Here is a 56,574-nt window from a genome sequence, read left to right as displayed (position 1 = left end):
ATGCACCAGTAAATACGGGCATTTGCGCTACAAAACAGGCAGAATTGGCACCGCCGTCAAGCCGATGACGCAAATATCGGTGACAGGGAAATGACAAGGGAATTTAATTTACCGTAACAACGTCATACTGATGGACGCATTTGGATGCAGTCGGCAACAATCACCACGTAAAGGCACACGCCAGCCTCTTGGTAGAGGCATTTCAAGAGGCCATCAAGGAAAAGATTATGTTGATACTCACCCGCAAAGTAGGCGAAAGCATAAACATTGGTGACGAGATCACCGTCACGATTCTTGGCGTTCAAGGTCTTCAGGTACGCCTGGGAATCAATGCCCCGAAAAATGTTTCCGTGCACCGCGAAGAAATCTACAAACGCATCCAGGCGGAACTCGCCCCTCAGCAAGACCCACAATGAATTCATAGCGGCACCCAGCTTATTCGATGCCGACCTGCCACTTGCCCGTGGCGGGTCGCGGCCAGTCGGCATCCAGTGGATGCCGTTTTTTTTCGTCCGCCGACCGGCTTCAGGTCTGTTGCATGTGCTGCATGATGCCGTCCTTGATACGCAGGCGCTTCTCCTTGAGCTTGATCAACTGCTCGTCGCTGACACTGCCTGCCGCTCCAGCCTCGGTGGCGAGGATTTCGGCGTCTATCCCGTTATAGTCAACCAATAGCTGGTTGAGCTTTCTGTCAGTCTTGCTGCGCTGCGCAACCTGCTCCCTGGTAAATCCCAAGTCCTTGAATAAATCGTGCTTGACCGGCATAGCTGGGAACCTCTCATAGGGACGTCGATGACGCTCTAAGCCTAGCAGGTGTAATTGCCGTAAACCCTGCTGGTGATCAATGCCCCTCGCGCAGGCGTCGGGTCTCGTAAGACCTGAGCTGCAGACAGACAAAATCCAGGACGTTCGAGGCAGTAGCAGTCTGGCCCAAGACCGCGCGGCGCTTGATCAGGTCGCCCAGTACATGCTCGACTTCGATCGGCGCACCGCGCTCGATATCGCGCAACATGGACGCGGTCATTTTCGAGCCGGGGGTCGTCAGCATCGTCAGAAAACGCTGGCGCACTTCAGGACGCAGCGCATGACCGGCCGCATCAGCGATCGATGCGCATTCATTGAGCAGACGGATAACCACGGCCTCGCCGCCGGACGCCAGGACATCGCCGATACTGGCGCGCATGGACCCGGTAATACCGGCGCCAGTGGCAATAAAGCACCATTTCTCCCACATTTCCTGAACGATGCGCATGCTCAGGCTGGCATCGAATCCGGCGTCTGCCAGGGCTTCGGCTACTCGCAGGATACGCGGAGTGGTAGCGCCGCTCAGCTCGCCAAATGACAGCTGATTGGTGTCGTTGAGGTGCAGGATCGCTCCAGAAGCATCACGGTCCAGGGAAATCAGGCATTGCCCTCCCAGCACATTGACGCGGTCGAAGCGCTCGCTCAGGCGTTCGATATGGGCCATGCCATTGAGCAGCGGCAGGATCAGGGTCTCGGGACCGACCGCCGCAGCGAACGATTCCATGGCCGCGTCCAGATCGTAGGATTTGCAACTGAGCACAATCAGGTCATAGCCGTCGCCAAGCATTTCAGTCATAACATGCGGCGGCGACGGGTAGAGGATATTGCCCAGAGGGCTGCGCACTACCAGCCCGTCACGGTCGAGTTCCTCGGCACGCCCGGCCCGTACCAGAAAGGTCACATCGCGCCCTGCTTCCAGCAGACGCCCGCCAAAATAGCCTCCAATGGCCCCCGCACCCACGATCAGAATTCGCATTGCCATCCACCTCGAGTCAATCGATAAAGTTGCAGACCAACGCCGAGCATAGTCAATGCCCGGCAAGCCCATAGCATGACAACCATCATTGAAAATAAACCGGGCCCTGTCGAGCGCAAAAAAAATCCCGGAAAGCCAAAGGCTTCCGGGAAAAGGCAATCAAGCCCTGGAGGGGAGTCAGGTCTTGATGCCACTCAAGCCGGGGAACAGGAACGGCAAGCCGCTTTCCAGACGCTCAACCAGATTGGGTACAGCCACATTGATCTCTCTTGATCTCGGGCTCAGGCGCTCCAGCACGGCCTCAATCACTGTGCGGCTGGCGTCGTGATGGAATTGCCAGACCCCATAGATACGTCCCTCGAACGACGCCTCGCTACCCAACAGCGGATCCACTCCCAGGCCTGCGCCCAGGCCGAACAGATGCAGGCCCTGCAGGCGCTGGCCGTATTCGTCAATCGGACAGCCACTGGGATCGGAGTCCAGCCCGCCCTTGGCCCCGCGCAACCTGATCATTGAGCCATCGCGACGCTGCAAGACCGGCAGGCGCGGTTGATAACCGGTGCACTGCACCACCATGCATGACTCGGCCAGGGCTTGTTGCGTCGCTTCCCGGTCTTCACGAGTCGAAAGCAGGCGCACGCTCACCCCGGTATTGCCGACCCGACCTCGATCCATCACTGCCTTGCCCACATCCCGAGCACGATAACGCAGACCACCGGAGCGATTGATGCGCCCCGTTACCGGACAGACATCCTGCTGCGGATTGAACGTATAGCCCACCTGCCGCGCCTCTTCGGCACTTTCATAAAACAGGCGGATGGGCGAGCGATGCACCAGATTGAGGGTCTTCAACCCGGCGAACTCCAGCGCATCGGCAAGGTTTTCCAGCATGGAGAAAGCACTGTGGGAACCTCCGACCAGGGTAATACCCTTGCCACCGGCCAGGGCATCGGCGAATAGCTGGCGCAGTTGTACCGAATTCATCCGCAACAACCGGTCCGCGCCGTGAATGATTGCCGAGGGGGGAACGTACAAACCCTGATCTGCCAGACCGTCGAGCAATTGTTGCGGGTCCTGGCGGCCGCCGAGATTAAGCACCAGCGTACGGCTGCGGATCAGATGGATATGCCCTTCATGCTCAACCCACACTTCATAATCATCGTTGCCAGCCACTACCTGAGTAATGGTGCTGCTGTGCCAAAGCTTGACCCCGTAGTGCCTGACGATATGTTCGAGGAACAGGCTCGAGGCCTCAGTCAGCAATTGGCCGATATCGGGTAGCGGCAGCGCGCTTTGTGCCTGGTAGCGAACGCGCCAGTAGGCGAGCGCGCCCTCCAATGGTTCGAAAATCTCCCGTAATGCCGGATGGCGCAGACAGTCGAGAAAGACGTCACCTACCGAGTTGGCGGTAATCCGGTAATCCCCCAGACAACCCGCGCCGGGCGTCGGACTGCTGTCAACAATGATCAAACCATCGCGCGCCAGCTGCGCCAATGTGCCGCTTTTCAGGGCATTGAACAGCAACCCCATACCCGCCGGCCCTGCGCCGCCAATCACGCAGCCACACTCGATTTCCATGGACTCTGTAAACATGATGAAGCTCCCTGATTTTGGATCGACACACAGAGACCGTCCGACGCCAATCTGGAAAGTCCATCAAGCAGAAGAAGCACACGTGCAATGAAAAGCAGGCAAGACCAGGCCACCGGCAACGCTACCGCCCGGCGTGAACATGGAGTTATAGGGTTAACAAAGAGAGTGGAACGAAGGGGCAAACAAAGAATCGTCAAGCAAAAAACTTAAACTGATAATTTCAAAAAGCTGGAAAAGTGTCAAATTTATGATTTACACCTTAAATCCGACATCATGACTTGTAGGTATATGTTCCAAAAAGAAAATTAATTTTGACGCCAACGGATAAGCAATCGACCTACAAATTATATTTTTTTATATCGAATGTTTTCTCTGAAAACCAACATGCTGTCGCTCGGCGAACACGCACTTGTGGGAGCGTGGCTTGCCCGCGAAGAACGGTGACGCGGTGCACCTGACGCACCGCGTTGCACGTTTCGCGGACAAGCCCGACTCCAACGGATCTGCGTGATCCTGTTGGAGCAAGCGGGCGGTTTACGCCACCAATTGCAACTGGCCTGCTTCAACCAGTGCCCGAGGCGTCTGCTGCTGGATAAAACGCGCGGCCTCAGCCATATCCTGGCCCAACGGGCGATCGTCGGCGTAACGCGCAATCTCCCGGCGCAAGGCGAGGTACAAGGCGGTGGTACGGGGTGCTGCCGGGAGCTCAGAACCCAGAAGGTCGTAACTCTGGCAAGCGGCGAGCAGTTCGATGGCGAGGATCATCTGCAGATTCTCGGCAATCGCCTGAGCCTTGAGTACGGCAGGCGTGGCGTGACACAAAGTATCTTCCTGCAAACCTGAGGTAATGCCCCCGTCGAGGCTGGCGGGCGCCGCCAGACGACGATTCTGCGCCACCAGCGAAACCGCCGTGTACTGCGCGATCATGAACCCCGATTCCACACCACTGGCCCCCGCCAGGAAGGCCGGCAGGTTGTTGACCAGAGGGTTGACCATGCGGTCGAGCCGACGCTCGGAGATCGATGCCAGCTCGGCCAGGGCAATCGCCAGTTGGTCCATCGCCAGCCCCATGGCCGCACCTACCGCGTGAGCCTCGGAGTAAATCTGCGGCTCGTCGGGCGTACCGCAGATCATCGGGTTATCGGTCACGCAAGTCAGCTCGCGCTCCACCACCGCCGACACATCCTCATAGCAGTCACGTACTGCGCCATGGACATGGGGAATGCTGCGCAGGCTCAGGGCATCCTGGGTCTGGCGCCCGCTGGCGGCGGCAAGAATGGCCGAGCCGTCGAGCCATGCGGTCAGGTCGCCGGCAACCTTGAGCAGGCCCCTGGAAGGTCGCAACGCCATGGGTACCGGGTCGAAAGCGCGCAACTGACAGCGTTGGGTTTCGAAGCTCATGGCCGAGACCGCGTCGGCCCAGTCCATCAGCCGCTCGGCCTGATCCAGCAACAGGCAGGCCATGCCGGTGACGCACGGCGTGCCGTTGACCAGGCACAGCCCTTCCTTCGCTTCCAGTACCAGAGGTTCCAGCCCCAGGCGTTGCAGGGCGGCGGCCGCTGGCAGGCGTTCACCGTCGAGCAGGCACTCGCCATGACCGATAAGCGTCAGGCTGATATGGGCCATATGGCTCAGATATCCCACCGACCCCTGCCCCGGCACCACTGGCGTGCAACCGCTGTTGAGCAGCGTGACCAGACGCTCCACCACCACCAGGCGCAGACCGGAATAGCCATGGGCGAAGTTATTGATTGCGGCGGCCATCACCGCCCGGGTCTGCGCCACGCTCAGAGGCTGGCCGACGCCCACCGCATGGCTCATCAGAATGTTATGCGACAAAGCGCTTTGCAGCGCGGGCGGCACCACAGTATTGGCCAGGGCGCCGACACCGGTATTGACGCCATAGGCGCGAATGTTTTTCTGCACCACCGAACGAACAATGGCATGGGCGGCCTCGATGCGCTCCCGGGCCGCCGCAGACAGTTCCAGCACGGCCTGGGCGGTCGCAATACTGACGACCTGTGCCCGCGAAAGCGAGTGTTCGAGGATGACGCGATTCATTACCGGAACTCCTGAGGACGGGGAACGTTGATCCATGCGCTGACGGGCATAGGTCAGTAGAGGTGATTACGGTAAGCTGCCCCGACACTTGCGTAAACGCGGTAATTTCTCATGCGATCAATGATTGAAACGCATACATTGGATAATCCTGATTTCCCCCGTCGCCGCCTGCCCTTGCTGGCCCTGGAAGTGTTCGCCAGCGCCGCCCGCTGCGGCACCTTCAGCCGCGCCGCCAAAGAGCTGTTCGTCACTCAGAGCGCAGTCAGCCGACAGATCCAGCAGCTGGAAGAACACCTGGGGGTCATCCTGTTTATTCGCCACAAGACTGGCCTGCGCCTGACCCCGGAAGCGGAAGCGCTGTTACCGGTGGTTGATGAAGCCTTCGGCCGCGTGGCCCAGGCCTGCAACAGCCTGCGCAGCGCCGGTCAGGTCCTGACCCTGCGCATGCCGCCGACCATCGCCACCCGCTGGTTCCTGCCCCTGCTGCCGGACTGGCGCAGCGTGATGCCGGACGTCGATGTACGGGTGACCACCTACGACTCTTGGGAGCCGCACTTCGAAGACACTGACGTCGATGCCGCCATTATTCAAGGTCGCGGCGACTGGAAAAACCTCGAAGCCATCCCCCTGATGCCCGAGCGCCTGACCCCGGTGTGCTCCCCGGAAATTGCCCGCCGCCTGCATCATCCCGAAGACCTAAGGAGCCTGGCGCTACTGCATTGCATTCCCCTGCATGGCTGGAGCCGCTGGCTGGAAAGCGCAGGGGTCAAAGGTATTGCCGCCCATCGCGGCCAACGCTTCGACACCCTGGAACTGGCCTTGTCCGCGGCTACTCGCGGCCAGGGCGTCGCCCTCGGCGATATCAACCTGATTCGCGAAAGCCTCAATGACGGCGTATTGGTAGCGCCGTTCGATATCGAACTCAGTCAGGGCATGGCCTATTACCTGGTGTACCCGCCGCAACGGGCGCAGCTGCCGAAAATCCGCGCGCTACGCGAATGGCTGAGCGGATCACTGGAACCGACCGTTCGGAGCGAGAGATCGAACTAAAGGAGCCGCCATAGCCTCCATGGTCCGTAACCATTTAAAAAACCGGGAAATGGAAACCGAGGCAATCCAAATGAATGTAGAAAAAGACGCCCGCAGCGGCATTGCCGAAATCGATTATTCGCGTGACACGCTGTTCGGCCCGATCCCCATGCAGGCTACCTGCCGGGTCAGGCTGATCAATGTCGAGCGCGACGGCGAGGAATTACGCGAATTGACCATTCTCGGCGACTTGCCCGATGGCCTGGGCAAGTCCATGGTCATTCGTGTTGCCCTGGAGGGGCGAATCGAAGCAGGTCCGATCGAGCAACAGGATTCGTTGAATGACGCCGAGCATCATGAATTCAAAATCCTGTTCAAAAACGAACGCAAACGCTCAATACATTGAGTTGTTCCGTTAACCTTTTGACACAATTACACAGCGGTACGGGCAATTGGAAAGTTGTCCGATAACTGTTAATTAATCGTTATGTTTAATTAGAACTGGATACGAGCAAAAACGAATAACCACCGTTTCTCTTGTCAACGACTCGAGAAGCGGCGGTCATGCAGGCTGCAAGAGTTCAACGACGTGCGTTGGCCCGCAAGGCAGTGTGTTGGGTATGGGCCAGGTCATAACGCAGCTCGGCTACCAGTTCAGAGATGTCCCGGCTGGTATTGAGCCTGTCCAGGGAAATGCCGGTGACCAGCAATTCGCCCTGATCGCCTTGCGGATCAACGATTTGCACGGTCATTGAGTTGTCTGCAGCAATATTACAAGTACAGCGTAAAGGCAGAAAAGCCTGCTCGATGATACTGCGCAGCTCGAGCGGGGAAAGTCGATAAGCAATCATTGCCATGTTCTCCTGAAATCCTGTAAAGCAGCCATGCACAGCTCGTCAGCCTGTGGCTAAGCCTTTTTATAGCAAAGACGAATGCGCATAAATTATTCGTCAAATAAATACCGCCGAAGAACCGGCTAGTTAACGAACTAATAAAACTTATACCCCAGCCCCTGACAACTCGCAACTTCCGCCCCAAAAAGAATAAGGCTCATAACTAAGAGAACGCTTTGAAAAAAACAGGGCAGAATCGATTCATCGCGCCTTGATCCCGTAATAACAGCGGAATTGCCCGCTGCAGGAGGCGAAAAACAACCAGCCGCGCAGGGCTGCGACCAAGCGTCACACCCCTTTGCGGCGGCCAGCGTACATGCTGATATCCTGACCGAACGATTAGTGTCTAGACGGCTTCCGGGCGCTTGAGGCGCAAGTGAATCAGCGCCACCCGCGCACCACGCTTGTCGCGCTTTTCCTCCACGGAAAACGGCTTGAAGCCCAGGCGCGGATAAAACAGCAGGCCCGGCACATTGTGGTTATAGCAGGACGCGGTCAGCTCCTTGGCTTCATGCTTGTCGAAGGCCAGGTCACTCATGCAGCCGATCAGGTATCCACCAACACCCTTGCCACGGGCCTCGGGGGCAATGATCACGTTGCCCAGGGAGCAGCGGCCGCGGAACTCCGCCCGGGAAAAGTTGGCGTAACCGACCACTTTGTCATTTAGCTCGACCACGATGGAGTCATATCGCTCCTCCAGGGCATCCTTCAATTGCACGGCCGTCAGCGGCCACGTCGCCCGGGGGAACATGTAAAACAGCTCATCGGCGTTCTGCGGCAAGGCACATACAGCGGGGATGTCTTTTTCTTCCAGGGGACGGTGCAGGAACATGGGGCAGGATCCTCGTGAGTAGGCGCCTAGACACTATATGCGAAGCCATGGATCCCGTATTGCCTACTGTCAAAATAATCTCGTCCTGCCCATGACTCCCGGCAAGTCATTGAGTGGACAGGGTCTGCTGCAGATACTCCATCAACTTGCGCGCGGGTTCCGATAACAGGCGGCTGGCCGATATCAGCGCCAGCTCGCTGGGCGGCACCGCTGCAAAACCTTCGTCAGGGCGCAACAGGCGATGGCTCGCCAGCACCGCAGAAGTGGGCAGCAGGGCAATGCCCAGATTGGCAGATACCGCCGCCTGGATGCCGACCAGACTTTGGCTGGCAAACGCCACACGCCAGGTCCGTCCCGCCGCTTCCAGGGCGTGGATGATGCGGTTGCGATAGATACAGCCCTGGGGAAACACCGCCAGTGGCACAGGGTCGGCAATCAGCTGCATATCCGCCCCCGCCACCCAGCTCAGTTGCTCGGGCCAACTGGCCAGGGATGGCGCCTGCCCGGCTTGCGGCCTGACATCGCGCTTGACCAGCGCCAGATCGATATCCCGCGCCTCCAGTTGCGTATGCAGGTCGACACTCAGGCCATTGCGCGTATCCAGGCGGATCTGCGGATACCGCCGGGCGAAGCCAGCGAGCAGGCCCATCAACCGCTGCACGTCGAAGTCCTCGGGCACGCCCAGCTTGACCACGCCACTGGCCTGGCCGCTTTGCATGACGTTATGCGCCTCCATGGCCAGGCCCACCAGGCGTCTTGCATAGCCGATCAGGCGTTCGCCGTCTTCGGTGAGCTGGATGTGCTTGCCGGCGCGCTGACGCAGTAACAGTGGGCGATCGAGCTGTTCTTCGAGTTTGCGGATCTGCTGGCTGACCGTGGACTGGGTGCGGTTGACCCGTTCCCCACCCTTGGTAAAGCCGCCGGCATCAACCACGCTGACAAAGGTCTTCAACAGCTCCAGATCGAACATATACATTCACCAATCGAATTATTTTTCCATAATAATTTAATTTTACGATTAATAACATCCTGCCTAGATTGGTCCTGTACCCATTCACAGGACACTCTCATGACCCCCAACACCCGCCCGCTCTGGCTGACCTTCGACTGCTACGGCACCCTGATCCAGTGGGACGAAGGCCTGCTCGCCCAGGTCCGTACCCTGCTCGCCCGCAAGCAGCGCAGCGAACTCGACCCCGATGCGTTCATCCAGGTCTATGACGAACACGAACATCGCCTTGAGCAGACACCACCGCACCGCTCCTTCGCCGAGATTTCCCGGCTGTCGATGCAACTGACCCTCGAAGGCCTCGACCTGCCCTATGAAACCCGTGACGCCGACGAACTGACCCGGCATATCAGCCAGATGCAACCCTTTCCCGAAGTGGTCGGCACCCTGGCCTGGCTCAAGGCGCAGGGCTTCATGCTGTGCATCGTTTCCAATACTGACGACGCAATCATTGCCGGTAACGTGGCGCAGTTGGGCGGTTATGTAGACCGGGTCATCACTGCACAACAGGCCGGGGCCTACAAGCCCGATCATCGCCTGTTCGAGCACGCCCACCGCGAACTGGGCATCAGCCAGGACCAGGCCGTGCATATATGCGCCAGCCCGCACCTTGACCTGACTGTGGCTCGGGACATGGGCTTTCGTTGCGTCTGGATCGACCGTGGCACCCGGCGCCAGCCGCTGCTCGATTACACCCCGGACGCGGTGCTGAGCGACCTGGGCAAAGTGCCTGACCTGCTGCGCGCCCAAGGCTGGATCGATGAGGAGTATGACCGCCATGGCGCATGATTCCGGACTCCTGCGCAGCACCAGACGTTACTCCGGCGATCTCGATACAGCGGCGATCCAGGCCGCCCGCGTCGACCTGGCCGCCAGCCTGCGCATGGCGGCGCGACTGGGCTTGAGCGAGGGCATCTGCAATCACTTTTCCGCCGTGTTGCCGGGGCATCCCGAGCTGTTTCTGGTCAATCCCTACGGCCTGGCCTTTGAAGAGGTCACCGCCTCCAGCCTGCTGATCTGTGATATCCACGGGCAACTGGTCAGTGGCGACGGCAAGCCCGAAGCCACGGCCTTCTATATCCATGCCCGTCTGCACCGGCACCGCCCTGCGGCAATGGCAGCGTTCCACACCCATATGCCTAACGCCACGGCTTTGGCCATGCTCAGTGGCGAGCCACTGCTATGGGCCGGCCAGACCGCACTGAAGTTTTATGGCCGAATAGCCGTGGACGAACACTTCAATGGCCTGGCCCTGGATGAGTCGGAAGGCGACCGGATAGCCACCGCCATGGGCCAGGCCGATATCCTCTTTCTGAAAAACCATGGGGTGATGGTCACCGCGCCGAGCATCGCCATGGCCTGGGACGACCTGTACTACCTGGAACGCGCCGCCGAGGTTCAGCTCAAGGCCATGAGCAGCGGCAGGCCGCTGAAACCAGTGGAGCCGAAGATCGCCGAACGCACGGCGCGGCAGATGCGCCATGGCGAAGCCGAAAGCGCGCAGATGCATCTGGAGAGTGTGAAGCGGATATTGGCCCGGACCGAACCGGATTTTCGTAGCTGATATTCCGTTGGCGCAGAAATCTCTGGAAGCGGATTGTAGGAGCGAATTCATTCGCGAAGACGGCATTTCAAACAATAGAGATGTGTCGAGTGTACTGACCTCTTCGCGGATGAATCCGCTCCCACAGAGTTTCCTCAAGCTCATTACCCATAAAAAAGGCCCCTGCAGAACTGATCCGCAAGGGCCAAGGGAATCACTGAGCAACTACAACGCTATGGCATCCCCAACCAGTTCGGCAGCGCCAGGGAAATCATCGGCACGTAGGTCACCAGAATCAGGAACGCCAGCAGGATGCACAGCCACGGCATCGCAGCGCGAATGGTCTGGCCCAGGGTCAGCCCTGTCACCGCCGACGTCACGAACAGGTTCAGGCCCACCGGTGGGTGCACCAGGCCGATCTCCATGTTCACCACCATAACGATGCCCAGGTGAATCGGGTCGATCCCCAGCTTCATGGCGATCGGGAAGAAGATCGGCGCCAGGATCAGCACGATGGCCGACGGCTCCATGAAGCTGCCCGCCACCAGCAACACGATGTTGACCATGATCAAAAAGCCGATCGGCGTCAGGCCGCCGCTGATCACCCAACTGGTGATCTGTTGCGGGATCTGTTCGGTAGTCAGTACGTGGGCGAAGAGCATGGCGTTGGCGATGATGAACATCAGCATGATCGACAGGCGCCCGGACTCGAGCAGCACTTTCGGGCAGTCGCTCAGGCGCATGTCCTTGTACACGAACAGCGCGACAAAGGCCGAGTACACCGCCGCCACCGCCGCCGCTTCCGTCGGGGTGAACATGCCACTGTAGATACCGCCGAGGATGATCACCAGCAGCAACAGCCCCCAGAAGGCGCGGCGCGCCGTAACCAGCCACTGACGAAAAGACACCCGTGGCTGGGCCGGCAGTTTCTTGATCCGGGCGACGATGTAAATCACGATCATCAGGATCACGCCGAGCAGAATCCCCGGCACCACACCGGCAATGAACAACTTGCCCACCGAGGTTTCGGTCGCGGCCGAGTACACCACCATCACGATCGACGGCGGAATCAGGATGCCCAGGGTACCGGCGTTACAGATGATGCCGGCGCCGAACTCCTTCGGATAACCGGAACGTACCATGCCCGCCACGGCAATCGAACCCACCGCCGCCACCGTGGCCGGCGAGGAGCCGGACAGCGCCGCGAACAACATGCACGCCAGCACCGCCGCAATCGCCAGGCCGCCACGGATATGGCCGACACAGGCATTGGCAAAATCGATCAGCCGTTGCGCCACTCCGCCCGTGGTCATGAAGGCCCCGGACAGCAGAAAGAACGGAATCGCCAGGAAGGTGTAGCTATCGGAGGTCTCGAACAGCTTGATCGCCAACGAACTCAGGGAGTCCTGGCTGAACAGCAGGATCGATACCGCACCGGACAGGCCCAGGGAGATCGCAATGGGCACGCCCAGGAACATGAAAACGAACAGCAACAGGAACAGACAGATGACCGTCATCAGTGATGCTCCTCACCAGGGTTGGCCAGTTTCGTGGCTTCGGCGGCCTCATCGGCCAGGCCCAGACCGGTCTGCCGGTGGGTCCAGATGCGATAGAGAATTTCCAGGTAACGAATGAACACCAGCGCAAAGCCGATGGGCACGATCACCGTGATATGGGCGATCTGAATACCGAATTTATCCAGGTCCTCGGCACCGATATGGGCGACGAACAGCGCCGAGACCCACTTGTAGCTCGCCATCAGGATCAGCCCGGCATAGGCCATGCAGCACAGGCACGCCAACAGCGCCAGCCAGCGCTGCACCGGCTTGCTGAAGCGCTTGACCAGGGCGTCCACGCCCAGGTGGCCAGCGGTCCGCACGCCGTAGGAAATCCCGAAAAAAATCAGCCAGCCGAAGATAGCCTTGGTCAGCGCCACGCTCCAGGTCATGCCCTGGGCGTAACCCATGGCGTGATCGCCGAGGTAAGCAAAGAAATCGCTGCTGAACGCCCATTTGTCACTCAGGGTGTAGAACAGCGTGTAGATGTTATTGAGCGCCACGTAGACGAATGTCACCAGCGTCATGGCAGCCAGCAGAAAGGCGATAAGACCTTCCTCCAGATGCTCCCAGACCCGCTTCAGCGATTGCATAGAAAGTTCTCCGAACGTAGAGACAGTGGCCACCCGGAACCGGGCGACCACACAGCATCAGGGCCTGCTACAGCGTTATCAGGCGGCTTACTGAGCCTTGTTCGAATCCTGGGCAGCCTTGACCAGGTCAGGCCCGATTTCCGCAGCGAACTGGTCCACGACCGACTTGGTCGCTTCGCGCCACTTGGCCCGTTGCTCAGGCGTGAGGGTCACGACTTCGCTGGTCTTGGAGTCGATGATCTTCTGCTTGGCAGTCTGGTTCAGGGCCTCGGCCTGTTTGTTCACTTCCACCGTGACCTTGTCCATGATCCCCTGCAGCTCGCTGCGCACATCCGCAGGCAGGCCGTTCCAGAACGTGGAGTTGGTGATGACCATGTAGTCGATCAAGCCGTGGTTGGACTCGGTGAAGAACGGCTGCACCTCGTTGACCTTCTGGCTTTCATAGTTCGACCAGGTATTCTCGGTACCGTTGACGGTGCCGGTCTGCAAGCCCTGGTAAACCTCGGCGAAGCTCATCTTGCGCGGGTTGGCGTGCAGGGCCACGAACTGCGCCTCCAGCACACTGGAAGCCTGTACGCGGAACTTCAGGCCACGGGCATCTTTAGGCTCAACCAGCTTTTTGTTGGCCGACAGCTGCTTCAGGCCGTTATGCCAGTAGGCCAGGCCGTGAATACCCTTGTCGTCCATGGAACTGAGCAAGGCTTTACCCTGTGGCCCGTTCTGGAAACGGTCCACCGCTGCCAGATCATCGAACAGGAACGGCAGATCGAAGATCTGGGTTTTCTTGGTGTACTGCTCGAACTTGGCCAGTGACGGCGCCAGCATCTGCACGTTACCGGTCAACAGCGCTTCCATTTCCTTGCCGTCACCGAACAGCGAGGAGTTTGGATAGACCTCGACCTTGACCTTGTCTTTCAGGGCGGGGTCCGCTGCAACCATTTTCTGAAACAGCAGTGCACCCTGGCCTTTCGGGGTGTTTTCGGCGACGACGTGGGCGAACTTGATGACGATCGGGTCGGCATATGCCATCCCGGCGAAGGTTGTGAATGCAGCGGCGCAGAACAGCGCCTTGGTCAGCTTCAACATTGATTTCACCTTGTTATTGTTGTCAGCGATTCGACCTCTGAGGGCCGTTGTTGAGAAGCGGGTGCAGCCATTTATAGCCATTTGCTAGCTCTACCATGCCCAAGCTGGAGCGTTTGTAGAATTAGCTTTTGTATAAGCCAGCGTTCGGTTTAGCTGAACGCTAATTATCGGTAACACTTTCGCCTGCTGAATGTAGCAGTCAAGCCAGGGCCAACAAGCGTTGCGCACGCAACAACACTGGTGCATCGACCATTTGCCCATCCAGCTGGAAGGCTCCGGCACCGCTGGCGGCGGCGCTGGCCTGAACTACCCGCTGCGCCCAGGCCAACGTCTCTGCGGTCGGTGCCAGGGCCTCATGAATCACCGGAACCTGCCTGGGGTGGATACATAGCGCGCCACCAAACCCCATGTCATAGGCATGCCGGACCGAGGCCGCCAGTCCTTCAGGATCGCCAATAGCCGGATAGACACCGTCCAGCGGCGGCAGCAGATTGGCGCTACGCGAATGCAGCTGCACGGCCATGCGCGATTGATCGAGGACAAACTGAGCGGCGGCAGTGCCGTTGTTCAGGTTCATGTCCAGGGCAAGGTCGAGGCCGCCGAAAGACAGGCGCTCAACACCCGGCGCATGGGCGATCTCGGCCAGGGCCAGCAGGCCCTTGGCACTCTCGACAATCGGCCAGATCGGTCTGCCGGTAGCCTGGACCGCAGCAACATGGGCGGCGCTTTCCACTTTGGGCAGCAACACCCCGACCACGCCCTTGTGGGCCTTGCAGAAGGCCAGGTCGGCGGCATGTTCGGCATGCTCAGGTGCATTGACCCGCACCCACACCCCGGCTTCCGGATTGGCCTGCAGGAAGGCCGCCAGGTTGTCCCGGGCCTGACGCTTGAGCGGTTCTTCGACGGCATCTTCGAAATCGACGATTACCGCGTCGGCACCGGCCGCCAACGCCTTGGCAAACCGCTCGGGGCGACTGCCCGGCACGAACAGGGCGCTACGGACGATGGATGGAGACATGCTGGTTTTCCTCATTCAATTCGTTGAAATACGGTCCGGGCAGGAATCAAGCTGATGGGAGAGCACCTGTGGGAACGAATTCATTCGCGAACGGGCCGGCATAGCCAATAGGCTATTCATCGCCTGGAATACAGCTTTCGCGAATAAATTCGCTCCCACAATGTGCTCCCTGGCCACCTTCAATCTGGCTCGGCTCAAACCACCCCGGTCGTCGCCAGCCGCGCCTGGTCTTCACTGGAAAACCCCAGCTCCGCCAGAATGCTTGCCGTGTGCTGCCCCAAGGCCGGGACGGCGTCCATGCGCGGGGTAAAGGCGGCGTTGCGCCCCGGTGGCAACAGCGACGGCAACTTGCCCGCAGGGCTGTCCACTTCGCGCCAGCCATCACGGGCCTTGAGTTGGGGATGATTCCACACACCCTGCATATCGTTGACCCGGGCATTGGCGATCTGGGCGTCCTCCAGACGCGCGACGACTTCATCCACGCTCAAGGCCGCGAAGCCGTCGACGATGATCTGGCGCAGCACTTCGCGGTTTTCCGAGCGCTTGAAATTGGCGCTGAAGCGTTCGTCCGTGGCCAGGACCGGGGCGAGCAGCACCTTCTCGCAGAACAGCGCCCACTCCCGTTCGTTCTGCAAACCGAGCATCACGGTATTGCCGTCGCCGGTAGGGAACGGCCCATACGGGTAGATCGTCGAGTGCGAAGCACCGGCGCGTGGCGGTGGCGGCGCGCCGTTGTAGGCGTAGTACATCGGGTAACCCATCCACTCGGTCAGGCTTTCCAGCATGCTCACGTCGATGCGGCTGCCAACCCCGGTCTTGCCGCGCAGCAACAGCGCCGACAGCACGCCGGTATAGGCGTACATGCCTGCGGCGATGTCGGCGATGGAGCAACCGGCCTTTGCCATTTCGTCATCGCCCGGCCCACCGGTCACCGACAGAAAGCCGCCTTCGCTCTGGATCAGCAGGTCATAAGCTTTCTTCTTTTCATAAGGACCGCCCTCGCCGTAACCGGAGATATCGCAGACGATCAACCTGGGGAAACGCTCATGCAGCGCTTCGAACGACAGGCCCATGCGCGCCGCTGCGCCGGGGGCCAGGTTCTGCACCAGAACGTCGGCCTGGCCGAGCAAGGACTCGAGAATGCCGCCGGCCTCGTCCTGTTTCAGGTCCAGGGTCAGGCTTTCCTTTGAACGGTTGGTCCAGACAAAGTGCGAGGCCAGGCCATCGACCCGCTGGTCGTAGCCACGGGCAAAGTCACCGCTGCCGGGGCGTTCGATCTTGATCACCCGCGCGCCCATATCAGCCAGCTGCCGCGTGCAGAACGGCGCGGCGATGGCATGCTCAAGGCTGACCACGGTGATGCCGTCGAGGGGACGGGGATTGGTTTGAGTCATGTTCATTTACCTCTCATGCCGTCGCACACAACCATCTTTGTGGGAGCGAGGCTTGCCCGCGAAGGCGATGTATCAGATTCAAGGTATGCATCGGATGTACCGGCCTCTTCGCGGACTAGCCTCGCTCCAACAGATTTCTGTGGCGCGATGGCGATTGTCTTCAGATCAAATCCGCCAGGCTGCGTGCATCACGCAACGACCAGACCCTGGCAATCAGCTCACGCCCCTGCTCTGCGTTGCGCGCCCCGGAGAACGCCAGCAGACGCTGGAACTTGTCTTCCAGTTCAGGCCGCGACAGGGTGTTGCCCGGATCGCCCTTGGGTTCGTCAATCGCCGCGCTGAGCACGCGGCCATCAGTGGTGGTGACGATCACCCGGCCCAGCCAGCGCGACGGATAGGCGCCGTCGACTTCCGGATCCAGTTCCATGCTGACTTTCTCGCGGAACGCGGCAACCCGTGGATCGGTCAGGGCCAGGTCGCGGAATTCGATCAATTGCGCGCTGCCATGTACGGCAATCAGGCCCAGCACGGCCCCCATGGAGAACTTGGCCTGGTGCACGGTGGTCGGCACAACGACGCGGCCGAGCACATCGATGGCGCCCTGATGCACACGGGTGACAACCCTGGCGATCTGTTCATGGCTGAGGTTTTCGCGTTGCATCAGGTGCAGCAGCGCATCGGCGGCCGGGTGGGTGTGGCGGCACGAGGCGTGGAACTTGAACGAGGTTTCCGGCAGCGCCCAGCGAGTGCCGAGCCGATCCGACAGCTTGCCCGGGTCGGCATCGCTGGACATCCCGGCGGCCATGCCCTGATCGCCTTCAAGAATATTGCGCGCACCGGTCAGACCGTCTTCGGTCATGTAGGCGGCGAGCAGACCATCGGCCGCGGCCTTGGCAGTGTGCAGTTGTTTGGAGTCGGCAGCGTCACGCAGGAATTCCCACAGGCCGGCGGCCTGGGTTCCGGCGTTGCCCAGCAAGTGGGTGAACTGCTCGCGATTGAAACCCAGCAGCTTGCCTACGCCGACAGCCGCAGCGAGCGTGCCGACGGTAGCGGTGGTGTGGAAGATCCGGTAGTGGGAACGACCCATGAACTCGCCGATGCGAATCCCGGCTTCGTAACCGGCTACCGAAGCCAGCAGCAGGTCCTTGCCGGACTTGCCCAGATCCTGAGCCGCAGCCAGCACTGCCGAGAACACCACGGTGGCCGGGTGCAGCACGGAGCTGTTGTGCAGATCGTCCTGTTCGACCAGATGTGATGAGGCACCGTTGACGAAGGCGGCAAAGTACGCCGACGTTCCACGGCCATTGACCACGATCTTCGCCGCGCCCTCTGCCGGACCCATGCGTCGGGCATAACGCTCGAACAAAGGAATCGGGTGGGCGCCCTGGCTGGCCAGGGCCGAACCCAGCCAGTCGAGAAACAGGTCTTCAGTGCGATCCAGCACAGGGCCGGGAATCTGCTGGTAGGTCAGGTCAGCGAGGAAGGCAACCAACGCTTGGGTATGGCTCATGTACATATCCTCAGAAGCTGCGTGGCAGTTCGAGCAGATGCTCGGCGACGTAGGAAAGAATCAGGTTGGTAGAGATCGGCGCCACTTGGTAAAGGCGGGTCTCGCGGAATTTGCGCTCAACGTCGTATTCGCAGGCGAAACCAAAACCGCCATGGGTCTGCAGGCAGGCATTGGCCGCCTCCCAGGACGCCTTGGCCGCCAGGTACTTGGCCATGTTGGCGCTGGCCCCGGCGTTCTTGCCGTTGTCGTATTCCTCACAGGCACGCCAGCGCATCAGGTCAGCGGCCTCGATCTCGATATGGGCTTCGGCAATCGGGAACTGCACGCCCTGGTTCTGCCCGATGGGGCGGCCGAATACCACCCGGTCGCGGGCATAGGCGGCGGACTTCTCGGTGAACCAGCGACCGTCACCGATGCACTCGGCGGCGATCAGGGTACGTTCGGCGTTGAGGCCATCGAGGATGTAACGGAAACCCTTGCCCTCTTCGCCAATCAGGCTGTCGGCAGGCAGTTCCAGGTTGTCGAAGAACAGCTCGTTGGTCTCGTGGTTGACCATATTGGCGATGGGCTGCACGGTCAGGCCGTTGCCAATGGCGGCGCGCAGGTCGACGAGGAAAATCGACATGCCTTCGGATTTCTTCTGCACCTCGGCCAACGGCGTGGTGCGGGCCAACAGGATCATCAGGTCCGAGTGTTGAATGCGCGAGATCCACACCTTCTGCCCGTTGATGATGTATTTGTCGCCCTGCCTGACGGCGGTGGTCTTGATCTTGGTGGTGTCGGTGCCGGTGGTGGGCTCGGTCACGCCCATGGACTGCAGACGCAGCTCGCCGCTGGCGAGCTTGGGCAGGTAATAGCGCTTCTGCGCTTCGCTGCCGTGACGCAACAGGGTGAACATGTTGTACATCTGCCCGTGTACGGTGCCGGAGTTACCGCCGCACGCATTCACTTCTTCAAGAATCACCGAAGCTTCGGTCAGGCCCAGGCCCGAGCCGCCGTACTCTTCCGGGATCATCGCCGACAGCCAGCCGGCGTCGGTCATGGCCTTGACGAAAGTCTCAGGGAAACCTTTTTCTTCATCGATCTTGCGCCAGTAGGCGGCGTCGAACTCTGCGCAGAGGGCACGTACACCTTCGCGGATGGCATTAAGGTCTTCGTTTTCGTACGGGTTCATCTTGTTATGTCCTCGGATATGCCTTGGCCTGCCATCACTGGGGCCACAAAATCTCGTCCCCAAAAAAATTGAGCCTTCTCAGCCTCAGTCGAACTGCACTTCTGCGCTTTGCGCTACGCCCGCTTCATTACCGGCCCACAGTTGCGCCTTGCCCGCTTGCAGCAGCTGGCCGCCGACCACAAAGGGTGTCGGCACGGTCAGCGGACGCACGCCGCGATAGGCGAAATGACGCACCCTGGCCTCGGGGTTGGCACGAATGAACGCACGCAGGTTAAGGGTGGCGATCATCGGGCCGTGCACAACCAGCCCGGCGTAGCCTTCGACTTCGGTCACGTAGGGGTAATCGTAATGAATGCGGTGGCCGTTGAAGGTCACGGCGGAATAGCGGAACAACAGGGTCGGCGTTGGCGTGACGCTTTCACTCCAGTCACCGGCAGGTGGAGCATCGCCACTGTTGAGTTTGGGTGGGTTGGGTTCGCGGTAAACGATGTCCTGCTCTTCCCGCACGCAGAGTTCGCCGTTCTGCGAATAGTCGTGGCGCAGGGTAACGAACAGCAGCGAGCCGGTGCGGCCGTGCTTTTCCTCGATATGCAGGATGGTCGACAGGCGATGGGCATCGGCACCGGCCTTGAGTGGCGCGATAAATTCGACGCGGCCACCGGCCCACATGCGGTTGCGATTATCGGCCGGGGGCAGGAAGCCGCCGCGGGCCGGATGACCGTCAGCGCCAAGCAGGGATTCGAACACCGGCTCCTGAAAGAAGCACCATTGCCACAACGGCGGCAGCGCCTCGCCATCAGCCGGGACAGGCTCGCCGAAGGTCGCGGCAATGCGCTTGACCAGGTTATGGCTCAGGTGGTCCCGGGCCTCCTCGGTACGTCCAATCCAGGCACTGTAATCCGTAGGCGAAACGGTAGCGCTCATGCAGATAACCTCTTTGGCGGTTTTGTTATGGGGCCATCATGCGGCGGGTCTGGCATTCTGAGAATTTACATTTATGTAATCCGGCGTTCATGTATGCTGAACGCCGTTAGCGGTAAACACTCCAAAAACAATGAGAACTCCGGCATGCATTTCGATCTGGCAGACCTGCGCCTGTTTATCCACATTGGCGAATCGCCGAGCCTGACCCAGGGCGCCCGCCGTGCGTTCCTCTCCCCCGCTGCCGCCAGTGCGCGAATCAAGGCTCTGGAAGGCCAGCTCGACACCCGCCTGCTGTACCGCGACAGCCGCGGCGTCGAACTGACCCCGGCCGGACAGCAGCTGCTCAAGCATGCGCGACTGATCATGCGCCAGGTCGATTATCTGAAAAGCGAATTCACCCATTACGGCACCGATTCGGCCGGGCATATCCGCATCTTCGCCAACACCACGGCGGTCACCGAATTTCTCCCCGAAGTGCTGGCCGGCTTTCTGGCCAAGCGCCCCGGTGTGACCGTGGACCTGCAAGAGCGCCTGTCCCGGGATATCGTCCGTGGCGTACTGGATGGCAGCACCGATATGGGCATCATCGCCGGGCCAGTCGAAGCCGCGGGCCTGCAAGTGATGCATTTCAGCACCGACCGCCTGGTGCTGACCGTGCCCGCCGGCCATGAGCTGGCAAAGCTCGAACAGGTCACCCTCAAACAGACCCTGGCCTATCAGCATATCGGCCTGCATGAAGGCAGTACCCTGCTCAGCTTTCTGCGCGACCATGTCGAGCGCATTGGCGAACAGTTGTCGCTGCGGATTCAGGTATCCAGTTTCGAGGCCATTTGCCGCATGGTCGAAGCCGGCGTGGGCATCGGCATCATTCCCGAATCGGCAGCGATCCGACACAGCCGCACCATGGAACTGGTGACCATACAGCTCGACGAAAGCTGGGCGGTGCGTGAGCGCAGCATTCTCGTGCGCGAACTCGATGCGCTGCCGGGAACGGTCAGGGCGTTGATTGCGACATTGATGCCACAGGCGTCCGAGGTATAGACACGTTGCTCCCATAGAAACCTGTTCCAGTTAAGCAATGTCATAATTTCAGACACACCGCTCGACAAGAGGCGCTAACACCGAAAAGAAATCTGGCAGACTGCACCGCATCTGTCTGTCTTGCTGCGCGGAAGTCTCGCCCATGCCCACTGTCTTCTTCTCACGCCTGAAAACCCGCTGGCTACGCTGGACCTGCCTGGCCCTGCTGAGCGTCGGCCTGCCCGTGGGTTGCGTGGCCTTGCAGCATGAGGAACGCAAACTGGTGTTTGCCATCGAACCAGGCGATGCCAGCTGGTACAGCGGCCTGCCCAGGGGCGTGCAGGAATTCGAACTCAAGGCCTCGGACTTCGGCACCCAGCAGAACATTCACGCCTGGTGGTGGCCATCGTCGCGTCAGGACGCTCCGGCCATCCTCTACCTGCACGGCGCGCGCTGGAATCTGACCGGCCAGCTGTTTCGCATAGAACAACTGCGGGCCCTGGGCTTTTCGGTACTGGCCATCGACTATCGCGGCTTCGGCCAGAGCAAAGGACCGCTGCCGTCGGAAAGTAGCGTCTATGAGGATGCCCGGGTCGCCTGGGAACGCTTGAAGACCCTGCAACCGGATCCGCGTCGGCGGCTGATCTACGGGCACTCCCTGGGTGGCGCGGTGGCCGTGGACCTGGCCGCAGAGCTGGGGCGCGACGCACAACGCAGCCATGAGCCCGTGCAGGCGCGAGGGCTGATTATCGAGTCGACCTTCACCACCCTGGCCGAAGTCGCCACCGCCGTGGCCAGCAAGAAGACCTCGCTGCCGGTGCGCTGGCTGTTGTCGCAGAAGTTCGACAGCGTCGACAAGATCGCCGATATCCATATGCCGGTGCTGATCGTCCATGGCACCGGCGATCAATACGTGCCATCACGTTTCAGCAAGACCCTGTACGAAGCGGCGAGAGAACCAAAAAGCCTGCTGCTGGTACCCGGCGCCACCCATAACAACAGCATGAACCTGGGCCGCCAGGCCTACAGCCAGGCCATCCGCACGCTGCTCGACCCACCGGCGCGCACCGCCACGCAACAGACGGCAGAGCAGGCCACGGCGGGTTAAAGGTTATTCAGCGGGGATCTGCCGGGCGGCAAAGGGGCGACTATTGATCACCACCTTGCCGGGATGACTGTCGGCGGCCACTTCGTTATTCAGCCGTTGCAGCAGTGCCTGGGGGTCTTCGATGGGCAACTGCGCCAGGCGTTGTGCGGGCAAGTTCCACCACTGGCTGGCCAGGAGGCCGTCGATCACGTCCTGATCGAAGCGATAACGCACCACTTTGGCGGGCGAGCCGACGGCAATGGCGTAGGGTGGAATGTCCTTGTTGACCAATGACTGCGCACCGATCACTGCGCCGGTGCCAATGGTCACGCCCTCGAGAATCAAAACGTCCATGCCGATCCACACATCGTGACCGATCACCGTCTGCTGGACGCCATCATGATGCGGCGCAATCCCACCCAATTTCTGGCGCAGGCTGACCAGGCCGCTGTGGGACGTCAGCCAGCTCAATGGATGGGACTTGCGATCCTGACCGATGATCACGTCCTTGGCGATGGAGCAATAACGGCCGATGCTGGCAACGTCATGCAACTCGGTGCCGCTGACGATATCGGTGTAAGCGCCGATGCTCAGCTTGCGCGACATGATCTTGACCTGATGCAACTTGACCCCATGCTCCAGGGTCAGCTCGGTATCGCGGCGCAGGCCCTTGATCCCACTGTCCAGGCGGCACTGATTCAGCGCGAGCGCTTTTTTCAGCTTGCGATCCAGCAGCGCCCGCTTGAGGAAATTCATTGGCAGATTCCACAGAGATTGACGGCACGGCAGCAGGCGCCGCCCCGTCCTACATAAGATCGGGAATCATCTCACAATGATGGCAAATACCAAAAAGGCAAAACCGGGTGGTCATCCGGGCGTATGAGTTGGAATAAGACAGGTGGGAGATTCTATGTTTGCTTTAAAGCCAGAGCAGCCCCTTCGCGGATGAATCAGCTCCCACAGCTCCGATGATATTCATGCGCTACTGTGGGAGCGAATTCATTCGCGAAAACTTTATTCCGGACGCCGCCAATGTGTTGGATGTACCGGCCCCTTCGCGAACAAACTCCACACATGGCCAGTGATGCATAAGAAAATCGCAGGGCATTTCCCTTTCTTCTGAGTGAAATTTCCGAGAAAATCCCAAGCGCTTGCACCTGCCTATTGAGGTGTCTAGGCTGCGCCGGTCGCTGGATTCAGCGATCGGGTTTAGTAGCCCGTCCCAATAGGTGCACAGTACCTTTACCGCCCGGCAACCCGCTTCAGGGTTGCCGTCGGCGTTATGGTGACCGTGCGCAGGGCGCCTTCGGGTGCGCCGGTTTCCTATTGGCCGGTCTACTAACCTGTGCACGGCCGCCACCCATCGTTTAGTAGCGAGCAGTGACGGCTCTATTTCTCAATAGGAGCAATCATGTTCAGGATCACCGAAAATCCCCCTGCCCCACTGCAAACCCTCTTCGCCAACGCCGACCAGCGCATTCGTTTGGCCCGCGACCTTCTGGAATGTCTGGAAGGTGCCGATGCCTGCGACAAACCTCATCTGACCCATGCCGCGCGGCTGCTATTGGATGACGGGTGCGAGGTGATGGCCGTGATGGAGAAACATGTTTTGGACAGGGCTGACAACACCATCACCTGAATTGGAATGAAACCTTGTAGGAGCCGGCTTGCTGGCGATGGCGATGTAATAGCCGACATCTTCATCGGCTGATCCGCCGCCATCGCCAGCAAGCCGGCTCCTACATGTGGGCCCTGTTTCAATTCGAGATCTGGGCAGCGCTGATCGACTTACATCAGGCAATACAACAACACGATATTGACCACCAGCATCGCCAGCGCCGTCGGCACCTGGGCCTTGATCACTGCGTATTTGTCGGGCAATTCCAGCAGTGCCGCCGGGACAATGTTGTAGTTGGCCGCCATGGGCGTCATCAGTGTTCCGCAATAACCGGAGAACATGCCGATGGCCGCCATCACTGCCGGGTTGGCGCCGAACACGCCGACCAGGACCGGTACGCCGATGCCGCCGGTCATCACCGGGAAGGCGGCGAAGCCGTTGCCCATGACGATGGTGAACAGCGCCATGCCGAGCACGTAGACCGCTACCGCCACCAGACGCCAGTCCATATTGATGTAGTGGGTCGCCAGGTGCGCCACCGCCTTGCCGACGCCAGCGTCGTTGAACATCAAGCCGAGCATGGCGAGCATCTGCGGCAGTACCAGCGCCCAGCCGAGGGCTTCGGTCAGGCGACGGGATTCGCGCATGGCCTGCACCGGGGTGTCGCGGGTCAGCCAGCAGGCCAGGGCCAGGGCGATCAGGCTGCCGATACCCAGGGAGACGAAGGTGCTGTTGGCCGGGTCGAGCAACGCAACATCGCCGAACTTGACCTTGCTCAGGAACACCGCGCCGAATACCGTCACCAACGGGATAGCCAATGCCGGGATAAACAGCTTGTTCTTCAGGCGTCCGGCACTGGCGCGGCGAGCGGCATCAGGCAGGTCGTCGTGCTTGCCGAAGCCGACACCGCCGAAGCCTGCGATGACAGCCATCACCAGCACACCGGCGCCGACCACGTCAGACGGCAGTCGCTCGCCGATCAGGAAGGCCACGGCAAACAGCCCCCAGAACAACCCGGCGCTCCAGCGCTTGGGATTGCTGGCATCGAGCAGGGTCATGGCCGAAGTGATGGCCAGGACGATCCCGGCCAACCAGTACAGGTATTGGATCGAGATAATCATTGGGCGCTCTCCTGGGCGACGGCGGTCGGCGTGGCGGCTTGCGGCAATGCCTTGAGTTCGCGGTTCAGGCGCAGGTCAAAGCGATACAGGCGAATGGAGTGGATGATGAACACGCTGATCGCCGTGGGAATGCCCCAGACCGCGATATGCATGGGCTCGACATCAATGCCGGCGCCGAGCAGGAAGGTGTGCATCAGGGCAATGGCGCCAAAAGCGACGAAAATGTCTTCACCGAAGAACAGGCCGATATTATCGGTCGCCGCGCACAGGGCCAGCAGCTTGACGCGGATGGCTTCCGGCAGCTTGCCGAAACGCGATTCCGCCGCACCTTCGGCCATGGGTGCCAGCAAGGGGCGGACCATCTGCGGGTGCCCGCCAAGGCTGGTCAGCCCCAGTGCTGCTGTGGTCTCGCGCACGAACAGATAAGCGATCAACAGCCGCCCGGCGGTGGCGCCGGTAAAGCGCGCGATCCAGTTCTGCGCATGCAGGCGCAGGCCGTGGCGCTCCAGCAGGCCGATCACGGCCAGGGGCAAGAGGATGATCAGGGGCAAGGTACGGGTTTTGATGAACCCGGTGCCGATGGTACTGAGGATGGTGTCCAGGGGCATGCTCGCGGCAAACCCGGTGGCGACCGCCGCCAGGGCGACCACCAGCATAGGATTGAAGCGCAGGACAAAACCCAGAACGATGACCAGCACGCCCAGCAGCGGCCAGAGATTGATAGCGGTTTGCATAGGTAACGTCTCTTCGTTGTCAGCCTTGTGGGCTGGATAAACGGCGGAAAACACATCGGGTGTCATCCCTGCTGGCGGTGGTGCCGCAGGGCACAGCCATCTGAATAAATGCGATCTTCTGTAGGAGCTGCCGGAGACTGCGAATGGGATCTACCTGTCACACCGCTTTCGCAGCCTTCGGCAGCTCCTACAGACGTTCATTTCATGTCAGAGGTGTGTGTCGTCTGATCCCACACCTGTTACCAAAGCGGCAGCGTGTAGCTGACAATCAGGCGGTTTTCGTCGAGGTCGTTGCCGAAGTTGGAGCGTACGGTCGCGTTACGCCATTTGATCCCCAGGTTTTTCAGGGCGCCGCTCTGGAACACGTAGCCGATATCCATGTTGCGTTCCCACTCCTTGCCTTCGCCGCCTGCGGCGCGCTGTACGTTGTCGCCGGATACATAGCGGGTCATGAAGGTCAGGCCGGGAAAACCGAGGGAGGCGAAGTCGTAGTCGTAACGGGCCTGCCAGGAGCGCTCGTGGATGTTGGCGAAGTCGCCGATCTGGATAAAGTTGACCAGGTACGGGTCGCTGCCGGTGATATAGGGGAACGGGTCGCTGCCGCTCATGCGCTGATAACCGGCGCCGAAGGCGTGTGAATTGAGTTTGTAGGTGAGCATGCCGCCCATGGCGCGGTTGTCGAGGTCGCGGAAGTTGCCGTCTTCCGAGCTTTTCGAATATCGCAGGTCGGTCTTCAGGCTCTGCCCCGCACCCAGGGGCAGGACATGTACCAGGCCGCCGTAATACTGGTCGTAGACATTTTCCAGTTGTGCGTAACGGGCGCTCAGGGTCAGTTGTGGCGTGATCTGGTAATCGCCACCGCCGAAGTTGAAATCGTTGCTCAGGCCGCCGATGCGGTTGGCGGTCATTTCGGTGAAGTCAGTGGAGCTGTTGGCCTTGATCCGGTCGATATGACCGCCGATGAATTTGAAATCGGTCAGGTCCTGGGAGGTGACCAGGCCGCCGCGAAAGGTCTGCGGCAACAGGCGGGTATCGTTGGAGGACACCACCGGATCGCGGAAGAACAGCGTGCCGACTTTCAGTTCAGTCTTGGAGATCTTGACCTTACCGGTCAGGCCGAGCTTGGCGTAGTCATCCTGGGAGCCGCCGGAAGACAGGTCCGCAGGCAACAGCCCTGTGCCTGCCGTGCCCGAGCCGGAGTCCAGCTTGACGCCAACCATGCCCAAGGCATCCAGGCCGAAGCCGACGGTGCCGGCGGTGTAGCCCGATTGCAGGCGCAGCAGGAAACCTTGTGCCCATTCTTCAGCCTTGTCCCGGGCACCGCTCTGGCGGAAGTCGCGATTGAAGTAGAAGTTGCGCGCTTCCAGTTCGCCTTTGCTGTCGGCGAGGAAATCCGCCTGGGCCTGCAGGCCGTAGCCCAATGTGCCGGTACCCAGTGCAAGCGCACAGAAAACCTTGAGTTTATGCTCGTACATTTACAGCCTCCCCTTGAGCGCACAGCGGCGTTGGGCCGTCTGCTGGCAGAGCGCATTTGTTATTGAAATGGCGCGGCACAAGGAGCCGTCACCCCGAAGGCCTGTCTGCGCCGGTGTCACGCTGCGCAGGTGGCCTCTCTCGTCGGGGCCAATCTTTCGGCAAGGTGGCGTTTTGCGTCCAACGGGAAAAAACCGCTATGCCTCATAAGAATTTCTGTTCACTGTCTGGCATATAACCTGCAATTTCCTGGGGATATGCATTGGCCTTTTGAAACAGGAATCCCCCGTTGAACCTCAAATTTCTGGAAACATTCGTCTGGGTCGCCCGCCTGAAAAGCTTCCGGCTGACGGCGGAAAAACTCTTCAGCACCCAGGCGTCGATTTCCAGCCGTATCGCCGCCCTGGAGGACGAACTGGGCGTGCGCCTGTTCGTCCGCGACTCCAAGGGCGTATCCCTGACCCCCGAGGGGCAGCGGGTGCTGGAGTACGCCGAACGCATGATGGATACGATGCAAAGCATGAAGGCGGCGATCAAGGATCCGCGTCAGGTGCGTGGGCGAATACGTATCGGGGCAATGGATACGGTCATACACACTTGGCTCAGCCCGTTGGTAACACGCTTGATGAAGTGTTACCCGTTACTGGAGATCGAGCTGACCGCCGACACTGCCAGCAACCTCTGTGCGCAGCTGGAAAAGGGCTATCAGGACATCATTTTCCAGACCGACATGCTGCGTTTCGACAGCGTGCGCAACGCCGTATTGATCCGCTATCCGATGCATTGGGTGGTCCCGACCGGCTCACCGTACGACCGTACCTACGAGTCGCTGGAAGAGCTGTCCCAGGAACGCATCGTCACCTTCTCGCGCAACTCGCGGCCCCATCAGGACATCCTCAACCTGCTGCACAACGCCAATATCATCAACCCGCGCATCAACTGCGTGAACTCGGCCTCGGCCATCACCCGCCTGGTGCGGGACGGCTTCGGCATCGGTGCCATGCCGGCGCAACTGGTACGCGGCGAACTGGCCCAGGGCGCACTGACCCTGCTCAACGACATCGCCCTGCCCTCGGTGATGGACATCGTCGCCAGCTGGCGCAGCGGTGCGGGGATGGAGCTGGTGGAGGATATCGTCAGCCTGACCCGGGAAGTGGTCGAGGAATTCCACGCCGAATCGCCGCGTGGGGATGTGCCTTATGTGTTGGATGTGCTGTAGGGAAAACGCAGATCTGGTGTTACGTTGGAGCGAGGCTTGCCCGCGAAGCGATGTTTAAGACACAGAAATGTATCGAACAGTCGGACCTCTTCGCGGGCAAGCCTCGCTCCAACGAAATCTCACCGCCGCACCTGATTGGCGCATCTTATAGAGAGAAGCAGCACTCCCGCGCCCCATCCCTGCCCACAAAAAAAACCAATGCCCGCCCCGTCTTTTTTCTCGTTCGACAAACCCCGGCGCCTCATTAAACCTGCAAGTCGGGTTTACCAGCATTGGTTACGGGAGGCGTCATGCGCATGTCACTTAAGTTCGGCCACAAGATTCTGTTCGGCGCCTGCCTGATCGTGGTTGTGGTGTTTCTATCCTTTGCTCTGTTCAACGACTATCGCCAGAGCAGCAGTACCCGCGAGGCGCTGCAACGCAACTTGCAGGGCATGGGCAAGGTGCTGGGCATCAATATCGAGAGCTGGCTGTCGGGGCGCATTCTGTTGTTGCAGGGCGTGGCCGAGAGCATGGCCGCCGAGCCGACGCCGCAGAACGTCGCCCGCCTGCTGGAGCAGGACATCGTTACCTCGACCTTTGTCGCCAGTTATGTCGGTCTGGCTGACGGACGCTTCGTCATTCGCCCGCAGCGGGTCATGCCCGAAGGCTTCGATGCCCGCCAGCGCCCTTGGTACAAGGACGCCGCCCAGAGCCTCAAGCCGGCCCTGACCGAACCTTATATCGGTGCCGGTACGGATTACCTGGTGATGACCCAGGCGGTGCCGATCAATGCCAAGGGCCAGGTCGCCGGGGTGCTCGGTGCCAACCTGAGCCTTGAGCAACTGGCGAAAATCATCAACGCCGTGGACCTCAACGGCATCGGCTATGCCTTTCTGGTCAGTGCCGACGGCAAGATTCTGGTGCATCCGGACAAAGCCCTGGTGACCAAGACCCTGGCCCAGGCTTTCCCGAATGGCGCTCCGACGATCAATAGTGACTTCAGCGAAGTCGAGGAAAACGGTGCCACCCGCATCATCACCTTTACCCCCATTGGCGGCTTGCCATCGGTGAAGTGGTCGATCGGCCTGTCCGTGGACAAAGACAAAGCCTACGCCGCCCTGCATGAGTTCCGTCGCTCGGCGCTGATAGCCACCCTCGTCGCCGTTCTGGTTACTCTGGCCCTGCTCGGCCTGCTGATTCAGGCGCTGCTGAGGCCCTTGCACAGCATGGGCAAGGCCATGGAATCCATTGCCGAAGGTGAAGGCGATCTGACGCAGCGCCTGAACAGCCAGTCCAAAGATGAGTTCGGCGTACTGGCCCAATCGTTCAACCGCTTTGTCGAGCGCATCCAGCAGTCCATCAGCCAGGTACTGACCTCCAGCAGCCAACTGACTGCCCTGGCGACCCGGGTCAGCCAGGCATCGCATTCGTCCCTGGACAGCTCCGACGCCCAGGCCGCGCTGACCCATAACGTCGCCACGGCAATCAATCAGTTGGGCGCCGCCGCCCAGGAAATTGCCCAGAACGCCGCCCACGCCTCCCATCGCGCCGCCGACGCCCGGGAGCAGACCGAGCACGGCCGGCAAGTGGTGGAGCGCAGCCTGGTGGCGATGTCACAGTTGTCATCCCAGGTGATCAGCACCCGTCAGGATATCGAGAGCCTCAACGACAAGACCCTGCGCATCGGCCGTATCCTCGATGTGATCAAGGGCATCTCCGACCAGACCAACCTGCTGGCCCTAAACGCCGCTATCGAAGCGGCCCGGGCCGGGGATGCCGGACGCGGCTTTGCCGTGGTCTCGGATGAAGTGCGCAGCCTGGCCCAGCGCACCCAGCAGTCGGCCAACGAAATCCAGAGCATGATCGAGGAACTGCAGGTCGGCGCCAGCAGCGCGGTCACCGCCATGCTTGCCAGTCAGCGCCACAGCGATGACAACGTCAAGACCGCGCACCTGGCCGGGGAGCGCCTGAACAGCGTGCTGACGGGGATCGGCGAAATGAACGAGATCAATATCTCCATGGCCGCCGCCACGGAAGAACAGACCTCTGTGGTGGATAACCTGGACCGGGATATCAGCCACATCACCGATCTCAACCAGGCCATGGTCGGTAACCTCAAGTCGACCTTGCAGGCGTGTACAGAGCTGGAAGATCAGTCCAAGCGGCTACAGCAGTTGGTCAATACCTTCCGCATCTGAACTGGATCTCACGCTTTAGGCAAACTCCCGTGGGACCGGCTTTAGCCGGGAAAGGGCCAGCGCAGGCAAGACATTTTCGGCGCCTGAGCCATTGCCTTACCGGCTGAAGCCGGTCCCACTGAAAATCCACTCAAACCAAGAGAGTCGCCAACCTCATTCCCCCCGATGCCGAATAAAGGTATCCAGCAGCCAGGTCCCCGCCGGCCCCAGGCTGCGCTGGCGGGACCAGATCACGTCCACTGCCGAACTGCGCGGCCAGCCAGGTACATCGAGTTCCTTCAGCCTCCCGCCGGCATATCCCGAGACCAGCCAGCGCGGCAACGCCGACCAGCCGAAACCGAACGCCGCCATGTCCATCAGCAACAGGTAATTGGGTGCCGACCAGCTGCGGTGGCCGCTGGTGGGCAAGTCGTCGGTGGGCACTCCCTGATCGACCAGGGTATTCAGGCGCAGGGCGCGATGGCCTGCCAGTTTCTGATAATCCACCGCTGTCTCTGCTGCCAACGGGTGTTTGTGACCGACGAACAGGCCGAAATCGGCGCGTTCGGCAATGGTTGCGTAGCCGACTTCCGGCGGATAACTCGCCTGCGCGGATAGCAGCCCCAGAGAAGCGCGACCCGACTGAATCAGGTTGATCGCATCACCGTGCTCAGCAAACACGCACTCCAGTTCCAATTCGGGAAAGCGCTCGTCCAGTTCGCTCATGCGCGCTTCGAAATCGGTAAAAGGGTTGGCATCGGACAGCACCAGGGTCAGGCGCGGTTCCATGCCTGCGGCCAGGCGCCCCGCGGCGCGGCGCAATTTGTCCGAGGCAGCGAGCACATCCTCGATACGACCGAGCATCGCCCTACCCGCCTCGGTCAGGACCGGATGCCGGGCCGAACGATCGAACAGTTCCAGGCCCAGATCGATTTCCAGGCGGGCAATGGCTTCGCTGATGGTGGACTGACTCTTGCCCAGGCGCCGCGCCGCTGCGCTGAAGGAACCGAGGGCGACGGTCTGGGCAAAGGCTTCGAGGGCTTCGGGAGAATAATTCATATATCGGTTTTTCCGATGGAGACCATTTTCACTGTAACGCAAGGACCGATGACAATGCAGGCCTGTTTCGCACTACGAGAGAAGTTGTCATGTCTGCCAAGGGGAAAACCCTGAAGGAGCGCGCCTTCCATGCCCTGCTGTTCGAGATCATCGGTGTGCTGCTGTTTGCGCCGCTGCTCGCCTGGCTCATGGACCACTCGTTGAGCCGCATGGGCGCCATGACGGTGATGGTGTCCACCGCTGCGATGCTCTGGAATATGCTGTTCAATGCATTGTTCGACCGTTTGCGCGCGCGCCTGCATCTGGCCATGTCCATGGGCTTGCGAGTGTTACATGCCCTGGCGTTCGAGGGAGGATTGGTGCTGGTAGTAGTGCCACTGGCGGCGTGGTGGCTGTCGCTCAGCCTGCTGGATGCGCTGCTGCTGGATATCGGCCTCTTGCTGCTGTTCCTGCCTTATACCCTGATTTTCAACTGGCTCTACGACACCTTGCGTGAGCGCCTGGCGCCCGCACGGGACGCCAGGGCTGTGCAGCGTTAGGCGGATTCAGGCAGGAACAGGTACGGCGAGTGCGCCAGACCGGCCTGGAGCTGCCTGGTGCCTTCGTCGGCGAACACTTCTTCCTTGCCCGCTTCCAGAGCGTCGAGGGTTTCGATGGCCACGGACTGCGGGGAAACCTTGGGCGCATCAAAACCGTGAGTCAGGTCGGTGTCGACGAACCCCACATGCAGGCCCAGCACCTGGATGGCTTTCTCACGAATATCCATGCGCAGGGCGTTGGTGAAGCTCCAGGCCGCCGACTTGCTGGCGCAATAAGCAGTGAGGATCGGCAGCGAAACCCAGGTAGCGTTGGACAGCACATTGACGATGGCGCCACCGCCATTGGCCTGCAATACCGGGACAAAGCCCTGGCTCATGCGAATCACGCCGTAATAGTTGGTTTCGAAGAAACGCCGCGAATCCTCGATCACCGCCGCATCCAGGGAATTCTCCCGGACACCGGCGATACCGGCGTTATTCACCAGCAGCGTGACATCACCACACTGGGCAACAGCTGCGGCGACCGACGCATCATCGGTGACATCAAGCTTGACCGGCACCACGCCCGGAATGTTGATGCTCTCGGGATTACGCACACCGGCGTAGACCTTCTTCGCGCCACGGGCGAGCAGTTCCTGGGCGAAAGCCAGGCCGATACCGCGGTTAGCGCCGGTGACGAAAGCAATGGAATCTTTGACTTGCATGATGTTGCCCCTTGCTGAAATGGGTGGCGAATGCGTTGAGGATCAATTGGATTACGACCGTAATTCTATTGATAATGCAGGGTCCATTCGCGAATCGCAAGGGGATTTATCAGGTTGCTGCAAGCGCTACTGGTCTTCCCAGGGCAAAGCCTTACCCGCACGGACCTGAGCGTTGATCGAACGCAGCAGGTCCAGAGGATCGCGATCGGTACGCGCATGGCTTTGTTCATCAACCCAGGTCGAGACCTGCCGCCGGTCCAGCCCCGGGCGTAGATGAAGGATCTCCACCAGTTGCCGTTCACATTGCTGGGCGTAGGCCACTACGCTGGAAAACAAAGGGCTGTTCATAGGGGCGGGATCCTCATCATTCGTCTGCCAGCGACGTCAATATGCCAGTAGCGCCCTGCAAGCGCACCTGCCTTGAGCGTCGCGCAAAGCCGGTGCTACCATTCGCAACCGCCGGGCCGGCAAGGAATCAACGGGATTATGAGCAGTATTCGCGAGCGCAACAAAGAGCTGATCCTGCGCGCTGCCAGCGAGGAATTTGCCGACAAAGGCTTCGCTGCCAGCAAGACCAGCGATATCGCGATCAAGGCCGGGCTGCCCAAGCCCAATGTCTACTACTACTTCAAATCCAAGGAAAACCTCTATCGCGAGGTGCTGGAAAGCATCATCGAACCGATCCTTCGCGCCTCCACACCGTTCAACCGCGATGGCGTCCCAGCCGAGGTGTTGAGCGCCTATATCCGTTCCAAGATCCGCATTTCCCGCGACCTGCCCTTCGCCTCCAAGGTTTTTGCCAGTGAAATCATGCACGGCGCGCCGCATCTGACACCCGAACAGGTGCAACAGCTTAACAATCAGGCCAGGCACAATATCGACTGCATCCAGGCCTGGATCGACAGCGGCCAGATCGCCCCTGTCGACCCTCATCACCTGATGTTCAGCATCTGGGCCGCGACCCAGACCTATGCTGACTTCGACTGGCAGATCTCCAGCGTCACCGGCAAGGAAAAACTCGACGACGCCGATTACGAAGCCGCCACCGAGACCATCACCCGGCTGGTGCTCAAGGGGTGTGAGCTGGATCGGGTGTAGCCCTGTGTGCAGCTAGCGCAGAGATGTGGAAGCAGAACCTGTGGGAGCGAATTCATTCGCGAAGAGGCCGGTACATTCAACGCATTTTCAACGACTTTAATATTGCCTTCGCGAATGAATTCGCCCCCACGGAACTCGCTCCAGATCCACTATCACAGCCATAAAAAAACCCGCCGAAGCGGGTTTTGGTGTGACCATCCAACATCCTGTCGGCTGCCGTCCTGACAATGGTCGATCGTCCGTGATCCCGCAGCGCTTCCTTGGCTGCGGTTGTTGGATCCAATCTTACCGCTATCCTGAAAAATGGCAATAGCGCGAAACACCCTCTCGTCGTGTAAGACTTTAGCCATATACGCCTACGCTCCATAAAGAAAAATCTCACATCACTCTCAGATTTGTAGTGTGATAGCCGAAAGCCTTTAAAGCCCCAATAAAAACACATCGAGGCCGCGATCATGACTATGCGCAACTTCTCCATCAGCCGGCGTCTGTGGCTGATTCTCATCGTATCGTTGCTGATGCTGTTCACCCTTGCAGCCGTCATGCTCAAGCAAGTGCATACCGACCTGTATGAGGCCAAGGCGCAGAAAACCATGCACCTGGTGCAGGCGGCCAGTGGGGTTCTCGACTACTACAACGGCCTGGAAAAAGCCGGCACCCTGACTCGTGAACAGGCCCAGCAACAGGCGCTGAGCGCGATTCGCGGGCTGCGATACAACCAGACCGACTACTTCTGGATCAACGATCTGCGCCCGGTAATGATCATGCACCCGGTCAACGCCAAGCTCGAAGGTCAGGACCTCTCCGCCATCCGCGACCCGGACGGTTTCGCGGTGTTCAACGAGATCGTCGCCGTGGCCAAGAGCAAGGGCGCCGGCCCGGTCAACTATCGCTGGCCCAAGCCTGGCGCCAGCGAGCCAGTGCCGAAGACCTCCTATGTGCAACTGTTCGCACCCTGGGGCTGGATCATCGGTTCGGGCGTGTATGTCGATGACGTGGTCGCCGAGTTCCGCCAGCAGGTGATGTATGCCGCGCTGGTCAGTGCCCTGATCATGCTGGTCATGGGTCTGTTGGTGGCGACGATCGCCCGCAGCATCGTCAAGCCCTTGCAGGTCACCGTGAGCGCCATGGCCAATATCGCCAGCGGCGAGAGCGACCTGACCCGCGCCCTGGACACTCACGGCAGCGACGAAGTCAGCCAACTGGCCCGACACTTCAACGACTTCACCGCCAAGCTGCGCGGGGTCATCAACCAGTTGCAGCAGTCGGCGACCAGCCTCGGCCAGGCGTCCACGGCCATGGGCAGCGATTCCGCCCAGGCCCTGAGCCGCAGCCAACAGCAATCCCAGCAAATGGATCTGGTGGCGACCGCCGTCAATGAAGTGACCTATGGCGTGCAGGATGTGGCGAAGAACGCCGAGCATGCCGCCAAGGAAATGCGCGATGCCGAAACCCAGGCCAATCAGGGTCAGGTCAATATCGACAGCAGCCTGCGCCAGATCGACCACCTGTCCGGGACCATCGAACAGGCCGTGGAGGTGATCCGTACCCTTTCCAGTGAAAGTACCCAGATCGGCGGCGTGCTGGAAGTGATCAGCTCGATTGCCGAACAGACCAATCTGCTGGCGCTCAATGCCGCTATCGAGGCCGCACGGGCCGGAGAGCAGGGTCGCGGCTTTGCCGTAGTCGCCGACGAAGTTCGACTGCTGGCTCAGCGCACACAGAAGTCCACGGCGGAAATCCAGGGCATGATCGAGCGCCTGCAGACCCACTCCAACGCCGCAGTGAAAGTCATCGGCGACAGCAGCCGGTCCTCGCAGCTGACTATCGAACAGGCCAACCTGGCCGGGCAGAGTCTTGGCTCGATCATTCAGGCGCTGCGCAATCTCAACAGCCTGAACACCTCCATCGCCAGTGCGACACTGGAGCAATCCCACGTGGTAGAAGACATCAACCAGAACGTGACCCAGGCCGCACAGCTGTCGCAAAGCACTGCTCTGGCCGCTGAGCAATCCAGCACCGCCAGCCTGCATCTGAAGGACCTCAGCGAGCAACTGAACAGCCTTTTGCACCAGTTCAAGGTCTGACGCAGGCCGCACCCCCACGGGCTCGCGCCGGGCCCGAGGGTTGCGTTGTCAGGCGCAATCCCTCAGGCTCGTGCCCTCTTCACTGGGGACACAACTTCATGGACAGCAACCTCAGTCGGCGCGAGCAGTTGCGCATCGTCATTTTCCAGACCGACACCCCTGCCGGGCGGCGCTTTGACCAGGCGTTGCTGGTGATCATCCTCTGCAGCCTGTTTATCGTCATTATCGACAGCATTGAATCGGTCCACCGCAACTACGCCGACCAACTGGCCTGGATCGAATGGGGCTTCACCGCTGTCTTCGCCATCGAATACGCCCTGCGCCTGTACTGCTCGCCAAGGCCTCTGCAATACGCCTTCAGCTTCTATGGCCTGGTGGACCTGCTGGCCATCGTACCGGGCATTCTCGCCATCTATTACAGCGACGCCCAATACCTGCTGATCGTGCGCATCATCCGCATGCTGCGTATCTTTCGGGTGCTCAAGCTGGGGCCCTATCTGAAACAGGCCAATTACCTGCTATCGGCCCTGCGCGGCAGCAAACAGAAGATTATCGTGTTCCTGGTTTCGGTCTCGACCCTGGTCGTGGTATTCGGCACCCTGATGTACGTGATCGAAGGCCCGGAACACGGCTTTACCAGCATCCCAATGGGCATCTATTGGGCCATCGTCACCCTGACCACCGTGGGTTTCGGCGATATCGTGCCCAAGACCGCACTGGGGCAAATGCTCTCGTCGCTGGTGATGATCACCGGTTACTCGATCATCGCCGTGCCCACCGGCATCTTCACTGCCGAACTGGCCAATGCCATGCGCGGCGACCAGTTGCAGCGCGACTGCCCTGTGTGTACCAAAAACACCCATGAACACGATGCGGCATTCTGTTCGCGCTGCGGCAACGCGCTGTTTCCGGGACCTGCAAAGAAAGCATAAGCAAATACGTTTTTAATCTTTAAAGGCCTATTGCAGTCCGGCTATAGTCCCGGCACTCAGCCATCATCCCCTTATAAAAATACTCAACTCAACCAAAGGAATGCGCAGTGAAAAAACTCTTCGCCGCCTCGCTACTGGCCACCGGCCTGGCCCTGAGCAGCGCCGCCATGGCTGCCCCTACCCTGCTTAACGTCTCATACGACGTGATGCGCGATTTCTACAAGGACTACAACGCCGCCTTCCAGAAACACTGGGAAGCCGAGCACAAGGAAAACGTCGCGGTTCAGATGTCCTTTGGCGGTTCGAGCAAACAGGCGCGTTCGGTCATCGACGGCCTGCCCGCCGATGTCATTACCATGAACATGGCTACCGACATCAACGCCCTGGCCGACAACGGCAAGCTGGTCCCGGATAACTGGGTCACCCGCCTGCCGAACAACAGCGCGCCGTTCACCTCGGCCACGGTATTCATCGTGCGCAAAGGCAACCCCAAGGCTCTGAAAGACTGGTCCGACCTGGTCAAGGACGGCGTCGAAGTAGTGGTGCCGAACCCGAAAACCTCGGGCAACGGCCGCTACACCTACCTCTCCGCCTGGGGCTACACCCTGAAGAATGGCGGTGATGAGGCGGCAGCGAAGAAATTCGTCGGCGACCTGTTCAAACACGTACCGGTACTGGATACCGGCGGCCGTGGCGCCACTACCACCTTCATGACCAACCATATCGGTGACGTACTGATCACCTTCGAAAACGAAGCCGAGATGATCGCCCGCGAGTTTGGCCGCGATCAGTTCGAAGTGGTCTACCCAAGCGTCTCCGCCGAGGCCGAGCCACCGGTCTCCGTGGTCGATACCGTGGTCGACAAGAAAGGCAGCCGCGCCCTGGCCGAAGACTACCTGAAGTTCCTCTGGTCGCCAGAAGGCCAGGAAATCGCCGCGAAGAACTACCTGCGCCCGCGTGACCCGGCCGTACTGGCCAAGTACACCGACCGCTTCCCGAAAGTCGACTTTCTCTCGGTAGAGAAGACCTTCGGCGACTGGCGTACGGTGCAGAAGACCCACTTTGTCGACGGTGGGGTGTTTGATCAGATTTATCCAGGGAAATAGTCCGACGGTTCATGTTCAAAACGGCAGCCTCTCGAGGTTGCCGTTTTAATAGAGCCATTGCTCGAGCTCATCAAGCCGTTGCCAGCTAGTAGTTAGTTACGATCATTGCAGAATGCCTGTACTCGAGGACATGAGCGCCCATCGCAACAATTAAACGCTCGTCCGCCGATACGGCAGTCAGAATATTCGGTCGAGGTCCAAGGGGCGAATGGATCCAGCCCGTTCCCGCAAAAGAAGTATCTCTGGAACCATCCGAATTGAATCGCGCCACGAGAAATCCATATTCCCCTGTCGACAATTGCATGCCGCCAACCGCGATGATTTTAAAATCTGTCCGTCTAATGCCTTGCACGGTAAGCGTACTGAAATCATCGCGTTGGTGACCTACCACTTGAAACAAGACAGGCTTACCATTGTTGAAAGTCCGTATATGCCTTCCATACTCATCAAGGCAGGTAATCATCGAGAAGACAGCGCCTGAACTTTCGATCACCCGATTGACGCAGACAACACTTGAATCCGGACCTTCCACCATGCCTACGCACCGTAGGGAATTCGAACTCGTATATTCCCTAGGGTCAATCAAAACGCTGCCGTCCTCGCCGTATGTGTGATCAATCACTCCCGCCTCGGTATATCTCGCAATCCAGGCCAAGCGTATGGATCTAGCGTTATCAAACAAACTACCGCAAATAACAATCTTGCCGTCAGCAAGCGCCTGAACAGACTCAACCTCCAAGGCGTGCCCCACCGGTGGAATGAATAATGCTACGCCTTGCTTGCCAAAACTATCGTCCAGATTTCCGTCTGCCGTAAACTTTGCAATGTACGCTCTGTCAGCAGTATGAGCACCACCATAGACGAGTGCACCGGAGGCCAGGGAGCAAGATTTCCCACTGCCCCCCACACCGTAAGCTTCAGATTGGCTATCCTCGATATTCAGCGGGGCTACAAAATCATCATGATCAAGACCAATGTCCAAATGATGTAGTACTATCCCGGCCTCTCCGAATTCCTCATCCAGACTACCATCGGCCTTTAGCCGTACCAGCGCGACTTCGTTCCTGACCAGACGATTACTCGCAACCAGGGTGACTCGGCCGTCAGGATGTAAATCAATATGATTAATAGCTATATAGGTCCTTCTAAACACACCACCCAAGTCTATTTTAGCGACACCATCAATCCCATAACTGCGGTCAGGCCGATAATCTCTGCCCAAGCGTGCAACCATTGAAAAACGCGTTAGATATATGGGAATCAATGAGTCATCATCAACCTGGAACGCATAATAAAGCGTTCCATCAATGTACCGAGCCATACGAATCGTGCCTTGCGCGTGAAACTTAAAGGACACATTAATTATATCTTTAATGACACCCGCCTCTTCATGCCTTTTCATGATAAAAACCTCATCTAGCCTGTTAAAAACAGAGCATTCACGCTGCCCTTCGCCCACTTAACCATTAACCAGCATGACGACGGACTTATCACCATTGACACCCGCAGCAATGATTGCACGCGGCTCAAGCGTGAGCGCCGAGAGCGAGTTAATGCCAGGTGCAAACTGTTTATTGAACCAGCCATTTGCAGCAAAAGAATGATCCCTGGTTCCATCGGCATTAAAACGCGCCATTAGAAACTCGCTTTGCCCCGGGCCGTCACTCATGATACTGGAACGCCCGGCCACGACAATTTTAAAAGCAGTCTCGCTGTGGTGTTGCAGCACGACACGATGGAAATGGTCAACACTGTGACCTATCACGCTAAAAAGCACAGGTTTACCCTTATTAAAGGGCAAGACGTCAACGCCATTTTTATCAAGATGAGCGACAACTGTGCCCCTTGGGCTCTGCTGATCCCTCAGAACAAGCGTGAAGACGCAGACCAATGATAAATCCGGGCCTTCTGCAGCGCTTTGACACATAAAACCAAATACTGCGTCGGCGGGATAATCCTGCGGAGGGTCATATAACACGAAGCCGTCCTTGCCGAATGTGGGGTCAACAATTCCGTCCGCGGTATACCTGGCGAGCAATCCCTTAGGCTGCACTTCATCACGTTCACTGAAGAAATGGCCGCAGGCAACAATTCTCCCGTCAGAGAGTTCGGTGACGGACCATAGCTGAACGGATAGCCCTTCGGAGCCCGCAGGGGCAACCTGTACAATGCCATTACTGCCAAAGCTTGTGTCCAGGGTTCCATCTGGCCTGAACCGGGCCATGAAGCCGAAACCCGGATTGGGGAAAATGGCAGTAGTGCTGGCATAAATAAGCGCGCCAGAGGCGAGGGACGTCAGTTGCCCAGCTGCCCCCCGCTGTCGAGCATCTGACGGCTCACGGTAGGCAGCATCAGTATGGCCCGGGGATATATTTAAACGGTGTACAATGGTTCCACCCTTGCCGAACGTCTCATCCAACTGGCCATCAGGCTTGAATCGCGCCAAACCTGCCATGAACGCCCCCGCCATATCACGCACAAGCACCGTGACTTTGCCCTGCGCATCCAGCTCCATCGCCAGAATATAGGCGCCTATCGTAAACTCTGGAAGCTTGTCAAAACTCACCTGAGCGAAACCAGCTGTACCGTAATCAGGATCCGGGCTGTCAGTCGTATCGAGGCGAACCACCACAATGCTGTTTCTCGAATACTCCGGACCGGTCCAGGGAATCACCGTCGCCGTGAAAGCGACATAAAGCCGCCCATCAGAATGTCGCGCGATACTGCCAACCTGTTCAACCGGACGTTTGAAGGGAACTTCAAATAGCGCCCTGATATATCCCAACTCGCTATATTTGTTGATTTTCAAGATAAGCTCCTCATATAGGATAGCGCCCGCTTCCTTGAACACCAGGCACTACTCATCAATTAATTCCGAACAATCACTCTCCCTACATTAGCAGTCACGATGCATACCGACACCAGACAAAGACAGTATTCTTAGATCAATTCTCGATAAGCCATGATTGCCATATCGACGTCTAATATCACACCATGTTATTAATGAAAAGCCCCTCACTAACAACGAACAACACTATTGACAACTACAGGTATTTTTTCGACGCCCCCTCTAGTGTGCGAAGCCCTGTCGACCGGCACAAGGTTGCGAAGGCTCGCTCGGCTCATTGGCTAACTGACGACTCAACCCTGCCGGGCTTGCCTGGATCTGTAGGAGCTGCCGAAGGCCGCGAAATTGGCTGCCTGGTGTACGGTGCAGAAGTCCCACTTCGTCGATGGCGAGGTGTTTGATCAGATTTATCCGGAAAAGTAACTTAGTCGATATATAAGCAAGACGGCAACCTGTTGACATTCAGATTACCGTCCTGCCATGGATAAAATTCAAATAAAAGCGCGTTTGCGCTGCTCCCCCTGCACTGCGACTCCTCAGTTTCTGATGACCGTAACGGTCGCCGCATTGTTATTTCCACCCAAAACCACAATTGATCGTCTTTCTAACATGATGAATCTGAGCTTATGGAAGCCGCCTTTATAGGCCTCAGTAAACCATCCCTGCCCCGCAAAAGATGTATCTCTGGAACCGTCAGTATTAAATCGCGCCACCAACATCTCTGGCCGCCCCGAAGCCGTACCGGAGGTACATTCGCCAGCAGCCACAATCCTGTTATCCAGACCGACTGCAACAGCATGCAGGAAATCAATTTCGTGACTGACCACGTCGAAGATAACTGGCTTACCCGCATTGAATGAGTACAAATCGACACCATTCTGATCAAGAAATGAAACCTGTGAATAAAGATTTAATGGAGCCCCTGGATCAAAGACGGTTATATTCGATACACAAGCAAGAGAGAACTCAGGACCTTGCGCTACTGCTCCACACTCAACACGCGAAACATTTGAAGTCCCCTCAGGAGCTCCGATTATCAAGTGCCCCTTATCACCGAATGTCTGGTCAACTACGCCATCTGGGAGGCACCTGCAAATCCAGCCCCGCACGGGGGGTTCACCTGAGGGTAATTCAATATAAGCAGAACCAAAGACCACCATTCGTCCATCGGACAGTTCAGCGACTGCTCTGCACTCCAGACGATACACTTCAGTCCGGGGAGAAGATATCTCTGTTACCCCGTCTTGACCAAACGTCCTATCCAGGCTTCCATCCGGCCTGAATTTCGCGACAACGACCAATTCCTTCCCCTCATGGCTAAAACCACCGCAGCAAATAAGCGCATTAGAGGATTGAGAAATCAGGCGCGCGTTTGACCCTGACCCTGAATCTTGATGTTCATTTGGCGTAATATTTGCGTAAGTGACAGGCGCTGCAGATACGGGTGAGTCTCGTAGATAATGTATGATGCTCCCACCATTTCCGAATGCTTGATCCAGTCGGCCACTGGCATCAAGTTTTACCAACCCTGCGGCTGTTCGCGCGTGACCATACGCTATCAGAACAACACTGCCTTCATCTTGCAGTACCATGGCCTGGAGCTGAAGTCCGGACTCTCTGAAAAAATCGATAGTTGTAAATCCTTGTTCCCCATAACCCTTATCGAGATTGTTTTGCGCATCCAGACGGGTAACAATTACCGTGTAGCGAGGAGGTTTGTAACCCTCCAGGGCACCGGAAAAAGCCACATACATCCTACCCTCGGGGTCCCGGGCCAGACCGTACACAGCATTAACAGCGCGCTCATATGGCACTTCAAACATCTCTAAAATTCGCCCTGACTGCTGTTCTCCTTTAATAGATTCCATAATAGAAGTTCCTTTAGGCTGATTATTAAGCGTGCCTAATCCACATCCAAACAAAGAATCGATGCACAGTCACGCCATAATAATAGCTTCGCCTGATGCCTCATGGACCGATCCTTAATATCAAATCTCGATAACTCAAAGTCGGCTTAAAGCTGATATAAATTTAAATCCCGAATCAGACCAGACAGGTGTTAACCGGTTGGCGAGCCGCTCGATACACCATATCGACTTCGGCGCCTTGTGATTGGTTGCGGCACCAAATAGGCAACGAACTAACCTCGATTCAACTGGCTTTGTCTGCTAGCGTTTTATCTAGTGGATTCAATCAGTTGCATCGCCATCAGTTTAAAATCAGCCGCAGATGTTGTGGGAGCGGATTTATATGCGAAAGGTCATGATCGTGCAGAACTTTTCGCGGATAAATCCACCCAGAAGTCGCGATATCTCTACGCAACACTTAACGCAGACAGAGCCATTCAATTGCCAAACTGACGACTCAACCCCGGAGGCACGCCGTGCCCATCGGTGGCTTGCCATGGGCCGTCGGGGCTCAGGGCCCAGGTCCAGCCGTTGTCCCAGCGGTAGTAGGTGCGCTGGCGGTAGAAGGTGTTACTGGCATTGTCCAGCACGTGCACACCCAGGCGCTCGTCCCAGTGGCTATGACCGCCAGGGGGTGGGGCAAAGTGGCTGGAGGTTTTCTGCGGTGCCCCAGGGGTTTGCGGCGTGTTGCCGCGCGGGGTGCCGGGCTGGGAGGATGGCAGGCTCGGGATCGGTTGTTCGCTGCGTTGTGCCGGGGGCTGAACCGCACAGGCACTCAGCCCCAGAACCATGGCCAACAAACTGATACGGGCGGTGCGGTACATGATGGATTCCCCTGTCGTCGGATTGATAAGGCTCTTTTCAAACCCCAGCGCAGCTCTGTGGGACCGGCTTTAGCCGGGAAGGCCTGTTCCCGGCCAAAGCCGGTCCCACAGGATTCGGTGTTATTGATCCGGGCTATCGATGGTCAGCGCCTGGAGTTCGCTCACGCTACTGGCTAACGGCTTGCTGCGCCCTATCCACTCACCGGTGGTCGGTTGCCCGGCGCGGGATACCCGCGCCAGAAGTTGGACTTCAGGGAAGTTCGACAGTTTCAGTTGCGGCATCATTGCATCGGCATCGCCCAGTTCGACATCTACCGGCAAATCGGCCACGGTGACTCGCTTGACCGCCAGCGGCGCTGCAGGACCTGATACGGCGCGAGCAAAAATAAAGACGCTGTCTGCCGGCGCAACCCTGGCCTTCAGTTCAGGGGCCAGATCAACGTGGACCCTGATCAGCGCAGCCTTGGCCGGGACCGCCTCCGCCAGCTTGCCGCCACTGGCGGTCAGCCGCTCGCTGGCACGGTCGATACCGCCCTGCAGGGCCGAACGCGATGGGTCGTTGGGCGGCAGTACGGCCAGCAAGCGTTTCCAGTAGTCCACCGCCTGCTGATAACGCTCGCTTTCGAAGGCGGCGATACCCAACAGGCCGAGGCTGGTGACTTCCTTCGGGTCAGCCTTGAGCGCCTCGCTGGTCAGGGCCTGGACCTGCGGGGTGAATTTCTTGTCGGCAGCGAAATACAGTGCCTGAGCCCACTGTCCGAGCAGCTCGGGCTGACGTCCGGCCAGGCCCACGGCGCGCTCGAACATGGCGGCGCCGTCGGCTGGGCGATCCTGGGCCATGTAGGTCCGGGCGAGGTAGTAAGTGGTCTCGGCGGAGTCCGGCTGGGCCTTGACCGCCCGCTCCAGGCGTTGGGTCATTTCCCCTATGGACGCAGGTGGCGTGGCGAACTCGCGGGACAGCTCGACCTTGTCGCTGGCGCCGAAATGCAGATACAACCCAAACCCCAATACTGGCACCAGCACGGCGGCCAGCAACGGCAAGGGCTTGCCCAGCCGCGAAGTACGGGCGCTATCGGCCCCCTCGGTATCGGTCAGCAGCTCACGGGCGGCTTCGGCGCGGCCGCTTTCCAGCTGCGCCTCGGTCAGCACGCCTTCGGCCTGCTGGCCTTGCAACTCGGCGATACGCTCCTGATACAGGGCGACGTTAAGGGCGGTGCGATCTTCTTCACGCTGGGCACGACGGCCACGCAGGACAGGGATCAACAGGAAACTCAGGGCCACCAGCAACAGCAGGCCGGCCGCCAGCCAGAAATCAGTCATTCGCGATTTTTATCCAACAGATGGGCGAGGCGCTCGCGCTCCTCGTCAGAAAGGACGTCGGTATCGTTGCGGCCTTGGCTGCGACGCCGTCCGACAATCACGGCAATCACCAGTACGCCGCCGAGCAGCAGCCCGGCAGGACCGAACCACAACAGCCAGGTACGTGCGCTCAGGGCCGGTTTGTAGCGGACGAAGTCACCGTAGCGGTCGACCATGAAATCGATGATCTGCTGATTACTCTGGCCTTCGCCGAGCATGCGGTAGATCTCGCGACGCAGGTCGGCGGCAATCGGCGCATTGGAATCGGCGATGTCCTGGTTCTGGCACTTGGGGCAGCGCAGCTCCCTGGTCAGTTCACCGTAACGGGCGCGTTCGGCCTCGTCACGAAAGGAGTAGGCGTCGATGGCGGCATGGGTGACGGTCGCCAGCCCCAGGCTGAGTACGGTCGCAGTCAACAGGCGCTTGATCATTTCGCTTCGTCCACCAGAGCCTGATAGCGGCTGGCGAGTTGTTCGCGCCAGACGGTGTCGTCGATTACGCCGACGTGCTTGTAACGAATGATGCCCTTGCGATCGATCAGGTAGGTTTCCGGCGCGCCGTAGACCCCCAGGTTGAGGCCCAGGCTGCCGTCTTCGTCGCGGATATTGAGCAGGTACGGGTCGTGGAATTCCTTGAGCCACTTCAAGGCGTCGGCGTTGACATCCTTGTAGTTGATGCCGTAGATCACCACGCCCTGTTGCGCCAGCTTGTTCAGCACCGGATGCTCGACCCGGCAAGACACGCACCAGGTGCCCCAGACATTGACCAGCGCCGGTTTGCCCAGCAGGTCGGCACGGGTCATGAGCTTGTCGCTCTGCACCGCAGGCAGGGAAAACTCCGGGAACGGCTTGTCGATCAGCGCCGAGGGCAGCTCGGCGGGATCCAGGTACAACCCGCGATAGAGAAACAGCGCCACACCAAGGAACAACACCAGAGGCAGTAACATGATCCAGCGCTTCATGCCGCCACCTCTGCCAGGCCCAGGGCCTCGCGAACCTTGCTCCTGACCTTGACCCGATAACGCCGGTCCAGAGCCGCGAGCAAGCCTCCCAACGCGGTGATCAGGCCGCCGAACCAGATCCAGCGCACGAATGGTTTGACATGCACCCGCACCGCCCAGGCGCCGTTGTCGAGGGGCTCACCCATGGCCACGTAGAGGTCGCGGGTGAAACCGCCGTCAATACCGGCCTCGGTCATCATCGATTGCTGCACGCTGTACAAACGCTTCTCCGGATGCAGTTCGGTCACCAGTTGGCCGTCGCGCAGCACACGAATAGTGCCGCGATCCGAGGTGTAGTTCGGTCCCTGATAATGCTTGGCGCCGTCGAAGACGAACATATACCCGCCCAGTTCGGTGGAGTCGCCGGGAGCCAGACGCAAATCGCGCTCGGCGCTGTGCTGGCTGGACAGGACCACGCCCAGAGCGCAGACGGCGATACCGATATGGGCCAGTTGCATGCCCCAGTAACTGCGGGTCAGGCTGCGCATACCCTTGATCAAACCCTTGTGGCGGGTCTTGTCGAGCAGGTCGCGGATACCGGCCAGCAGCACCCATGCTGCCAGCGCGCAGGTGGCCAGCACCGCCCACTGGAAGTCGCCGAGGGCAAAACCGGCGATGGCGGCCAGTACAGCCGTACCGACCAGTACCGGGGCGAGCATGCTTGCCAGCCATTTGACCGGGGTGTCTTTCCAGCGCACCAGTACACCCACGGCCATGACCACCATCAACAGCCCCATCAACGGTACGAACAGGGCATTGAAGTACGGCGGGCCGACCGACATCTTCGCCCCGCTCATGGCATCCAGCACCATCGGGTAGAGAGTGCCGAGCAGAATCATCGATGCGGCGACCACCAGGATCAGGTTATTGCCCAGCAGCAGGGTTTCCCGCGACCACAGGCCAAAGCCTACGTGGCTCTTCACCACCGGGGCGCGCAGGGCGAACAGGGTCAGCGAGCCGCCGACCACGAACAGCAGGAAGATCAGAATGAACACGCCACGGGCCGGGTCCGACGCGAAGGCATGCACCGAGGTCAGCACCCCGGAGCGCACGAGGAAGGTGCCGAGCAGGCTCAGGGAGAACGCGGCGATGGCCAGCAGTACGGTCCAGCTCTTGAACACGCCGCGCTTTTCCGTGACCGCCAGGGAGTGGATCAGCGCCGTGCCCACCAGCCAGGGCATGAACGAGGCGTTTTCCACCGGGTCCCAGAACCACCAGCCGCCCCAGCCAAGTTCATAGTAGGCCCACCACGAGCCCAGGGTGATACCCACACCGAGAAACGACCAGGCAACGATGGTCCAGGGCCGCGACCAGCGCGCCCAGGCAGCGTCGAGGCGACCGCCGAGCAAGGCCGCGATAGCGAAAGCAAAGGCCACGGAGAAGCCGACATAGCCCATGTACAGCATCGGCGGATGGACGATCAGGCCGATATCCTGCAATAGCGGGTTGAGGTCACGACCGTCCGCAGGGATCTGCGGCAGGATGCGGCTGAAGGGGTTGGAGGTGACGATCAGAAACAGCAGGAAGCCGACGCTGATCATGCCCATCACTGCCAGTACCCGCGCCAGCATGACCTGAGGCAGTTGCCGGGAGAATACCGAGACGGCAAAGGTCCAGCCGCCGAGGATCAGCGCCCACAACAGCAGCGAGCCTTCATGGGCACCCCACACCGCGCTGAACTTGAAGTACCAGGGCAAGTGGCTGTTGGAGTTTTCCGCGACATAGGCGACGGAGAAGTCGTCGTTCATGAATGACCAGGTCAGGCAGCCGAAGGCAAACAGCAGAAAGGCAAACTGTCCCCAGGCTGCGGGCTGGGCCAGGCCCATCCATTGCCGGTCACCGCGCCAGGCGCCCCAGAGGGGTACGCTGGCCTGCACCACGGCAAAGCACAGTGCCAGAATCATGGCCAGATGGCCGAGTTCAGGAATCATGGTTCTTTACCCTTGTTTTGCAGGTGTGGTGGAGCCCGGGCCAGCCTGGCCGCTTTCTTTCAGGGCCTTGGTCACTTCGGGGGGCATGTACTTTTCGTCGTGCTTGGCCAGCACTTCATCGGCCACGACCACGCCGTCACTGTTGAGCTTGCCCAGGGCGACGATGCCCTGCCCTTCACGGAAAAGGTCTGGAAGGATGCCGCGATAGGTAATGGTCACCGACTTGTTGAAGTCCGTGACCACGAATTTGACGTCCAGGGAATCGGCGGAGCGTTGCAGCGAACCCTTTTCCACCATGCCCCCGGCGCGGATACGCGTGTCATGGGGCGCTTCACCCGAGGCAATCTGGGTCGGGGTGTAGAACAGGTTGATATTTTCCTTCAACGCACTGAGGGCCAGGGTCGCGGCTATACCGACCCCGGCGAGGATGGCGACGATGATCAACAGGCGCTTCTTGCGCAACGGATTCACTTACGGTTCTCCCAGCGCAGACGTCGCGCTTCTTGTTGCAGGTAACGCCGACGGGCCAGCACGGGCAACGCCACATTGAGGATCAGCACAGCGACGCAGATGCCGTAGGCCGACCAGACAAACAGAGCATGATGCCCCATGGCCAGGAAATCGCTGAATGAAACAAAACTCACAATTGCTCCCCTTGCTCTGCCGGGTGGCCCAGGCTTTTCAGGACTTCAGCCTTGACCCAACTGGCCCGTGCTTCACGCTTGAGCACTTCCAGGCGCATGCGTAACAGCAACACCGCGCCAAAAAAACAGTAGAACCCCAGCACCGTGAACAGCAACGGCAGCCACATCTCGGCGGGCATCGCCGGTTTTTCCGTGAAGCTGAAGGTCGCGCCCTGATGCAGGGTATTCCACCATTCCACCGAGAATTTAATGATCGGGATATTGACCACACCGACAATAGCCAGCACCGCGCAAGCCTTGGCCGCGCTGTCGCGGTTGGTGATGGCATTGCCCAGGGCGATCAGGCCGAAATACAGGAACAGCAGGATCAGCATGGAAGTCAGGCGCGCGTCCCAGACCCACCATGCCCCCCAGGTCGGCTTGCCCCAGATGGCACCGGTGATCAGGGCCACGGCGGTCATCCAGGCGCCGATGGGCGCCGCGCACTGCAGGGCGACGTCGGCCAGCTTCATTTTCCAGACCAGCCCGACCACGCTGCATACCGCCAGCATCACGTAGCAGGATTGAGCGAGCATCGCTGCCGGCACATGGATATAGATGATGCGGAAGCTATTGCCCTGCTGGTAGTCCGGCGGTGCAAAAGCCAGGCCCCAGACGATACCGATACTGATCAGCAACAAGGCGGCGACACTCAGCCATGGCAGCAGCCGGCCACTGATGCCATAGAACCATTTCGGCGAGCCCAGTTTGTGGAACCAGGCCCAGCTGATGCCGCGCTTGACGCTGCTATTCACACTGCCTTTCATCAGATTGCCTTTCATCACGGATGCAGGGTTCGGTAAGAGGCCCGACTATGCGGCGCACTCCTCAAAACCTCAATTATTCACCGACGCTGATCTTCAGGCCGGCGGCTATCGCAAAGGGTGCCAGGGTCACTGCCAGGGCGGTCAGACTGCCCAGCCACAACAGATAACCCGTGGCGGGCATGCCCATCAGAGCCGCCTGCAACGCGCCACTGCCCAGGATCAACACCGGGATATACAGCGGCAGAATCAATAAAGCGAGTAACAAACCACCGCGTTTCAAACCCACGGTCAGCGCCGCACCTACGGCGCCGAGCAGGCTGAGAATCGGTGTACCCAGCAACAATGACGCCAGCAACACCGGCAGACATTGCGCCGGCAAACCCAGCATCAGGGCCAGCAGCGGTGCCAGCAGCACCAGGGCCAGGCCGGAAAAAACCCAGTGTGCCAGTACCTTGGCCAATACCAGAAGCGCCAGAGGGTGCGGCGAAAGGACCCACTGCTCCAGAGAGCCGTCCTCGAAATCACTGCGAAACAGCCCGTCCAGCGAGAGCAGGACCGACAATAACGCGGCCACCCACACCAATCCCGGCGACAAGGTTTGCAACAATTGCGTCTCGGGGCCTACCGCCAGGGGAAACAGTGCAATGACAATCGCAAAGAACACCAGGGGGTTGGCAAGCTCGGCCGGACGACGAAACAGCAAACGTGCCTCGCGGGCGACGAGCAGAGTAAAGACATGACTCATACGGCCCACTGTCCCAGGTCAATGTCCCGATAACCTGTCGGCATACGGGTAAGGGTATGGTGAGTGGTCAGCACGACCATGCCGCCCTGCTCACAATGTTCGGCCAGATGCGCTTCCAGTTGCGCTACGCCCTGCTTGTCCAGAGCAGTAAAGGGCTCATCGAGAATCCACAGCGCCGGGCTGTCCAGATACAGGCGGGCCAAGGCCACGCGACGATGCTGCCCCGCAGACAGGGTGTGGCATGGCAGATCCTCGAAACCGCGCAGCCCTACCGCTTCCAGCGCCTGCTGAATCGCAGCGGCATCGGCCGGACGGTGCAAGGCACAGAGCCAGGTGAGATTCTCGGTCGGGGTCAACAACTCCTTGATCCCGGCAGCATGACCGATCCACAGCAGTTGCCGGGCCAGCTCGGCGCGTTGCTCGATCAACGGCCGGCCATTGAGCAGGATTTCACCTGCACTGGGCTGCATCAACCCGCACAACAAGCGCAACAGGCTGGTCTTGCCGCTGCCGTTGGGACCGCTGATCTGCAGCATGTCGCCGGGAACAATCTGCAACTCGAGGTTCTCGAACAGCATGCGCCAGTCACGCTCGCAGGCCAGGGCTGTTGCTTGCAGCAGGGGAAGAGGACGGCTCATAAGCTGATCCAGAAATCTGATGTGTAGGAGCTGCCGAAGGCTGCGAAAGGTTTCAGATCCATTCGCAGCCTTCGGCAGCTCCTACAGGGGCGCGTCGGGCGTTGGCGGATCCGTCATCACACAAGGAGAACTCAAGTCCCCCTTGAAATGGCCGTTATAGAGGTGCAGCTTGATTGCCTGCCGGCTTCTTCGAGGGCCGGAATTATACATGTCTCTCCTCATCGCAAGAGGGCAATTTCCAGGGTCGCAATTAATGCCAGCTGATATTCCCAGTCTTTCCCAAGCCTCTGCCGCCATGGCCCTGGCGCGCGCCGGTGTATCTGCCGGTCAGATATTCCAGCTCCTGCAACCGATGAAAAACCTGGTTGCGCCAGGGCAAGCGGTGACCGCCGAAGTGGTCAACCTCAAGCAGACCGGGGACCAGACCTATCAGCTGCTGCTTAAACTGATCCAAGGCAACGGCACCCAGAGCATGGTCCCGGTGACCAGCACGCTGCCCCTGACACCCGGCACCAGCCTGACCGTTACCCAAGCATCAGCCAATACGCTGAGCCTGTCCTTGCAGCAGATCAATAATGCGCTCAATAGCGTGCTGACGCGCCTCGACACGCAGAAACTGCCGGTTGGCACTCTGCTCCAGGCCAAGGTCCTGACCAGCCAGGTGGTGACCGATACCCTGGCCCAGCTCGGCGGCCAGTCGACCGCACAACCCGCTCAGCCAGGCGCTGCGCAGAACGCCCAGACCGCCGCGCTGTACCGTTCCATCGTGGTGCTGCTCAATACCGCCCAGGCGGGTACCACCCTAAGCATCGAAAGCCCGCGCCCACTGCCCATCGGCAGCCTGCTCAACGCCCAGGTCCAGGGTAGCCAGAGCTTGAATTTCGTGCCCCTGAGCGCAGGTCTGGATCAGCTTGCTGCAACCCAGCAACTGGCCACTCAGCAAGGGCGTCAGGGTTCACTGGATGTGCTGATCAATGCCTTGCAGACCCTGCAGAACAGCGCAGCAACCAGCGCCCCGACGACTATCACCAGCAGCGCCGCGCCTATCGCGCTGCCCGCCGCCGTGCAGGACAGCATCGACCAGTTGCTGGCGGATCTGCCGGACATTCAGCAGATGTCCACCGCAAAAGGCGTCGCCCAGGCCATCAGCGCCAGTGGCACCTTCATGGAAGCCAAACTGCTGGCGGGCACCGATCCGATGCAGACGCCGGATCTGAAGGCCAATCTGAGCCGCCTGATCGCGCAGATCCTGCCAGGCCTGCCGGACAACACCAGTTACGACGCCGTGGCCGCGTCGAACATGTTGGCGCGGATGATGCCCGCCGTGATCCGTAGCGCCCTCGGCACCCTGGGCCAGGTAGGTGAGCGCCCGCAGTCGATCAATTTCCCCCTGCCCTCGCGTTCGGTCATTGCCGGGGAGAAAGATGATCTGGAAATGCTGCTCAAACTTGCCGCAGCCGCCGTTTCCCGCGTGCAAAGCCATCAACTGGGCGGACTCGAACAGACCCGTACCCACGCCGACGGCACTCAGACCAGCACTTGGCAGATGGAAATCCCCATGCGCAACGGCCAGGACGTCGTGCCTTTGCAGGTGCGCATGCAGCGTGACGATGTGCCTGAGCAGGAACAGAAGCCGGAAGGCGAAGGTAATGAAGGACGGGATGCCCGGGAAAAACTGTGGAAGATCGAGCTGGCTTTCGACCTTGACCCCCTCGGGCCGCTTCAGGTGCAGGCGCAACTGCTGCGCGGCAACCTGTCGAGCCAGATGTGGGCCGAGCGCGCGGACGCCGCAGAAATGATCTCCCGGGAGCTGGGCTATCTGCGCGAACGCCTGATCGCCTCGGGCCTGACGGTGGGTGAACTGGCCTGCAGCCAGGGCAAACCGGCCCATGGCCCCCGGACCAAACTTGAAAAGCGCTGGATTGACGAGAACGCCTGATGAGCAGCAGCGACACTACCCCGCGCCAGGCCATTGCCCTGACCTATGACGGCGTCCAGGCACCGACCTTGTCGGCCAAGGGCGACGATCAACTGGCCGAGGCCATCCTGGCCATTGCCCGGGAAGCCGAAGTACCGATTTATGAGAATGCCGAGCTGGTCAAGCTGCTGGCGCGCATGGAGCTGGGTGACAGCATTCCAGAACCGCTGTATCGCACCATCGCCGAAATCATCGCCTTTGCCTGGCACCTGAAGGGCAAGTTCCCGGAAGGTCGCGACCCGAATGCGCCGCCAATTGAGCGGGATATTACCCCGAAGGCTTGAGGGCCAAGCCTGGATACCTGTAGAAACACCTGTAGGACCGGCTTCAGCCGGGAAAACTTATTCCCGCCTGAAGCCGGTCCCACAAATTGTGCCTCGACTCCTGGATATTATTCCGCAGTATTGCGATGCAACTTGCTCATCAGCTCGGCTTCGGCCTGAGTCAGACCGCAGGCCTGGGTCAGTTCGTCGACACTGGCGCCCATGCCGACCAGGCGTGCGGCCTGGGCAAAGGACAAGGAAGAAGGGTCGCGCTGTTCAAGCGCAGTCAGCTTGTCGGGCAAGGGTGCGACCGTCGCCCGTAACTCGTGCAGATCCTGCCCCATGCGTACCGTGCCATTCTGAAAATTGTCCACGCGACGGGCCAATTCACGATAACGCTGGTCACGCAGGGCATCGCGCTCGTCGCGCTCGCTATCGAGCTTGCGCTGCCGTTTGCCCTGGGACAGGAACATCACCAGCGTCGCGATCCAGAGCACAGCCAGGACCGCGACGACCACCTCGAGAATCAATCAGATGTTCTCCAGCTCGGACCACTCTTCTTCGGTCATCATTTTGTCCAGCTCGACCAGAATCAACAGTTCGCCGTTTTTGTTGCAGACGCCCTGGATGAACTTGGCCGATTCGTCGTTGCCCACGTTTGGCGCGGTTTCGACTTCCGACTGACGCAAGTAAACCACTTCGGCAACGCTGTCGACCAGAATGCCGACGACCTGCTTGTCGGCCTCGATGATGACAATACGGGTGTTATCACTGACTTCCACCGGCGGCAGGCCAAAGCGCTGACGGGTGTCGATCACGGTGACGACATTACCGCGCAGGTTGATGATGCCCAGCACGTAGCTTGGCGCACCCGGAACCGGCGCGATTTCGGTATAGCGCAGCACTTCCTGAACCTGCATCACGTTGATGCCATACGACTCGTTGTCCAGGCGGAAGGTCACCCACTGCAGAATGGGATCTTCGGAACCTTGTGCAGACGACTTCTTCATACCCCTTACCCCTTACGTTCGTGCTGTGCAGGCGACGCTGTTAACGCCGTCCCATGATTATTTGATCTTGTGCATCTGCTTGACCGCGCCACTGGCAATCAACTCTGCCAACTCTGCAACATCCAGCAGCGCGCACATATGTTCGATCACTGTACCGGCCAACCATGGCCTTTGGCCACGATGACCGCGCCATTTAATTTCTTCCGGGTCCAGACGCAACGAGCGACTGACCTGGTGGACCGCCAGTCCCCACTCGTAGCCCTGGACCGAGATCACGTATTGCAAGCCCTGGCGGAAGTCGTCGCGATAACGATCCGGCATGATCCAGCGCGCGGTATCCAGCACTTTCAGGTTGCCCGCCTGGCTCGGCAGAATCCCGAGGAACCAGTCCGGCTGCCCGAACAACGGTGTCAATTCGTGGCCGGCCAGAGGATAGATCGACCCCAGGCAAACCAGCGGCACCGCCAGGGTCAACCCGGCGACGTCGAACAACAGGCACTCGAACGGCTCGGACGCCCATTGCGGACGTTCACTGCCGGTCACCGGTGGCGGTGGTATGCGCTGCATCTGCGTTGGCAGGTGCACATCCACGACCGGCTCGACCAGCGCTACAGTCTGCGATGGTACGACCAGGGCCTCGGCAACCTTCATCGGAGCCGGCACAGGCACCACCAGCGGCACATCAAGCCGCACCTCGGGTTTGACCTTGACCTCGACCGGTGTCGCCACCGGCACGGCCACAGCCACAGGTGCAGGCGCCGCTACGGCAACGGCCACAGGACTGACCACCGGCGCCAGCATGCGCGCATCGTGGGCCATCTCTTCGCGTACGGCAGCCTCGAACTCATCAAAGCCGTCGGGCTCGACCAGTTGTGTCTCGACAACGGCCAAGTCTTCGGTCGCGTCCTGAAGCAGGGCATCCAGATAGGACTGTAGCGCCAATTGCGGGCGCGTGGCCGTAGCGACAGGGCGTTCTGTTGGGCGCTGATTCATGACAGGACCCGCCAAAGATTCCAGCAACTTGCTGACGTTATCGGCTGCATCGACACTTGACTTGAATGTCTGCACGCCACGCCGGGTAATAAAATTCTCAGGTCCACGTCAAGCCACCTGCGCCGCGGCGAGTTGTTCAGAGAGCAAATGCTTGAGCAAGGCCCGGTAAGCCAGGACGCCGCGGCTCTTGTTATCGAACTGCGACGGAGTGACCCCATTGCGGCTGGCATCACGCAAACGGGTATCGACCGGGATATAGGCTTTCCAGACATGCTCGGGAAAACTGTCGCGTAAAAGCTTGAGGGTGCCCATGGACGCCTGCGTTCGCCGATCGAACAAGGTCGGGACGATAGTGTAGGGCAGCGGATGCTTGCGCGAACGATTGATCATGGCCAGGGTGTTGACCATGCGTTCCAAACCTTTGACGGCAAGGAACTCGGTCTGTACCGGAATAACCAATTGTTGACTCGCCGCCAGGGCGTTGACCATCAGTACGCCCAGCAACGGTGGACTGTCGATGATGGCGTAATCGAAATCCTGCCACAGCTGCGCCAGACTTTTGGCAATCACCAGGCCAAGGCCGCCCTGCCCCGGCGTCTGGCGCTCCAGGGTCGCCAGTGCGGTGCTTGATGGCAGCAGCGAAATACGCTCGTCACTGGTAGGCAGCAGCAACTGCCCCGGCAAGTCCTGAGGCACCGTGCCCTTGTGCAGGAACAAGTCAAAAGCACTGTGTTCCAGAGTATCGGGGTTATGGCCGAAATAACTGGTCATGGAGCCATGCGGATCGAGATCGACGACGACCACGCGCTTGCCCGCCTCTGCCAGCAGGCCCGCTAACGCGATGGAGGATGTGGTCTTGCCCACTCCTCCTTTTTGATTGGCTACTGCCCAGACTCTCATTGTGCTTTTTCCTCCCGCCTGGCCATTGCCAAAACGAGAAACGACCTATGGGGCGGGTGACGGAGAATTGACGGTCCTGTTCGGTATCGTCGGCTTGAGTGGCGTCGGTGCAGTTTGTGTGCCAGCACGCTTCAATGCAGCATCGGGCTGCGCATTGGCCGTGCCGGACCCCGTCAGACTACGACGCACCTCAAGATTACGCGAAATCACCAACACGACCCGGCGATTGCGCCCGCGCCCTTCAGCCGTGTCATTGGAGGCAACCGGCTGGAACTCGCCATAGCCGACGGACGCCATGCGGGCCGGGTTGATACCCTCCATCGCCAGGATCCGCACAATACTGGCCGAGCGTGCGGAAGAAAGCTCCCAGTTGGTCGGGTATTGCGCGGTATTGATCGGTTGATCATCGGTGAAACCCTCGACGTGGATCGGGTTGTCGAACGGCTTGATGATCCTGGCCACCTTTTCGATGATATTGAATGCATTGTCGCTGGGCATGGCATTACCGCTGCCGAACAACAGGCTCGAATTCAGTTCGATCTCGATCCACAGTTCGTTGCCCCGTACAGTCAACTGGTTGGACTTGATCAGGTCACCGAATGCATTGCGCACATCGTTGGCAATGGACTGCAGCGGGTCGGAAGACTTCTGGCCGATCCCGGCGTCGGTCTGCTCACTGTCCTTGACCAGGGGTTCGGCGGGCTTGACGGTATGAGGGCGGTTATCGCCGATGGGGATCGGCTTGGTGCTTTTCTCGGCGTCGTTGAAGACCCCGAC

At 59.5% G+C, this 56,574-nt stretch carries 57 protein-coding genes and 1 pseudogene (1 of these 58 cut by a window edge); 18 read left to right on the top strand and 40 right to left on the bottom strand.

The window, feature by feature from the left end; translation table 11 throughout:
- The first annotated feature begins 227 nt into the window (after positions 1 to 227).
- Positions 228 to 416 carry a carbon storage regulator CsrA gene (csrA, locus tag ACCD02_RS15700; protein ID WP_259105756.1) on the top strand — a complete coding sequence of 63 codons (189 nt, stop codon included), beginning with the start codon at positions 228 to 230 and terminating at the stop codon, positions 414 to 416.
- Positions 417 to 525: 109 nt separating this feature from the next.
- Here csrA and ACCD02_RS15695 read toward each other — a convergent pair whose 3' ends face one another.
- From ACCD02_RS15695 to ACCD02_RS15680, 4 genes are all read right to left on the bottom strand, one after another.
- Complete coding sequence (locus ACCD02_RS15695) at positions 526 to 765, bottom strand: DUF465 domain-containing protein (protein ID WP_413303368.1); 240 nt, start codon at positions 763 to 765, stop codon at positions 526 to 528.
- 76 nt (positions 766 to 841) lie between these two features.
- Entirely contained in the window at positions 842 to 1,780 is a 939-nt protein-coding gene (locus tag ACCD02_RS15690) for a ketopantoate reductase family protein (protein WP_413303365.1), read from the bottom strand.
- Between the two features lie 177 nt (positions 1,781 to 1,957).
- On the bottom strand, positions 1,958 to 3,373 hold the full coding sequence (locus ACCD02_RS15685; protein WP_413303363.1) for a pyridine nucleotide-disulfide oxidoreductase: 1,416 nt from the start codon (positions 3,371 to 3,373) through the stop codon (positions 1,958 to 1,960).
- A gap of 534 nt (positions 3,374 to 3,907) precedes the next feature.
- Positions 3,908 to 5,434: an HAL/PAL/TAL family ammonia-lyase gene (locus ACCD02_RS15680; RefSeq protein WP_413303360.1), complete on the bottom strand. Its 1,527-nt coding sequence runs from the start codon at positions 5,432 to 5,434 to the stop codon at positions 3,908 to 3,910.
- Between the two features lie 138 nt (positions 5,435 to 5,572).
- Between ACCD02_RS15680 and ACCD02_RS15675 the strand changes: the two genes are divergently transcribed.
- A complete protein-coding gene (locus ACCD02_RS15675; RefSeq protein WP_413303357.1) occupies positions 5,573 to 6,484 on the top strand; it encodes a LysR substrate-binding domain-containing protein in 912 nt (303 codons plus the stop codon).
- Between the two features lie 70 nt (positions 6,485 to 6,554).
- A complete protein-coding gene (locus ACCD02_RS15670) occupies positions 6,555 to 6,869 on the top strand; it encodes a hypothetical protein (RefSeq protein ID WP_413303354.1) in 315 nt (104 codons plus the stop codon).
- A gap of 175 nt (positions 6,870 to 7,044) precedes the next feature.
- Here the strand turns inward: ACCD02_RS15670 and ACCD02_RS15665 are convergent, their stop codons facing one another.
- The 3 genes from ACCD02_RS15665 to ACCD02_RS15655 form a co-directional block, all read right to left on the bottom strand.
- Complete coding sequence (locus ACCD02_RS15665; RefSeq protein WP_413303352.1) at positions 7,045 to 7,314, bottom strand: DUF1652 domain-containing protein; 270 nt, start codon at positions 7,312 to 7,314, stop codon at positions 7,045 to 7,047.
- 388 nt (positions 7,315 to 7,702) lie between these two features.
- A complete protein-coding gene (locus tag ACCD02_RS15660) occupies positions 7,703 to 8,188 on the bottom strand; it encodes a GNAT family N-acetyltransferase (protein WP_413303350.1) in 486 nt (161 codons plus the stop codon).
- Positions 8,189 to 8,294: 106 nt separating this feature from the next.
- Positions 8,295 to 9,158: a LysR family transcriptional regulator gene (locus ACCD02_RS15655; protein ID WP_413303347.1), complete on the bottom strand. Its 864-nt coding sequence runs from the start codon at positions 9,156 to 9,158 to the stop codon at positions 8,295 to 8,297.
- A 99-nt stretch (positions 9,159 to 9,257) separates the two neighbouring features.
- Between ACCD02_RS15655 and ACCD02_RS15650 the strand changes: the two genes are divergently transcribed.
- Together ACCD02_RS15650 and ACCD02_RS15645 are read left to right on the top strand one after the other, a co-directional pair.
- The gene (locus ACCD02_RS15650; RefSeq protein WP_413303345.1) at positions 9,258 to 9,986 is read left to right on the top strand and encodes an HAD hydrolase-like protein; all 729 of its coding nucleotides are present in this window, start codon (positions 9,258 to 9,260) and stop codon (positions 9,984 to 9,986) included.
- Entirely contained in the window at positions 9,976 to 10,761 is a 786-nt protein-coding gene (locus tag ACCD02_RS15645) for an aldolase (RefSeq protein WP_413303343.1), read from the top strand. Before ACCD02_RS15650 ends, ACCD02_RS15645 begins: the two co-directional genes overlap by 11 nt.
- Positions 10,762 to 10,973: 212 nt before the next feature.
- On the opposite strand, the gene dctM is transcribed toward ACCD02_RS15645, so the two are convergent.
- The 8 genes from dctM to ACCD02_RS15605 form a co-directional block, all read right to left on the bottom strand.
- Positions 10,974 to 12,257: a C4-dicarboxylate TRAP transporter large permease protein DctM gene (gene dctM / locus ACCD02_RS15640; protein WP_413303341.1), complete on the bottom strand. Its 1,284-nt coding sequence runs from the start codon at positions 12,255 to 12,257 to the stop codon at positions 10,974 to 10,976.
- Positions 12,257 to 12,889, bottom strand: a complete 633-nt coding sequence (locus tag ACCD02_RS15635; protein ID WP_413303338.1) for a TRAP transporter small permease — start codon at positions 12,887 to 12,889, stop codon at positions 12,257 to 12,259. The genes dctM and ACCD02_RS15635 overlap by 1 nt, the downstream gene beginning before the upstream one ends.
- An 87-nt stretch (positions 12,890 to 12,976) precedes the next feature.
- Complete coding sequence (locus ACCD02_RS15630) at positions 12,977 to 13,975, bottom strand: TRAP transporter substrate-binding protein (RefSeq protein ID WP_413303335.1); 999 nt, start codon at positions 13,973 to 13,975, stop codon at positions 12,977 to 12,979.
- Positions 13,976 to 14,174: 199 nt separating this feature from the next.
- Positions 14,175 to 14,993, bottom strand: a complete 819-nt coding sequence (locus tag ACCD02_RS15625) for an HpcH/HpaI aldolase/citrate lyase family protein (RefSeq protein ID WP_413303333.1) — start codon at positions 14,991 to 14,993, stop codon at positions 14,175 to 14,177.
- Positions 14,994 to 15,187: 194 nt separating this feature from the next.
- On the bottom strand, positions 15,188 to 16,387 hold the full coding sequence (locus ACCD02_RS15620) for a CaiB/BaiF CoA transferase family protein (protein ID WP_413303433.1): 1,200 nt from the start codon (positions 16,385 to 16,387) through the stop codon (positions 15,188 to 15,190).
- A 160-nt stretch (positions 16,388 to 16,547) separates the two neighbouring features.
- Positions 16,548 to 17,897, bottom strand: coding sequence for an MmgE/PrpD family protein (locus tag ACCD02_RS15615; RefSeq protein ID WP_413303330.1), 1,350 nt, complete (start codon positions 17,895 to 17,897; stop codon positions 16,548 to 16,550).
- A 10-nt stretch (positions 17,898 to 17,907) separates the two neighbouring features.
- Positions 17,908 to 19,071, bottom strand: coding sequence for an acyl-CoA dehydrogenase family protein (locus tag ACCD02_RS15610; protein WP_413303327.1), 1,164 nt, complete (start codon positions 19,069 to 19,071; stop codon positions 17,908 to 17,910).
- 84 nt (positions 19,072 to 19,155) lie between these two features.
- Positions 19,156 to 19,995 (bottom strand): MaoC family dehydratase N-terminal domain-containing protein, encoded by an 840-nt coding sequence (locus ACCD02_RS15605; protein ID WP_413303325.1) that lies wholly within the window; start codon positions 19,993 to 19,995, stop codon positions 19,156 to 19,158.
- A 144-nt stretch (positions 19,996 to 20,139) separates the two neighbouring features.
- Between ACCD02_RS15605 and ACCD02_RS15600 the strand changes: the two genes are divergently transcribed.
- Positions 20,140 to 21,036 (top strand): LysR family transcriptional regulator, encoded by an 897-nt coding sequence (locus tag ACCD02_RS15600; protein ID WP_413303322.1) that lies wholly within the window; start codon positions 20,140 to 20,142, stop codon positions 21,034 to 21,036.
- A 142-nt stretch (positions 21,037 to 21,178) separates the two neighbouring features.
- Entirely contained in the window at positions 21,179 to 22,123 is a 945-nt protein-coding gene (locus tag ACCD02_RS15595) for an alpha/beta hydrolase (RefSeq protein ID WP_413303320.1), read from the top strand.
- 3 nt (positions 22,124 to 22,126) lie between these two features.
- Here the strand turns inward: ACCD02_RS15595 and ACCD02_RS15590 are convergent, their stop codons facing one another.
- On the bottom strand, positions 22,127 to 22,858 hold the full coding sequence (locus ACCD02_RS15590; RefSeq protein WP_413303317.1) for a CatB-related O-acetyltransferase: 732 nt from the start codon (positions 22,856 to 22,858) through the stop codon (positions 22,127 to 22,129).
- A 655-nt stretch (positions 22,859 to 23,513) separates the two neighbouring features.
- On the opposite strand from ACCD02_RS15590, the gene ACCD02_RS15585 reads away from it, so the two are divergent.
- Positions 23,514 to 23,741 carry a hypothetical protein gene (locus ACCD02_RS15585; RefSeq protein ID WP_413303314.1) on the top strand — a complete coding sequence of 76 codons (228 nt, stop codon included), beginning with the start codon at positions 23,514 to 23,516 and terminating at the stop codon, positions 23,739 to 23,741.
- Between the two features lie 149 nt (positions 23,742 to 23,890).
- Here the strand turns inward: ACCD02_RS15585 and ACCD02_RS15580 are convergent, their stop codons facing one another.
- From ACCD02_RS15580 to ACCD02_RS15570, 3 genes are all read right to left on the bottom strand, one after another.
- Positions 23,891 to 24,841 carry a DUF979 domain-containing protein gene (locus tag ACCD02_RS15580; protein ID WP_413303312.1) on the bottom strand — a complete coding sequence of 317 codons (951 nt, stop codon included), beginning with the start codon at positions 24,839 to 24,841 and terminating at the stop codon, positions 23,891 to 23,893.
- Positions 24,838 to 25,575: a DUF969 domain-containing protein gene (locus ACCD02_RS15575; protein ID WP_413303309.1), complete on the bottom strand. Its 738-nt coding sequence runs from the start codon at positions 25,573 to 25,575 to the stop codon at positions 24,838 to 24,840. The genes ACCD02_RS15580 and ACCD02_RS15575 overlap by 4 nt, the downstream gene beginning before the upstream one ends.
- Before the next feature lie 239 nt (positions 25,576 to 25,814).
- Positions 25,815 to 27,050, bottom strand: a complete 1,236-nt coding sequence (locus tag ACCD02_RS15570) for an OprD family porin (protein WP_413303307.1) — start codon at positions 27,048 to 27,050, stop codon at positions 25,815 to 25,817.
- Positions 27,051 to 27,337: 287 nt separating this feature from the next.
- Between ACCD02_RS15570 and ACCD02_RS15565 the strand changes: the two genes are divergently transcribed.
- The 3 genes and pseudogenes from ACCD02_RS15565 (at position 27,338) to ACCD02_RS15555 (ending at position 30,447) form a co-directional block, all read left to right on the top strand.
- Positions 27,338 to 28,267, top strand: coding sequence for a LysR family transcriptional regulator (locus ACCD02_RS15565; RefSeq protein ID WP_413303304.1), 930 nt, complete (start codon positions 27,338 to 27,340; stop codon positions 28,265 to 28,267).
- A 290-nt stretch (positions 28,268 to 28,557) separates the two neighbouring features.
- Positions 28,558 to 29,592 (top strand): annotated as a pseudogene (locus ACCD02_RS15560) (cache domain-containing protein); the annotation flags it as partial.
- A gap of 243 nt (positions 29,593 to 29,835) precedes the next feature.
- Complete coding sequence (locus ACCD02_RS15555; protein ID WP_413303431.1) at positions 29,836 to 30,447, top strand: methyl-accepting chemotaxis protein; 612 nt, start codon at positions 29,836 to 29,838, stop codon at positions 30,445 to 30,447.
- A gap of 153 nt (positions 30,448 to 30,600) precedes the next feature.
- On the opposite strand, the gene ACCD02_RS15550 is transcribed toward ACCD02_RS15555, so the two are convergent.
- Positions 30,601 to 31,485: a LysR family transcriptional regulator gene (locus ACCD02_RS15550; RefSeq protein ID WP_413303301.1), complete on the bottom strand. Its 885-nt coding sequence runs from the start codon at positions 31,483 to 31,485 to the stop codon at positions 30,601 to 30,603.
- A gap of 89 nt (positions 31,486 to 31,574) precedes the next feature.
- Between ACCD02_RS15550 and ACCD02_RS15545 the strand changes: the two genes are divergently transcribed.
- On the top strand, positions 31,575 to 32,024 hold the full coding sequence (locus tag ACCD02_RS15545) for a multidrug/biocide efflux PACE transporter (RefSeq protein WP_413303298.1): 450 nt from the start codon (positions 31,575 to 31,577) through the stop codon (positions 32,022 to 32,024).
- Here the strand turns inward: ACCD02_RS15545 and ACCD02_RS15540 are convergent.
- Together ACCD02_RS15540 and ACCD02_RS15535 are read right to left on the bottom strand one after the other, a co-directional pair.
- Positions 32,021 to 32,728: an SDR family oxidoreductase gene (locus ACCD02_RS15540; protein ID WP_413303295.1), complete on the bottom strand. Its 708-nt coding sequence runs from the start codon at positions 32,726 to 32,728 to the stop codon at positions 32,021 to 32,023. The two genes, ACCD02_RS15545 and ACCD02_RS15540, sit on opposite strands and share 4 nt — an antisense overlap.
- A 126-nt stretch (positions 32,729 to 32,854) precedes the next feature.
- Positions 32,855 to 33,076: a hypothetical protein gene (locus ACCD02_RS15535; RefSeq protein ID WP_413303293.1), complete on the bottom strand. Its 222-nt coding sequence runs from the start codon at positions 33,074 to 33,076 to the stop codon at positions 32,855 to 32,857.
- 138 nt (positions 33,077 to 33,214) lie between these two features.
- On the opposite strand from ACCD02_RS15535, the gene ACCD02_RS15530 reads away from it, so the two are divergent.
- From ACCD02_RS15530 to ACCD02_RS15515, 4 genes are all read left to right on the top strand, one after another.
- A complete protein-coding gene (locus ACCD02_RS15530) occupies positions 33,215 to 33,826 on the top strand; it encodes a TetR/AcrR family transcriptional regulator (protein ID WP_413303290.1) in 612 nt (203 codons plus the stop codon).
- Between the two features lie 455 nt (positions 33,827 to 34,281).
- Complete coding sequence (locus ACCD02_RS15525) at positions 34,282 to 35,913, top strand: methyl-accepting chemotaxis protein (RefSeq protein WP_413303288.1); 1,632 nt, start codon at positions 34,282 to 34,284, stop codon at positions 35,911 to 35,913.
- A 98-nt stretch (positions 35,914 to 36,011) separates the two neighbouring features.
- The gene (locus ACCD02_RS15520) at positions 36,012 to 36,845 is read left to right on the top strand and encodes an ion transporter (protein ID WP_413303285.1); all 834 of its coding nucleotides are present in this window, start codon (positions 36,012 to 36,014) and stop codon (positions 36,843 to 36,845) included.
- Positions 36,846 to 36,952: 107 nt separating this feature from the next.
- Entirely contained in the window at positions 36,953 to 37,951 is a 999-nt protein-coding gene (locus tag ACCD02_RS15515; protein ID WP_413303282.1) for a sulfate ABC transporter substrate-binding protein, read from the top strand.
- Positions 37,952 to 38,036: 85 nt separating this feature from the next.
- Here the strand turns inward: ACCD02_RS15515 and ACCD02_RS15510 are convergent, their stop codons facing one another.
- The 13 genes from ACCD02_RS15510 to ccmA form a co-directional block, all read right to left on the bottom strand.
- Complete coding sequence (locus ACCD02_RS15510; protein ID WP_413303279.1) at positions 38,037 to 39,353, bottom strand: hypothetical protein; 1,317 nt, start codon at positions 39,351 to 39,353, stop codon at positions 38,037 to 38,039.
- Between the two features lie 57 nt (positions 39,354 to 39,410).
- Positions 39,411 to 40,760 (bottom strand): hypothetical protein, encoded by a 1,350-nt coding sequence (locus tag ACCD02_RS15505; protein WP_413303276.1) that lies wholly within the window; start codon positions 40,758 to 40,760, stop codon positions 39,411 to 39,413.
- Positions 40,761 to 41,335: 575 nt separating this feature from the next.
- Positions 41,336 to 42,667 carry a delta-60 repeat domain-containing protein gene (locus ACCD02_RS15500; protein WP_413303274.1) on the bottom strand — a complete coding sequence of 444 codons (1,332 nt, stop codon included), beginning with the start codon at positions 42,665 to 42,667 and terminating at the stop codon, positions 41,336 to 41,338.
- Between the two features lie 476 nt (positions 42,668 to 43,143).
- Positions 43,144 to 43,530, bottom strand: a complete 387-nt coding sequence (locus tag ACCD02_RS15495; protein ID WP_413303271.1) for a hypothetical protein — start codon at positions 43,528 to 43,530, stop codon at positions 43,144 to 43,146.
- A gap of 120 nt (positions 43,531 to 43,650) precedes the next feature.
- Positions 43,651 to 44,850 (bottom strand): c-type cytochrome biogenesis protein CcmI, encoded by a 1,200-nt coding sequence (ccmI, locus tag ACCD02_RS15490; RefSeq protein ID WP_413303268.1) that lies wholly within the window; start codon positions 44,848 to 44,850, stop codon positions 43,651 to 43,653.
- On the bottom strand, positions 44,847 to 45,320 hold the full coding sequence (locus tag ACCD02_RS15485; RefSeq protein ID WP_413303265.1) for a cytochrome c-type biogenesis protein: 474 nt from the start codon (positions 45,318 to 45,320) through the stop codon (positions 44,847 to 44,849). Before ACCD02_RS15485 ends, ccmI begins: the two co-directional genes overlap by 4 nt.
- Entirely contained in the window at positions 45,317 to 45,850 is a 534-nt protein-coding gene (locus ACCD02_RS15480; RefSeq protein WP_413303263.1) for a DsbE family thiol:disulfide interchange protein, read from the bottom strand. The genes ACCD02_RS15485 and ACCD02_RS15480 overlap by 4 nt, the downstream gene beginning before the upstream one ends.
- Entirely contained in the window at positions 45,847 to 47,820 is a 1,974-nt protein-coding gene (locus tag ACCD02_RS15475) for a heme lyase CcmF/NrfE family subunit (protein WP_413303261.1), read from the bottom strand. The genes ACCD02_RS15480 and ACCD02_RS15475 overlap by 4 nt, the downstream gene beginning before the upstream one ends.
- Before the next feature lie 6 nt (positions 47,821 to 47,826).
- Entirely contained in the window at positions 47,827 to 48,291 is a 465-nt protein-coding gene (gene ccmE, locus ACCD02_RS15470) for a cytochrome c maturation protein CcmE (RefSeq protein WP_413303258.1), read from the bottom strand.
- A complete protein-coding gene (ccmD, locus tag ACCD02_RS15465) occupies positions 48,288 to 48,464 on the bottom strand; it encodes a heme exporter protein CcmD (RefSeq protein WP_413303255.1) in 177 nt (58 codons plus the stop codon). Before ccmD ends, ccmE begins: the two co-directional genes overlap by 4 nt.
- The gene (locus ACCD02_RS15460) at positions 48,461 to 49,270 is read right to left on the bottom strand and encodes a heme ABC transporter permease (protein WP_413303252.1); all 810 of its coding nucleotides are present in this window, start codon (positions 49,268 to 49,270) and stop codon (positions 48,461 to 48,463) included. Before ACCD02_RS15460 ends, ccmD begins: the two co-directional genes overlap by 4 nt.
- Before the next feature lie 73 nt (positions 49,271 to 49,343).
- Positions 49,344 to 50,015 (bottom strand): heme exporter protein CcmB, encoded by a 672-nt coding sequence (gene ccmB / locus ACCD02_RS15455; protein ID WP_413303249.1) that lies wholly within the window; start codon positions 50,013 to 50,015, stop codon positions 49,344 to 49,346.
- Entirely contained in the window at positions 50,012 to 50,653 is a 642-nt protein-coding gene (gene ccmA / locus ACCD02_RS15450; RefSeq protein ID WP_413303246.1) for a cytochrome c biogenesis heme-transporting ATPase CcmA, read from the bottom strand. Before ccmA ends, ccmB begins: the two co-directional genes overlap by 4 nt.
- Before the next feature lie 253 nt (positions 50,654 to 50,906).
- Here ccmA and ACCD02_RS15445 point away from each other — a divergent pair, with 253 nt between their 5' ends.
- Positions 50,907 to 52,592 (top strand): flagellar hook-length control protein FliK, encoded by a 1,686-nt coding sequence (locus ACCD02_RS15445; RefSeq protein WP_413303243.1) that lies wholly within the window; start codon positions 50,907 to 50,909, stop codon positions 52,590 to 52,592.
- Positions 52,592 to 52,915: an EscU/YscU/HrcU family type III secretion system export apparatus switch protein gene (locus tag ACCD02_RS15440; RefSeq protein ID WP_413303240.1), complete on the top strand. Its 324-nt coding sequence runs from the start codon at positions 52,592 to 52,594 to the stop codon at positions 52,913 to 52,915. Before ACCD02_RS15445 ends, ACCD02_RS15440 begins: the two co-directional genes overlap by 1 nt.
- A 107-nt stretch (positions 52,916 to 53,022) precedes the next feature.
- On the opposite strand, the gene ACCD02_RS15435 is transcribed toward ACCD02_RS15440, so the two are convergent.
- The 5 genes from ACCD02_RS15435 to motD form a co-directional block, all read right to left on the bottom strand.
- Positions 53,023 to 53,424 carry a DUF2802 domain-containing protein gene (locus ACCD02_RS15435; protein ID WP_413303238.1) on the bottom strand — a complete coding sequence of 134 codons (402 nt, stop codon included), beginning with the start codon at positions 53,422 to 53,424 and terminating at the stop codon, positions 53,023 to 53,025.
- Positions 53,425 to 53,904 carry a chemotaxis protein CheW gene (locus tag ACCD02_RS15430; RefSeq protein ID WP_413303235.1) on the bottom strand — a complete coding sequence of 160 codons (480 nt, stop codon included), beginning with the start codon at positions 53,902 to 53,904 and terminating at the stop codon, positions 53,425 to 53,427. It lies immediately after the preceding gene.
- A gap of 57 nt (positions 53,905 to 53,961) precedes the next feature.
- Positions 53,962 to 54,924 carry a CheW domain-containing protein gene (locus tag ACCD02_RS15425; protein WP_413303429.1) on the bottom strand — a complete coding sequence of 321 codons (963 nt, stop codon included), beginning with the start codon at positions 54,922 to 54,924 and terminating at the stop codon, positions 53,962 to 53,964.
- A gap of 81 nt (positions 54,925 to 55,005) precedes the next feature.
- Entirely contained in the window at positions 55,006 to 55,797 is a 792-nt protein-coding gene (locus tag ACCD02_RS15420) for a ParA family protein (protein WP_413303233.1), read from the bottom strand.
- A 45-nt stretch (positions 55,798 to 55,842) separates the two neighbouring features.
- Positions 55,843 to 56,574 carry the 3' portion of a flagellar motor protein MotD gene (gene motD, locus ACCD02_RS15415; RefSeq protein ID WP_413303231.1) on the bottom strand. It continues 156 nt past the right edge of the window, so only the last 732 of its 888 coding nucleotides appear in the window; its start codon lies off the right edge, out of view; its stop codon occupies positions 55,843 to 55,845.

This window comes from Pseudomonas sp. Pseusp88 (genome assembly GCF_047303955.1).
Taxonomy (GTDB): Bacteria; Pseudomonadota; Gammaproteobacteria; order Pseudomonadales; family Pseudomonadaceae; genus Aquipseudomonas.
Note: the sequence above shows the minus strand (reverse complement) of the source record. Positions and strands in the feature narration are given on the sequence as shown.

Coding starts and splice junctions, on each gene's coding strand:
- ACCD02_RS15670 (WP_413303354.1), top strand. CDS start 6,555: ATGAATGTAGAAAAAGACGCCCGCAGCGGCATTGCCGAAATCGATTAT.
- ACCD02_RS15635 (WP_413303338.1), bottom strand. CDS start 12,889: ATGCAATCGCTGAAGCGGGTCTGGGAGCATCTGGAGGAAGGTCTTATC.
- ACCD02_RS15660 (WP_413303350.1), bottom strand. CDS start 8,188: ATGTTCCTGCACCGTCCCCTGGAAGAAAAAGACATCCCCGCTGTATGT.
- ACCD02_RS15600 (WP_413303322.1), top strand. CDS start 20,140: ATGCATTTCGATCTGGCAGACCTGCGCCTGTTTATCCACATTGGCGAA.
- ACCD02_RS15545 (WP_413303298.1), top strand. CDS start 31,575: ATGTCTGCCAAGGGGAAAACCCTGAAGGAGCGCGCCTTCCATGCCCTG.
- ACCD02_RS15530 (WP_413303290.1), top strand. CDS start 33,215: ATGAGCAGTATTCGCGAGCGCAACAAAGAGCTGATCCTGCGCGCTGCC.
- ACCD02_RS15585 (WP_413303314.1), top strand. CDS start 23,514: ATGTTCAGGATCACCGAAAATCCCCCTGCCCCACTGCAAACCCTCTTC.
- ACCD02_RS15510 (WP_413303279.1), bottom strand. CDS start 39,353: ATGAAAAGGCATGAAGAGGCGGGTGTCATTAAAGATATAATTAATGTG.
- ACCD02_RS15550 (WP_413303301.1), bottom strand. CDS start 31,485: ATGAATTATTCTCCCGAAGCCCTCGAAGCCTTTGCCCAGACCGTCGCC.
- ACCD02_RS15690 (WP_413303365.1), bottom strand. CDS start 1,780: ATGCGAATTCTGATCGTGGGTGCGGGGGCCATTGGAGGCTATTTTGGC.
- ACCD02_RS15625 (WP_413303333.1), bottom strand. CDS start 14,993: ATGTCTCCATCCATCGTCCGTAGCGCCCTGTTCGTGCCGGGCAGTCGC.
- ACCD02_RS15685 (WP_413303363.1), bottom strand. CDS start 3,373: ATGTTTACAGAGTCCATGGAAATCGAGTGTGGCTGCGTGATTGGCGGC.
- ACCD02_RS15460 (WP_413303252.1), bottom strand. CDS start 49,270: ATGAAAGGCAGTGTGAATAGCAGCGTCAAGCGCGGCATCAGCTGGGCC.
- ACCD02_RS15620 (WP_413303433.1), bottom strand. CDS start 16,387: ATGACTCAAACCAATCCCCGTCCCCTCGACGGCATCACCGTGGTCAGC.
- ACCD02_RS15495 (WP_413303271.1), bottom strand. CDS start 43,530: ATGTACCGCACCGCCCGTATCAGTTTGTTGGCCATGGTTCTGGGGCTG.
- ACCD02_RS15605 (WP_413303325.1), bottom strand. CDS start 19,995: ATGAGCGCTACCGTTTCGCCTACGGATTACAGTGCCTGGATTGGACGT.
- ACCD02_RS15430 (WP_413303235.1), bottom strand. CDS start 53,904: ATGAAGAAGTCGTCTGCACAAGGTTCCGAAGATCCCATTCTGCAGTGG.
- ACCD02_RS15535 (WP_413303293.1), bottom strand. CDS start 33,076: ATGAACAGCCCTTTGTTTTCCAGCGTAGTGGCCTACGCCCAGCAATGT.
- csrA (WP_259105756.1), top strand. CDS start 228: ATGTTGATACTCACCCGCAAAGTAGGCGAAAGCATAAACATTGGTGAC.
- ACCD02_RS15615 (WP_413303330.1), bottom strand. CDS start 17,897: ATGAGCCATACCCAAGCGTTGGTTGCCTTCCTCGCTGACCTGACCTAC.
- ACCD02_RS15525 (WP_413303288.1), top strand. CDS start 34,282: ATGACTATGCGCAACTTCTCCATCAGCCGGCGTCTGTGGCTGATTCTC.
- ACCD02_RS15445 (WP_413303243.1), top strand. CDS start 50,907: ATGCCAGCTGATATTCCCAGTCTTTCCCAAGCCTCTGCCGCCATGGCC.
- ACCD02_RS15480 (WP_413303263.1), bottom strand. CDS start 45,850: ATGAAGCGCTGGATCATGTTACTGCCTCTGGTGTTGTTCCTTGGTGTG.
- ACCD02_RS15540 (WP_413303295.1), bottom strand. CDS start 32,728: ATGCAAGTCAAAGATTCCATTGCTTTCGTCACCGGCGCTAACCGCGGT.
- ACCD02_RS15420 (WP_413303233.1), bottom strand. CDS start 55,797: ATGAGAGTCTGGGCAGTAGCCAATCAAAAAGGAGGAGTGGGCAAGACC.
- ACCD02_RS15520 (WP_413303285.1), top strand. CDS start 36,012: ATGGACAGCAACCTCAGTCGGCGCGAGCAGTTGCGCATCGTCATTTTC.
- dctM (WP_413303341.1), bottom strand. CDS start 12,257: ATGACGGTCATCTGTCTGTTCCTGTTGCTGTTCGTTTTCATGTTCCTG.
- ACCD02_RS15650 (WP_413303345.1), top strand. CDS start 9,258: ATGACCCCCAACACCCGCCCGCTCTGGCTGACCTTCGACTGCTACGGC.
- ACCD02_RS15680 (WP_413303360.1), bottom strand. CDS start 5,434: ATGAATCGCGTCATCCTCGAACACTCGCTTTCGCGGGCACAGGTCGTC.
- ACCD02_RS15575 (WP_413303309.1), bottom strand. CDS start 25,575: ATGCAAACCGCTATCAATCTCTGGCCGCTGCTGGGCGTGCTGGTCATC.
- ACCD02_RS15440 (WP_413303240.1), top strand. CDS start 52,592: ATGAGCAGCAGCGACACTACCCCGCGCCAGGCCATTGCCCTGACCTAT.
- ACCD02_RS15655 (WP_413303347.1), bottom strand. CDS start 9,158: ATGTTCGATCTGGAGCTGTTGAAGACCTTTGTCAGCGTGGTTGATGCC.
- ACCD02_RS15630 (WP_413303335.1), bottom strand. CDS start 13,975: ATGTTGAAGCTGACCAAGGCGCTGTTCTGCGCCGCTGCATTCACAACC.
- ACCD02_RS15595 (WP_413303320.1), top strand. CDS start 21,179: ATGCCCACTGTCTTCTTCTCACGCCTGAAAACCCGCTGGCTACGCTGG.
- ccmI (WP_413303268.1), bottom strand. CDS start 44,850: ATGACTGATTTCTGGCTGGCGGCCGGCCTGCTGTTGCTGGTGGCCCTG.
- ACCD02_RS15590 (WP_413303317.1), bottom strand. CDS start 22,858: ATGAATTTCCTCAAGCGGGCGCTGCTGGATCGCAAGCTGAAAAAAGCG.
- ACCD02_RS15485 (WP_413303265.1), bottom strand. CDS start 45,320: ATGATCAAGCGCCTGTTGACTGCGACCGTACTCAGCCTGGGGCTGGCG.
- ccmB (WP_413303249.1), bottom strand. CDS start 50,015: ATGAGTCATGTCTTTACTCTGCTCGTCGCCCGCGAGGCACGTTTGCTG.
- ccmA (WP_413303246.1), bottom strand. CDS start 50,653: ATGAGCCGTCCTCTTCCCCTGCTGCAAGCAACAGCCCTGGCCTGCGAG.
- ACCD02_RS15580 (WP_413303312.1), bottom strand. CDS start 24,841: ATGATTATCTCGATCCAATACCTGTACTGGTTGGCCGGGATCGTCCTG.
- ACCD02_RS15645 (WP_413303343.1), top strand. CDS start 9,976: ATGGCGCATGATTCCGGACTCCTGCGCAGCACCAGACGTTACTCCGGC.
- ACCD02_RS15610 (WP_413303327.1), bottom strand. CDS start 19,071: ATGAACCCGTACGAAAACGAAGACCTTAATGCCATCCGCGAAGGTGTA.
- ACCD02_RS15500 (WP_413303274.1), bottom strand. CDS start 42,667: ATGGAATCTATTAAAGGAGAACAGCAGTCAGGGCGAATTTTAGAGATG.
- ACCD02_RS15570 (WP_413303307.1), bottom strand. CDS start 27,050: ATGTACGAGCATAAACTCAAGGTTTTCTGTGCGCTTGCACTGGGTACC.
- ACCD02_RS15695 (WP_413303368.1), bottom strand. CDS start 765: ATGCCGGTCAAGCACGATTTATTCAAGGACTTGGGATTTACCAGGGAG.
- ACCD02_RS15665 (WP_413303352.1), bottom strand. CDS start 7,314: ATGATTGCTTATCGACTTTCCCCGCTCGAGCTGCGCAGTATCATCGAG.
- ACCD02_RS15475 (WP_413303261.1), bottom strand. CDS start 47,820: ATGATTCCTGAACTCGGCCATCTGGCCATGATTCTGGCACTGTGCTTT.